Origin of the sequence: Bradyrhizobium sp. DN3 (genome assembly GCF_041357655.1) — a bacterium.
GTDB lineage: Bacteria > Pseudomonadota > Alphaproteobacteria > Rhizobiales > Xanthobacteraceae > Bradyrhizobium.
In genome coordinates this window covers 1-57,238 of the sequence record NZ_JAULLN010000030.1, presented here as the reverse complement: position 1 = coordinate 57,238, position 57,238 = coordinate 1, and the positions used below count along the sequence as shown (strand labels likewise).

51 protein-coding genes, 2 pseudogenes and 1 riboswitch (1 of these 54 cut by a window edge) are annotated in these 57,238 nt (G+C 64.3%); of the genes and pseudogenes, 34 read left to right on the top strand and 19 right to left on the bottom strand.

Going from position 1 to position 57,238, the window contains the following annotated elements:
- Positions 1 to 2,160 carry the 3' portion of a ComEC/Rec2 family competence protein gene (locus tag AAE027_RS32890; RefSeq protein ID WP_370990057.1) on the top strand. 120 nt of this gene lie to the left of the window's left edge, so the window shows 2,160 of its 2,280 coding nt (coding positions 121-2,280); its start codon lies beyond the left edge, outside the window; the stop codon is at positions 2,158 to 2,160.
- Between the two features lie 139 nt (positions 2,161 to 2,299).
- Here the strand turns inward: AAE027_RS32890 and AAE027_RS32885 are convergent, their stop codons facing one another.
- From AAE027_RS32885 to AAE027_RS32860, 6 genes are all read right to left on the bottom strand, one after another.
- A complete protein-coding gene (locus AAE027_RS32885) occupies positions 2,300 to 2,734 on the bottom strand; it encodes a hypothetical protein (RefSeq protein ID WP_370990056.1) in 435 nt (144 codons plus the stop codon).
- 578 nt (positions 2,735 to 3,312) lie between these two features.
- Positions 3,313 to 4,014: a transcriptional repressor LexA gene (gene lexA, locus AAE027_RS32880; RefSeq protein ID WP_091886069.1), complete on the bottom strand. Its 702-nt coding sequence runs from the start codon at positions 4,012 to 4,014 to the stop codon at positions 3,313 to 3,315.
- 176 nt (positions 4,015 to 4,190) lie between these two features.
- On the bottom strand, positions 4,191 to 5,402 hold the full coding sequence (locus AAE027_RS32875) for a molybdopterin molybdotransferase MoeA (protein ID WP_370990055.1): 1,212 nt from the start codon (positions 5,400 to 5,402) through the stop codon (positions 4,191 to 4,193).
- Between the two features lie 222 nt (positions 5,403 to 5,624).
- On the bottom strand, positions 5,625 to 5,831 hold the full coding sequence (locus AAE027_RS32870) for a hypothetical protein (RefSeq protein WP_370990054.1): 207 nt from the start codon (positions 5,829 to 5,831) through the stop codon (positions 5,625 to 5,627).
- Between the two features lie 155 nt (positions 5,832 to 5,986).
- On the bottom strand, positions 5,987 to 6,610 hold the full coding sequence (locus tag AAE027_RS32865) for an HAD family hydrolase (protein ID WP_370990052.1): 624 nt from the start codon (positions 6,608 to 6,610) through the stop codon (positions 5,987 to 5,989).
- Positions 6,611 to 6,624: 14 nt separating this feature from the next.
- The gene (locus AAE027_RS32860; RefSeq protein WP_091885725.1) at positions 6,625 to 7,758 is read right to left on the bottom strand and encodes an alpha-hydroxy acid oxidase; all 1,134 of its coding nucleotides are present in this window, start codon (positions 7,756 to 7,758) and stop codon (positions 6,625 to 6,627) included.
- A gap of 318 nt (positions 7,759 to 8,076) precedes the next feature.
- Here AAE027_RS32860 and AAE027_RS32855 point away from each other — a divergent pair, with 318 nt between their 5' ends.
- Complete coding sequence (locus AAE027_RS32855) at positions 8,077 to 9,414, top strand: S41 family peptidase (RefSeq protein ID WP_091885720.1); 1,338 nt, start codon at positions 8,077 to 8,079, stop codon at positions 9,412 to 9,414.
- A gap of 214 nt (positions 9,415 to 9,628) precedes the next feature.
- On the opposite strand, the gene AAE027_RS32850 is transcribed toward AAE027_RS32855, so the two are convergent.
- The 5 genes from AAE027_RS32850 to AAE027_RS32830 all read right to left on the bottom strand — a co-directional run bounded on the left by AAE027_RS32850 (position 9,629) and on the right by AAE027_RS32830 (position 16,940).
- Positions 9,629 to 12,349 (bottom strand): bifunctional diguanylate cyclase/phosphodiesterase, encoded by a 2,721-nt coding sequence (locus AAE027_RS32850; RefSeq protein ID WP_370990050.1) that lies wholly within the window; start codon positions 12,347 to 12,349, stop codon positions 9,629 to 9,631.
- 321 nt (positions 12,350 to 12,670) lie between these two features.
- The gene (moaC, locus tag AAE027_RS32845) at positions 12,671 to 13,183 is read right to left on the bottom strand and encodes a cyclic pyranopterin monophosphate synthase MoaC (protein WP_370990049.1); all 513 of its coding nucleotides are present in this window, start codon (positions 13,181 to 13,183) and stop codon (positions 12,671 to 12,673) included.
- 1 nt (position 13,184) lies between these two features.
- Complete coding sequence (gene trpC, locus AAE027_RS32840; protein WP_370990047.1) at positions 13,185 to 14,006, bottom strand: indole-3-glycerol phosphate synthase TrpC; 822 nt, start codon at positions 14,004 to 14,006, stop codon at positions 13,185 to 13,187.
- A 7-nt stretch (positions 14,007 to 14,013) separates the two neighbouring features.
- A complete protein-coding gene (gene trpD, locus AAE027_RS32835; RefSeq protein WP_128933520.1) occupies positions 14,014 to 15,027 on the bottom strand; it encodes an anthranilate phosphoribosyltransferase in 1,014 nt (337 codons plus the stop codon).
- A 14-nt stretch (positions 15,028 to 15,041) separates the two neighbouring features.
- Positions 15,042 to 16,940 carry a SurA N-terminal domain-containing protein gene (locus AAE027_RS32830; RefSeq protein WP_370990046.1) on the bottom strand — a complete coding sequence of 633 codons (1,899 nt, stop codon included), beginning with the start codon at positions 16,938 to 16,940 and terminating at the stop codon, positions 15,042 to 15,044.
- Between the two features lie 222 nt (positions 16,941 to 17,162).
- Between AAE027_RS32830 and tpiA the strand changes: the two genes are divergently transcribed.
- The 6 genes from tpiA to AAE027_RS32800 all read left to right on the top strand — a co-directional run bounded on the left by tpiA (position 17,163) and on the right by AAE027_RS32800 (position 22,838).
- On the top strand, positions 17,163 to 17,918 hold the full coding sequence (gene tpiA, locus AAE027_RS32825) for a triose-phosphate isomerase (RefSeq protein WP_370990044.1): 756 nt from the start codon (positions 17,163 to 17,165) through the stop codon (positions 17,916 to 17,918).
- A 139-nt stretch (positions 17,919 to 18,057) separates the two neighbouring features.
- Entirely contained in the window at positions 18,058 to 18,441 is a 384-nt protein-coding gene (secG, locus tag AAE027_RS32820) for a preprotein translocase subunit SecG (RefSeq protein WP_091885697.1), read from the top strand.
- Between the two features lie 166 nt (positions 18,442 to 18,607).
- Positions 18,608 to 20,239: a CTP synthase gene (locus tag AAE027_RS32815; protein ID WP_128933524.1), complete on the top strand. Its 1,632-nt coding sequence runs from the start codon at positions 18,608 to 18,610 to the stop codon at positions 20,237 to 20,239.
- 83 nt (positions 20,240 to 20,322) lie between these two features.
- The gene (locus AAE027_RS32810) at positions 20,323 to 20,649 is read left to right on the top strand and encodes an NIPSNAP family protein (RefSeq protein ID WP_370990042.1); all 327 of its coding nucleotides are present in this window, start codon (positions 20,323 to 20,325) and stop codon (positions 20,647 to 20,649) included.
- Between the two features lie 117 nt (positions 20,650 to 20,766).
- Positions 20,767 to 21,630, top strand: coding sequence for a 3-deoxy-8-phosphooctulonate synthase (kdsA, locus tag AAE027_RS32805; protein WP_370990040.1), 864 nt, complete (start codon positions 20,767 to 20,769; stop codon positions 21,628 to 21,630).
- Positions 21,630 to 22,838 (top strand): MFS transporter, encoded by a 1,209-nt coding sequence (locus AAE027_RS32800; protein WP_370990038.1) that lies wholly within the window; start codon positions 21,630 to 21,632, stop codon positions 22,836 to 22,838. Before kdsA ends, AAE027_RS32800 begins: the two co-directional genes overlap by 1 nt.
- Positions 22,839 to 22,980: 142 nt before the next feature.
- On the opposite strand, the gene queF is transcribed toward AAE027_RS32800, so the two are convergent.
- Positions 22,981 to 23,433 carry a preQ(1) synthase gene (gene queF / locus AAE027_RS32795; RefSeq protein ID WP_100230722.1) on the bottom strand — a complete coding sequence of 151 codons (453 nt, stop codon included), beginning with the start codon at positions 23,431 to 23,433 and terminating at the stop codon, positions 22,981 to 22,983.
- Positions 23,434 to 23,484: 51 nt separating this feature from the next.
- On the bottom strand, positions 23,485 to 24,462 hold the full coding sequence (locus AAE027_RS32790; RefSeq protein WP_370990036.1) for a Vgb family protein: 978 nt from the start codon (positions 24,460 to 24,462) through the stop codon (positions 23,485 to 23,487).
- A gap of 174 nt (positions 24,463 to 24,636) precedes the next feature.
- Between AAE027_RS32790 and eno the strand changes: the two genes are divergently transcribed.
- Complete coding sequence (gene eno, locus AAE027_RS32785) at positions 24,637 to 25,920, top strand: phosphopyruvate hydratase (RefSeq protein WP_370990034.1); 1,284 nt, start codon at positions 24,637 to 24,639, stop codon at positions 25,918 to 25,920.
- A gap of 44 nt (positions 25,921 to 25,964) precedes the next feature.
- Positions 25,965 to 27,101 carry a zinc-binding dehydrogenase gene (locus tag AAE027_RS32780; RefSeq protein ID WP_370990032.1) on the top strand — a complete coding sequence of 379 codons (1,137 nt, stop codon included), beginning with the start codon at positions 25,965 to 25,967 and terminating at the stop codon, positions 27,099 to 27,101.
- 29 nt (positions 27,102 to 27,130) lie between these two features.
- On the opposite strand, the gene AAE027_RS32775 is transcribed toward AAE027_RS32780, so the two are convergent.
- Entirely contained in the window at positions 27,131 to 27,868 is a 738-nt protein-coding gene (locus tag AAE027_RS32775) for an SDR family oxidoreductase (protein ID WP_370990030.1), read from the bottom strand.
- 98 nt (positions 27,869 to 27,966) lie between these two features.
- On the opposite strand from AAE027_RS32775, the gene AAE027_RS32770 reads away from it, so the two are divergent.
- From AAE027_RS32770 to adh, 6 genes are all read left to right on the top strand, one after another.
- Positions 27,967 to 28,926 carry an AraC family transcriptional regulator gene (locus AAE027_RS32770; RefSeq protein WP_370990028.1) on the top strand — a complete coding sequence of 320 codons (960 nt, stop codon included), beginning with the start codon at positions 27,967 to 27,969 and terminating at the stop codon, positions 28,924 to 28,926.
- Positions 28,927 to 29,050: 124 nt separating this feature from the next.
- Complete coding sequence (locus AAE027_RS32765; RefSeq protein ID WP_370990026.1) at positions 29,051 to 30,049, top strand: MBL fold metallo-hydrolase; 999 nt, start codon at positions 29,051 to 29,053, stop codon at positions 30,047 to 30,049.
- A gap of 216 nt (positions 30,050 to 30,265) precedes the next feature.
- Positions 30,266 to 30,817, top strand: a complete 552-nt coding sequence (locus AAE027_RS32760) for an NADPH-dependent FMN reductase (protein ID WP_091885664.1) — start codon at positions 30,266 to 30,268, stop codon at positions 30,815 to 30,817.
- A gap of 214 nt (positions 30,818 to 31,031) precedes the next feature.
- Positions 31,032 to 31,349, top strand: a complete 318-nt coding sequence (locus AAE027_RS32755) for an FtsB family cell division protein (RefSeq protein ID WP_008567889.1) — start codon at positions 31,032 to 31,034, stop codon at positions 31,347 to 31,349.
- A 213-nt stretch (positions 31,350 to 31,562) separates the two neighbouring features.
- Positions 31,563 to 32,522: a GAF domain-containing protein gene (locus AAE027_RS32750; protein ID WP_176945505.1), complete on the top strand. Its 960-nt coding sequence runs from the start codon at positions 31,563 to 31,565 to the stop codon at positions 32,520 to 32,522.
- A gap of 280 nt (positions 32,523 to 32,802) precedes the next feature.
- Entirely contained in the window at positions 32,803 to 34,320 is a 1,518-nt protein-coding gene (adh, locus tag AAE027_RS32745) for an aldehyde dehydrogenase (protein WP_370990024.1), read from the top strand.
- Between the two features lie 65 nt (positions 34,321 to 34,385).
- On the opposite strand, the gene AAE027_RS32740 is transcribed toward adh, so the two are convergent.
- Positions 34,386 to 34,535, bottom strand: coding sequence for a hypothetical protein (locus tag AAE027_RS32740; protein ID WP_164934894.1), 150 nt, complete (start codon positions 34,533 to 34,535; stop codon positions 34,386 to 34,388).
- Between the two features lie 54 nt (positions 34,536 to 34,589).
- Here AAE027_RS32740 and pdhA point away from each other — a divergent pair, with 54 nt between their 5' ends.
- From pdhA to AAE027_RS32695, 9 genes are all read left to right on the top strand, one after another.
- Positions 34,590 to 35,612 (top strand): pyruvate dehydrogenase (acetyl-transferring) E1 component subunit alpha, encoded by a 1,023-nt coding sequence (pdhA, locus tag AAE027_RS32735; RefSeq protein WP_091885651.1) that lies wholly within the window; start codon positions 34,590 to 34,592, stop codon positions 35,610 to 35,612.
- Positions 35,613 to 35,641: 29 nt separating this feature from the next.
- Positions 35,642 to 37,033, top strand: a complete 1,392-nt coding sequence (locus AAE027_RS32730; RefSeq protein WP_091885648.1) for a pyruvate dehydrogenase complex E1 component subunit beta — start codon at positions 35,642 to 35,644, stop codon at positions 37,031 to 37,033.
- 3 nt (positions 37,034 to 37,036) lie between these two features.
- On the top strand, positions 37,037 to 37,339 hold the full coding sequence (locus AAE027_RS32725) for a DUF5076 domain-containing protein (protein WP_027559362.1): 303 nt from the start codon (positions 37,037 to 37,039) through the stop codon (positions 37,337 to 37,339).
- Position 37,340: 1 nt separating this feature from the next.
- Entirely contained in the window at positions 37,341 to 37,793 is a 453-nt protein-coding gene (locus AAE027_RS32720) for a nucleoside deaminase (RefSeq protein WP_128933542.1), read from the top strand.
- A 62-nt stretch (positions 37,794 to 37,855) separates the two neighbouring features.
- Positions 37,856 to 39,211 (top strand): pyruvate dehydrogenase complex dihydrolipoamide acetyltransferase, encoded by a 1,356-nt coding sequence (locus tag AAE027_RS32715; RefSeq protein WP_370990023.1) that lies wholly within the window; start codon positions 37,856 to 37,858, stop codon positions 39,209 to 39,211.
- 22 nt (positions 39,212 to 39,233) lie between these two features.
- Positions 39,234 to 39,467, top strand: a complete 234-nt coding sequence (locus AAE027_RS32710; RefSeq protein ID WP_128933544.1) for a hypothetical protein — start codon at positions 39,234 to 39,236, stop codon at positions 39,465 to 39,467.
- Between the two features lie 17 nt (positions 39,468 to 39,484).
- On the top strand, positions 39,485 to 40,906 hold the full coding sequence (lpdA, locus tag AAE027_RS32705) for a dihydrolipoyl dehydrogenase (RefSeq protein WP_370990022.1): 1,422 nt from the start codon (positions 39,485 to 39,487) through the stop codon (positions 40,904 to 40,906).
- A gap of 128 nt (positions 40,907 to 41,034) precedes the next feature.
- A complete protein-coding gene (locus AAE027_RS32700) occupies positions 41,035 to 42,276 on the top strand; it encodes a threonine synthase (RefSeq protein WP_370990021.1) in 1,242 nt (413 codons plus the stop codon).
- 189 nt (positions 42,277 to 42,465) lie between these two features.
- Positions 42,466 to 43,434, top strand: a complete 969-nt coding sequence (locus tag AAE027_RS32695; RefSeq protein WP_370990019.1) for a tripartite tricarboxylate transporter substrate binding protein BugD — start codon at positions 42,466 to 42,468, stop codon at positions 43,432 to 43,434.
- 48 nt (positions 43,435 to 43,482) lie between these two features.
- On the opposite strand, the gene AAE027_RS32690 is transcribed toward AAE027_RS32695, so the two are convergent.
- The 3 genes from AAE027_RS32690 to AAE027_RS32680 form a co-directional block, all read right to left on the bottom strand.
- The gene (locus AAE027_RS32690) at positions 43,483 to 43,869 is read right to left on the bottom strand and encodes a response regulator transcription factor (protein ID WP_176945503.1); all 387 of its coding nucleotides are present in this window, start codon (positions 43,867 to 43,869) and stop codon (positions 43,483 to 43,485) included.
- Positions 43,870 to 43,964: 95 nt separating this feature from the next.
- Complete coding sequence (locus AAE027_RS32685) at positions 43,965 to 44,636, bottom strand: response regulator transcription factor (protein WP_370990017.1); 672 nt, start codon at positions 44,634 to 44,636, stop codon at positions 43,965 to 43,967.
- Positions 44,633 to 46,618 (bottom strand): PAS domain S-box protein, encoded by a 1,986-nt coding sequence (locus tag AAE027_RS32680; protein WP_370990016.1) that lies wholly within the window; start codon positions 46,616 to 46,618, stop codon positions 44,633 to 44,635. Before AAE027_RS32680 ends, AAE027_RS32685 begins: the two co-directional genes overlap by 4 nt.
- A gap of 806 nt (positions 46,619 to 47,424) precedes the next feature.
- On the opposite strand from AAE027_RS32680, the gene AAE027_RS32675 reads away from it, so the two are divergent.
- Genes AAE027_RS32675 through AAE027_RS32665 form a run of 3 tightly spaced genes read left to right on the top strand, consistent with a single transcriptional unit; the run spans position 47,425 to position 48,352 of the window.
- Positions 47,425 to 47,817: a hypothetical protein gene (locus tag AAE027_RS32675; protein WP_091885606.1), complete on the top strand. Its 393-nt coding sequence runs from the start codon at positions 47,425 to 47,427 to the stop codon at positions 47,815 to 47,817.
- Complete coding sequence (locus AAE027_RS32670) at positions 47,814 to 48,002, top strand: hypothetical protein (RefSeq protein WP_091885602.1); 189 nt, start codon at positions 47,814 to 47,816, stop codon at positions 48,000 to 48,002. The genes AAE027_RS32675 and AAE027_RS32670 overlap by 4 nt, the downstream gene beginning before the upstream one ends.
- A complete protein-coding gene (locus AAE027_RS32665) occupies positions 47,999 to 48,352 on the top strand; it encodes a hypothetical protein (protein ID WP_370990014.1) in 354 nt (117 codons plus the stop codon). The genes AAE027_RS32670 and AAE027_RS32665 overlap by 4 nt, the downstream gene beginning before the upstream one ends.
- 82 nt (positions 48,353 to 48,434) lie before the next feature.
- Here the strand turns inward: AAE027_RS32665 and AAE027_RS32660 are convergent, their stop codons facing one another.
- On the bottom strand, positions 48,435 to 50,624 hold the full coding sequence (locus AAE027_RS32660) for a transglycosylase SLT domain-containing protein (RefSeq protein ID WP_370990013.1): 2,190 nt from the start codon (positions 50,622 to 50,624) through the stop codon (positions 48,435 to 48,437).
- Between the two features lie 325 nt (positions 50,625 to 50,949).
- Between AAE027_RS32660 and AAE027_RS32655 the strand changes: the two are divergent.
- The 6 genes and pseudogenes from AAE027_RS32655 to AAE027_RS32630 all read left to right on the top strand — a co-directional run bounded on the left by AAE027_RS32655 (position 50,950) and on the right by AAE027_RS32630 (position 57,047).
- A pseudogene (locus tag AAE027_RS32655) lies at positions 50,950 to 52,685 on the top strand (adenylate/guanylate cyclase domain-containing protein).
- A gap of 122 nt (positions 52,686 to 52,807) precedes the next feature.
- Complete coding sequence (locus AAE027_RS32650) at positions 52,808 to 52,984, top strand: hypothetical protein (protein WP_164934897.1); 177 nt, start codon at positions 52,808 to 52,810, stop codon at positions 52,982 to 52,984.
- Between the two features lie 152 nt (positions 52,985 to 53,136).
- Positions 53,137 to 53,346 carry a hypothetical protein gene (locus AAE027_RS32645; protein WP_091885589.1) on the top strand — a complete coding sequence of 70 codons (210 nt, stop codon included), beginning with the start codon at positions 53,137 to 53,139 and terminating at the stop codon, positions 53,344 to 53,346.
- 151 nt (positions 53,347 to 53,497) lie between these two features.
- Positions 53,498 to 53,755, top strand: coding sequence for a hypothetical protein (locus AAE027_RS32640; protein ID WP_370990012.1), 258 nt, complete (start codon positions 53,498 to 53,500; stop codon positions 53,753 to 53,755).
- Between the two features lie 89 nt (positions 53,756 to 53,844).
- Positions 53,845 to 54,059: riboswitch (cobalamin riboswitch) on the top strand.
- 200 nt (positions 54,060 to 54,259) lie between these two features.
- Positions 54,260 to 56,410 (top strand): annotated as a pseudogene (locus AAE027_RS32635) (TonB-dependent receptor).
- 61 nt (positions 56,411 to 56,471) lie between these two features.
- Positions 56,472 to 57,047: a hypothetical protein gene (locus AAE027_RS32630; protein WP_370990011.1), complete on the top strand. Its 576-nt coding sequence runs from the start codon at positions 56,472 to 56,474 to the stop codon at positions 57,045 to 57,047.
- Positions 57,048 to 57,238: the final 191 nt, after the last annotated feature.

The window sequence follows — 57,238 nt, the reverse complement described above, 5'->3', positions numbered from 1 at the left end:
GAGACGCTGCGCGAATGGGCGCGCGCTGAGGCCGGCGCCGGGCGGCTGTTGCCCTGGGTGCCCGTCGCCTTCGGCACCGGCATCGCGCTCTATTTCGCTGCCGATCACGAGCCCGTGCTGTGGGTCGTTGCCGCGACGGCGGCCGCGCTCATGCTCGGCGCTGTCCTGCTGCGGCGGAGCCGGCTGTTCGCGCCCGCGATCATGATCGCGGCGGTGGCGGCGGGTTTTGCCATGGCGACGTGGAAGACGGCGCGCATCGCCCATACCGTGCTGGCCAAGCCGCTCTATTCGGTGTCGCTGTCGGGCTTCGTCGAGACCCGCGACATCCGCGAGCGCACCGATCGCTTCGTGCTGCGCGTTACCGCGATGGAGGCGCAGCGCAGCGACGTCAGGCTGGAGCGCGTGCGCCTGTCGGTGCGCAAGGGGACGGCGCCGGAGGTCGGCAGCTTCGTGCAGCTGAAGGCGCGCTTGATGCCGCCGATCTCTCCCGTGCGCCCGGGCAGCTACGATTTCTCCCGCGACATGTTCTTCCAGGGCATCGGCGCCTCCGGTTTCGTGATGGGCGCGATTACGGCTTCAGTGCCGCCGGATGGCGGTGGCCTGCGGCTGCGCTACGCGGCCTTCATGCAGGGCCTGCGCGATGCGATCGACGCGCGCATCCGTGCGACGCTCGAGGGCGACAACCGTGCGATCGCGACCGCGCTGCTCACCGGACGGCGCGATGCGATCACCACGCCCGTCAACGACGCCATGTTCATCTCGGGGCTCGGCCATGTGCTGTCGATCTCCGGCTATCACATGGCGGTTGTCGCCGGTGTCGTGTTCTTCGCAGTGCGTGCGCTGCTGGCACTGGTCCCGGGGCTGGCGGCGGGCTTTGCCATCAAGAAATGGTCGGCAGCTGCAGCGCTGGTGGCGGCCGCGTTCTATTTGCTGCTGTCAGGCGCGGAGGTCGCAACGCAAAGATCGTTTTTCATGACGGCGGTGGTGCTGATCGCGGTCATGGTCGATCGCCGCGCCATCACCTTCCGCACGCTGGCCGTGGCCGCGCTGATCGTGCTCGCGGTCGCACCGGAAGCGCTGGTGCATCCGAGCTTCCAGATGTCGTTTGCGGCAACGCTCGGGCTGGTGGCGCTGGTGCAGATCGGCATGCCGAACCTGTTTGCTTCGCCCGATCATTCGGCGACCGCGCGCATCGCCCTGTGGGGCGGCCGCGAGATCGCGATGCTGTTCCTGGCCTCGCTGATCGCGGGGCTTGCGACCACGCCCTACGCCGCCTTCCACTTCCACCGCGTCACGCCGTACGGCGTGCTCGCCAATCTTGGCGCGATGCCGGTGGTTTCGGCGCTGGTGATGCCGGCGGGCCTGCTGGGATTGCTCGCGGCTCCCTTCGGGCTCGACGGCGTGTTCTGGTGGCTAATGGGGATCGGGATCGACTGGATGGTCGCGGTATCGCGCTGGGTGGCGGCACTCCCGGGCGCAGTCGGCCGCATCCCCGCCTTCGGCATCGCGCCGCTGATCGCGGCAAGCCTCGGGATCATCGTGATGGGCCTGTTGCGCACACCCTTGCGCTGGTCTGGTGCGCTGATGTTGTTGGCTTCCATTGCCTGGGGGCTGTCGGTGCGGCAGCCCGACATCCTGATTGCCGGAGACGGCGCGAGCGTCGCGGTGCGGGGCAGGGACGGGCACTTGCATGTGATCCGGGCGAGCAAGGACGGCTTTCTGCTTAGGGAGTGGTTAGCTGCCGACGCCGATCCGCGCGACGCCGGGAGTAGCTCGCTGGCCGATGGCGTGTCGTGTGACGAGGCGGGCTGCGTGACGCCGCTCGCCGACGGGAGGCTGGTTGCGCTTTCTTTGCGCAGCGACGCGCTGGCTGATGATTGCAGCCGCGCCGCGCTGGTGGTGACGCGGCGGCCCGCGCCGCCGGATTGTGCGGCGATGGTGGTCGATCGGCAGCGTCTCACCAGCCAAGGCGCGCTGGCGTTGACGCAGCGTGGTGACGGTTTTGCAGTTCAAGCTGTGAGAGCGAGAGGCTCAAGCCGCCTTTGGCTCCCGGCCGGCGCCGGCGAGGGTGATTTCGACGGGAGCCTCGCGCCGAAGGCGGCTACGGCCCGCAACCGGGACGCGACTCCGGCGGAGACCGACTTGCAGGCCGACGATTAAGGCCAGACGATTAAGAACAAATGCGAGGAGTTGGTCCGGGTCCAACCGGACTTCCGCAGAACATAAATCATACCATCTCGCCGGCCTCGGCCGGCGATGGCATTTTCAATCCTGGCCCGACCTGGTGGCCAGGGACGGCTCAGCCGATCGGCAGACGCGTGATCGTCGGCCGGCTGTCGGCATCGATCTGCGGCTTGTGCTCGCGCTCGCCGACCGGCTGCGTCACCGGCAGTTGCAGCACGGTTGCGCGCTGGCCTTCGACGAGCTGCGTCACCAGCACGTATTTGCCGTCGGGGAATTCGATCGCGTCATGATGGCGATCGGGAACGTGCGGATCGATCTTGCCGAACTTGCCGACGCGGGAGTTGATCGTGCGCGTCCAGATCCAACGATTGTCGTAACGGACGTTGTCGGCGAAGGCGAGCTCCGTTCCCGGCAGCAGGCAGACGGCCACGGTCGGGTCGGCCGCGGAAGCAAAACCGCGCGTCGAGGTGCCGCGGAACGTTGTCGACACGATCGTCTCGCCGACTTCGGCGGGGCGCGATGCAACGGCATGCAGACTGTAGTCACACATCGGGTGCTCCTATTCGAAGATAGCAACCCGCGCCTCTTTCGGAGGCGCAAGCCTCTATCAGAGTGGAAGCACGTAACGTTCTGCTTGGTTGTGGGCGAATCTGCGGCTGGCGTCAGCAGGATGCGATCACATTATCTTTCCCGAATCCGATAGGAACAAAGTTCGCTTTAGTGCATTTAGCGGATGCGAGCGTCAGCGGCCTGCGGGCGCCGACCATCCGGGATATGGCCAACTCGGCTGTGGCTGTCGCGCGACGGCATTTCGGGCGCTACGGAATTGCTCGGTCGTTGTTGCGTGCGCCGACTTGCGGGGATGGTGCTGCGATTGTGCTGCGAATGCTTGCGCTGCCGATGCAGCGATCAGCATACTGGCGAACGCGCTCAAAACGATCCTGCGCATCGTTGTCTCCTCGATCTCTTGAGCCGCAAAGCGATGAGTGCTTCGGGCAGCATGTCGAGGACATAGCGCTGGGAGAGGGGCCAGATAATCTGCCCAAGATCAGAAAGACTATCCAGCTGGAGCGGACAATCCGTCCGCTCCAATCGAAATCATTGGTATCGAACGACCGCTGGGTCGTCTCAGTACTTGCGGTACAGTCCGATCAGCTTGCCCTGAATCTTCACCCGGTTCGGCGGCAGGATGCGCACCTCGTAGGCCGCGTTGGCGGGTTCGAGCGCGATCGAGGCGCCGCGGCGGCGGAAGCGCTTGAGCGTCGCTTCCTCGTCGTCGATCAGCGCCACCACGATGTCGCCTGTATCGGCGCTCTCGTTGCGCTGGATCAGCGCCATGTCGCCGTCGAGGATGCCGGCCTCGACCATCGAATCGCCGCGCACTTCGAGCGCATAGTGTTCGCCCGAGCCGAGCATGTCGGGCGGCACGCTGATGGTGTGACTGCGGGTCTGCAACGCTTCGATCGGCGTACCGGCTGCGATGCGACCCATCACGGGCACCGCAACGGGACGCTCGCCCTCGTCGGCGGGCGGACTGGAGCTCGCGCGCACCTTGCCGAGATTGCCCTCGATGACGCTTGGCGTGAAGCCGCGGCGGTTGCCGGCGGCGGCCTGGAGCTCAGGCAGCTTGATCACCTCGATGGCGCGAGCGCGGTTGGGCAGGCGGCGGATGAAGCCGCGCTCCTCGAGCGCGGTGATCAGGCGATGGATGCCCGATTTCGAGCGCAGGTCGAGCGCATCCTTCATCTCGTCGAAGGAGGGCGGCACGCCGCTTTCCTTCAGACGCTCGCTGATGAACCGCAGAAGCTCGTATTGTTTGCGCGTTAACATCTCGACCAAAGTCCCCCGGTTGATGTCGTTCGATTCCGAGACGCTGAATTGGAGCGGCGAACCGCTACATCCTCGAAACAAATCATGAACGGACACTATATGTTCGATATGTGTTCCGCAACTGCTTAATTTTGCGTGAACACGGCAAAGTTCGCGGAACACGTGTGGTGGTGCGCTCAGACGGGCAGGCGCAACACCTCGCAAGGCGAGCCGGCTCCGGCCTTCGGCGCGAACGGTGCGCGCACGAGAAGTGCCTGTGCCGCAGCGAGATTCGCAAGCAGCGAGGAATCCTGGTGATTGACGGGAATGGCCACCAGCGTGCCGTCGTCGCGCTGTTCCAGACGTGCGCGAAGATAATCCGCGCGCATATCGTTTGCGCCCACATCGCGGCCGAGCACTGCGCGCTCATGGCGGTGATGAATCACGGATCGGCCCGACAAGGCGCGAATCAGCGGCACCATGAACAGGAAGGCGCACACATAGGACGACACGGGATTACCCGGCAGGCCGATCACGCGCATCGCACCGAGCCGCCCATGCATCATTGGCTTGCCCGGGCGCATCGCAATCTTCCAGAACGCCATCGAGACACCTTCGTCCCTCAGCGCCTGCTGGACCAGATCGTGGTCGCCGACCGATGCACCGCCGGTCGTGACCAGGATGTCGGCGCCGCTCTCGCGGGCGCGGCGGATGCCGGCGGTGGTGGCCTCCAGCGTGTCGGCGGCAATGCCGAGGTCGATGGTGTCGGCCCCCTCGCTGCGGGCGAGCGCGTGCAGGGCATAGCCGTTGGAATAGACGATCTGGCCGCGGCCGGGCGTGGTGCCCGGCATCACCAGTTCGTCGCCGGTGGCGAGGATCGCGACCTTCGGGCGGCGGCAGATGGCAAGCTGGGGGTGGTTCATGGCGGCGGCGAGCGCGAGGTCGCGCTCGGTGAGGCGGGTTCCCTTGCGCAGGAGCACGGCGCCTTCGGAGAAGTCGACGCCTGCGGGGCGGATGTGCCGACCGGGAATCGCGGCTTCCTTGATCGTGATGCGCTTGCCGTCCGCGACCGTATCCTCCTGGATCACGACCGCGTCGGCACCGTTGGGAACGACGCCGCCCGTGAAGATCCGCACGGCTTCGCCGGCGCCGACCGTTCCCACGAACGGACGACCCGCCGCCACCTCGCCAATCACCGTCAGCTGGGAATCGATTGCCCCCGCGCCGGCCGCGCGCACGGCATAACCGTCCATCGCGGACATTGCTTCCGGCGGCTGCGTGCGCAGCGCCGCCACGTCGCGGGCGAGCACACGGTGGAAGGCCGCGTCGAGAGCGACCATTTCCTCGGCCAGAGGCTCCGCGCCGGCAAGCACGGCGGCAAGCGCATCGGAAACCGGCATGAGAGCCACGGCGAAAACTCCTGCTCGCGGACGAATTAGCAGGAAGCCTTCTAGCCGAGCGCGAGCGCAGAGGCAAAAGAGCGGCCGAGAGCGACGATCATCCCGACGACGCATTCGCAGGCAACGAAGGCGACGTCAGGCCCGGCGCGACATGATCTCCAGGACGAGGCAGATTGGTACCAGAGTGGCCATGGCTAGGACGAGAATGACCAGAGCCACGGCCAGCATCGATCAACTCTGCGTCTGTTCGCCCGAACTGACGCCAGGCGTCACGTCCGGAGCTTTGGGGCCCTGATCCTTATCCGGCAGCGGATCGGCCTGTGATTTCAGGTCGGCGGCCTTGCTGATGAGCTTGGCGGAGAGGCGCGAATCCGAGGTGGTTCTGGCGAATTCGAGCAGCAGAGAAGCTTGCTTTGTGAGGTAGGCTTTGCCCAGCACGAGAATAGTCCGATGTAGAAGTCCCAACGGATTCATAGAGTCCGGAGGAAGTATTTCTGTTCCCGGAACTTTGTACAAAAATGCACAGAGTGATTTGGTTCCGCATCCCAAGCGGATTTGGTCCCGGGAGCCCGACCGGGTCCGGCCGTCGGCAGTCAAATTCCCAATGCTCGCAAGGCGTTGCCGACATCGTCGGGCGAGGTGACATGCACCGCCGTCAATCCGCGCGCCCGCGCCCCTTCGACGTTCTCGGCAAGGTCGTCGAAGAACACGATTCGGCTGGCCGGCACGCCGATCGCCCTCACGACATGGTCGAACGCCTCCGCATCCGGTTTGCGCAGGCCGATGCTGGACGACAAATAGAGCTCGCGGAAATGCCCGAGCACGTCCGCATATTCCTTCGAGAAATAGTCGACATGCGGCCGGTTGGTGTTGGAGAAGACATAGAGCGGCATCTGCTTGGCAGCGCGCGGCAAGAGCTCGGCGATATCGGGCATCTCGCCGGCGAAGATCGCGTTCCATCCCTCCAGAAACTGCGCATCGGAAATGCCGATCCCGAGCGATGAACGCAGCGATTGGAAATAGTCCTCGTCGCTGATCTTGCCGACCTCGTGCAGCCGGTAGGCCTCGTCACGCACATAGCGCGCGACGATGGCCTCGGGCTGGCAGCCGGCATGTCCCGCCCAGCAGGCGATCGCCTTGGAGAAGTCGATGTCGAGCACCACGCGTCCGAGATCGAACAGGAGCGCATCGGCGCTGCCGGGAGAGAGCGAGGTCATCGTGTCCTTTCACTTCAGTATCGATAGGGGTCGTGGTCGAACAGCGGGAACGCGCTGAACACGCTCGGCGCATTCGTTGCGGTCGCCTGATGCAGGCAGGACTTGTCGACCTCGGCGAACGAGGTGGCACCCAAGAGGCCGAGGCAGCGCAGCACTTCATCCTCCAGCAGTTCCAGCATTCGCATCACGCCGGCTTCGCCGGCCGCCGCCAGCGCCCAGCATTGCAGCCGGCCAATGCCGACGATGTCGGCGCCCGCCGCGATCGCCTTGACGATGTCGGTGCCGCGGCAGAAGCCGCCATCGACCATGATCTTGGCGCGACCCTTCACGGCCTCGACGATTTCAGGCAGCACATGCATGGCGCCGCGGCCGTGATCGAGCTGACGGCCGCCATGGTTGGAGACGTAGATCCACTCGACACCATGATCGATCGCGATCTGTGCGTCCTCGGCGGTGGCAATGCCCTTCAGGATCAGCGGGATCCTGAATTTGTCCTTGATCATCTTCACGGTCCGCCATTCCAGACCCTTCTGGTAGTCACCGCCGGTCGCGCGCAGGCGGCTTTCGCGAACGTAGCGCTTGGCGATGTCACGTTCGCGACGGCTGTAATGGGCGGTGTCGACGGTCAGGCAGAATGCGGCATAGCCGTTCTTCTCGGAGCGGCTGACGACATCGGCGACGAAGGCATCGTCGCCGCGGACATAGAGCTGATAGAGCCGCAGCGCGTCGGGCGCTGCCTCGGCAGTCTTTTCCAGGCCGGGCTCGGACACCGAGCTCAACATGTGCGCCGCACCGAAGGTGCCGGCGGCGCGCGCCACGCTTGCCGCACCATCGGGATCGAAGATTTCGAGCGCACCGACCGGGGCGAGCACCACCGGCAGCCGCATCCTACGGCCGAGTTGCTCGACCGAGCCGTCGACTTTGCGAACATCGCGCAGCACGCGGGGGCGGAAGGCGATCTCGTCCAGCGCCATCCGGTTCCGGCGCATCGTGGTCTCGGTCTCGGCAGCGCCGACGATGTAGTCCCAGGCATTCTGGTTGAGGTTGGCGCGCGCTTTCCGGATGAATTCGTGCAGGTTCTGGAACGGCTCGTTGCTGGCGCCGAGTTCGACGTTCCTTTCCGGCCGGATGCGGGGCGCGTCGTTCATTGTTGTCCTCCCGAGAATTTGAAGTCTTATCGCCATCGCCTATCGCGTCCGGCCCTGCAAACCATCCTAAAATCGCATAGCTGCGAAGCGTGGGCGGCCGACCGATGTCCGCTTTGCGCAAAGTGGTTTCGGAACGTTGCCAAAAGTTTAAGCCGCGGCGAAGGGATTTCTGCGGCGTACCGCCGGCACGGCAGGCCGGCCTTGAAGAAACCAGAATGGTGTTGTGAGACGTGACTTGGATCGCCATTTGCATGGCGGCTTCCAAGCCCGAGAGACAAGCCCCTCAAGAGAACCGCTAAGCAAAAGGCCAGTCAATCCATGCGGAAAAACCTGCTGTTCCCCCTGGGCGCGCTCACGGGAGCGTGTCTGACCCTTCTGGTAGCCAGTCCCCACGGCGGCGTGTGGGCGGCACGGGCGGCGGCGAGCGCGGATGATGCCTATTCCCAGCTCAACTTGTTTGGCGCAGTGTTCGAGCGGGTCAAGGCGAACTATGTCGAGAAGCCCGACAATGCCAAGCTGATCGAAGGCGCGGTCACGGGCATGGTGACCTCGCTCGACCCGCATTCGCGCTACATGAACGCCAAGGCCTGGACCGAGATGCAGGAGACCACCTCCGGCGAGTTCGGTGGGCTCGGCATCGAGGTCACGATGGAGGATGGCCTCGTCAAGGTCGTCTCGCCGATCGACGATACACCGGCCTCGAAGGCCGGCATCATGTCCGGCGACCTCATCAGCAAGATCGACGGCGAGGCCGTGCAGGGCATGACGCTCGAGCAGGCCGTCAACAAGATGAAGGGCCCGGTCGATACCAAGACCAAGCTCACCATCGTGCGCAAGGGGGCCGACGCGCCGCTCGACGTCGCGATCACCCGCGAGATCATCCACGTGCGCCCGGTGCGCTTCCACGTCGAGAACGGTGACATCGGCTATATCCGCATCACCTCGTTCAACGAGCAGACCACCGACGGCCTGAAGAAGGCGATTGCGTCGATCTCCAAACAGGTCCCGTCGGAGAAGCTCGCAGGCTATGTGATGGACCTGCGCAACAATCCAGGCGGTCTGCTCGACCAGGCCGTCTCGGTGTCGAGCGCATTCCTTCAGCGCGGCGAGGTCGTTTCGACCCGCGGGCGCAATCCGGAAGAGACCCAGCGCTTCACGGCGCATGGCGGCGATCTCACCAAGGGCAAGCCGCTGGTGATTCTGGTCAATGGCGGCTCGGCTTCGGCTTCCGAGATCGTGGCCGGCGCACTCCATGACCACAAGCGTGCGACGATCATCGGAACGCGCTCGTTCGGCAAGGGCTCGGTGCAGACGATCATTCCGCTCGGCGCCGGCAACGGTGCGCTGGCGCTGACCACGGCGCGCTACTACACGCCGTCGGGCCGCTCGATTCAGGCCCAGGGCATCGCGCCCGACATCGAGATCCTGCAGGATGTGCCGCCCGAGCTGAAGGGCCGGATGGACACCATGGCGGAATCCCAGATGCGCGGGCATCTGCAGGCCGCCGACGGCACCGAGCAGACCGGATCACAATCCTACGTCCCGCCGGAAGAGAAGGACGACAAAGCCCTGCATACGGCTTTCGACTTCTTGCACGGCGTCACCGCGAATGCGGTTGCCGCGAAGCCCGGGTCAAAGGCGGCGGTGCCGAACTAATTCTTGCGACGTCTGGAATCGCCCGGGAGTGGATCACCGCTCCCGGGCGATTTCGTTTTGGGGCCGCCGTCTCAGGTCGGGTTCATGGCGGCAAACGTTGCTTCGTAGCGGCCGTCGCGCTCGGGCCAGCGGCGAGCGCGGTCATGCTCCTCCAGCACTTCATCGCGGGGACGAAGCCGTCAACCCGGAGGGATCAGGCCGTTCGGCCGAAGACCTAGCCTGCCTCGCGGCGGCGGATTTCCTCGCCACCGCGCTGGGCGAGACGGCTGCGATGCAGCGCGAACAGCTCCAGCATCTTGTCGGCGGGTTTCGCGGCACTGAACAGATAGCCCTGCATCTCGGAACAGCCAAGCGCGCGGAGCAGGCGCTGCTGCTCTTCGGTCTCGACGCCCTCGGCCGTGGTGGTCATGCGGCGGGCGGCCGCGAGGTTGACGACGGCCTGGACGATGCTGGCGGAGCCATCGGGGCCGGCGATGTCTTCGACGAAGCAGCGGTCGATCTTGATCTTGTCGAAGGGGAAGCGGTGCAGATAGCTCAGCGACGAGTAGCCGGTGCCGAAATCGTCCAGCGCAATGCGCACGCCGATGGCGCGAAGCTGGTGCAGGATCGCGAGCGCTGCGTCGTCGTCGCGGATCAGCACGGCCTCGGTGATCTCTAGCTCGAGCCGGCTCGCCGGCAAATTGGAGGCGGCGAGGGCGGCCATCATCTTCAGCGCCAGCGTGCCGCTCTTGAACTGCACCGGCGAGACGTTGACGGCGAGGCGAATGTCGTCGGGCCAGTTTGCTGCATCCCGGCAGGCGGTCGCCAGCACCCATTCGCCGATCTCGTTGATCAGGCCGGTGTCTTCGGCGATCGGGATGAATTCGGCCGGTGAGACCATGCCGCGCTCGGGATGGCGCCAGCGTACCAGCGCCTCGCATCCGGTGATGCGGTCGTCCTTCAAGCCGAGGCAGGGCTGGTAATAGACCTCGAGACCGCCATGGACGATGGCGTGGCGCAGGTCGATCTCGAGCTGCCGCCGCTCGCGGACCTTGGCGTCCATCTCCGGTTCGAAGAAGCGATAGGTGCGGCGGCCGGCGGCTTTGGCCGCATACATCGCCATATCGGCATTCTTCAGGATTTGGTCCAGCGCGGTCCCGTGTCTCGGTGCAAGGGCGATGCCTATGCTGGCGTCCGTGGTGAGATGATGGCCCATGCAGTCGAACGGCATGCGAATGGTCTCGAACACCCGCGCGACGAGCTCGTTGACCTCCTCAAGCGATGTTACTGCGCTCTGTACGATGGCGAATTCATCGCCGCCGAGCCGCGCCACGAAGTCCATTGGACCTGCGCAGCGGCGAAGGCTCTGTGCGACCGATTTCAACAGCTCGTCGCCGACGAGATGACCGAGTGCATCGTTGACGCCCTTGAACTCGTCGATGTCGATGTAGTGCACCGCGATCTCTTCACCGTCGGCGATGGCACCCAGCTCTTCGCGCAGATGCTCGTGGAACATGGCGCGGTTGGGCAGGTCGGTCAGCGCGTCGAAATGGGCGAGGTGGGTGATGCGTTCCTCGGTCCGCCGGCGCTCGGTGATGTCCTCATGCGTCGCGACCCAGCCGCCGTCCGCGAGCGGTTCGTTGACGATCTGGATCGAGCGGCCATCGGAGGTGTCGACCACCATGGAGTTGCGCAGGTGGATGTCGCGCAGCACGCGCGCAACGTAGTCGTCGACATTGCCGGTGAACGAGCCCGTCGCCTTGCGATGCGCGATGATGTCGTGGAAGCTGCAACCGGGCTTCACGGTCTCGACCGACAGTCCGTACATCTCGATGTAGCGCTGGTTGCAGATCACGAGCCGCCGCTCGGCATCGAACAGCAGGAGGCCCTGCGTCATGTTGTTGACGGCGCGGTCGAGCCGCTGCTTTTCCAGCGTCAGCCGTTCCCGCGAGAGGCGGTGCTGCTCCAGCAGCTTGCGCACGACCGCGATCAGCACGCCCGCGATGGCGAGTGCGGAAGAGGCGGCGACCGAGATCAGGATGCCGATCTGCTCGCGCCAGTCCGCCAGGGCCGCCGCGCGCGTCATGGTGGCCATGATCAGGATCGGAAAGTGGGGCAGGGCGCGCGAGGAGATCAGCCGGTCGTCGCCATCGATAGGGCTCACGAAGCGGCCGGCGAAGTGATCGAGCCCGAAAACCCTCTGATGCGAGAACGGGCCGGTCTTGAAATTCCGCCCCATCAATTCGCTGGAAAGGGGATAGCGGGCCAGCAGCGTGCCGTCTCGATGCAGCATCGAGATCGACGCGCCTTCGCCGAGCACGACGGAAGCGAAGAACTTCTCGAAATTGGCGGGCTCGATGCCGCGCCCGACGACGCCCAGGAACTCGCCGTTCGGTCCAAGGATCTTGCGGACGATCAGGATGGTCCAAGCGCCGGAGATGCGGCTGTGCAGCGGCTCGATCAGTACGTCAGGCGAATAGGGATCGTATTTGAAAGTCCGGAAATAGGCGCGATCGGCAACGTTCAGGTTCGGGGCCGGCCATGCCGTCGACGAGTTGACCAGATTACCTTCGGCGTCGATGACGTTGACCCCGCCCATGTAGGGCAGCGCCTCGATCTTCGAGCGCAGCATGCGGTGGATGTCCTGCCCCGAGAGGCGCTTGCGATAGTCCTCCACATTATTGATGCCGGTTGCGCGGACGTGGTCGACGAAATCCTTCTGGATGACCGCGAAATCCTGCAATTGCTGGTCGAAATGATGGGCGAGCATCAGCACGGTGTTTTCCAGCTCGCGGCCGGAGTTGCGCAGCGCGCGTTCGCGGAAATTCTGCGCCATCAGCGTCGCGCCAACGGCGATCGCCGCGATCAGCAGCGTGCCGCCCACCACCAGCCAGCGGATCGGGCCGCTGCGGGCGAAGGCCTGGTCAAAGAGGCGACTGCCGAATCTCGTCATCATGCTGGATCATTGCCGTGCACACGCCAGGATCAATTCTTGGCCCCGGAAACATCCGTTGGTTTACGGGAACGGTGTGGAGGCGAAGTTAGGAAGCGCGGTTAACGCGATATGAACGGCCGGGCACAAAGGCAACCGATGCGCGCGACGCAAGACGTGCAGGAATTGCCGAGGGCCTTCCGTGATGCCGATCAATTCCTGCCGGCCGTGCCGCGATCAAGCAAGGCTTAACTATCTAACATGTAGGCGGTCCTCGAAAGCGCATTGGCACGTGATCTGCGAACACGTCTTCCAACGACACCGAGAGGGACAAGAGCGACGCGATCAGGCGCGGTAGTGGCCGGACTTGCCGCCGAGCTTCTCGACGAGATGGATGCCCTCGATGCGCACGCCACGCTCCACCGCCTTGATCATGTCGTAGATGGTGAGGCAGGCGACCGAGACCGCCGTGAGCGCCTCCATCTCGACGCCGGTGGGACCAGTGACCTTGACGCTGGCGCGGACGAGGCAGCCCGGCAGTTTCGCATCCGGCTCGATGTCGACCGTGACCTTCGACAGCGCGAGCGGATGGCAGAGCGGGATCAGCTCGGAGGTGCGCTTGGCCGCCATGATGCCGGCGATGCGCGCGGTGCCGAGCACGTCGCCCTTCTTGGCGTTGCCGGACACGATCAGATCGAGCGTCGCCTTGGTCATGATGACCCGGCCTTCCGCCACCGCAAGCCGCTCGGTCGCGGGCTTGTCCGACACGTCCACCATCCGCGCTTCGCCGGAGGCGCCGATATGGGTGAGGGCAGGACCGGCCTTCTCGGACTTGGACTTGGAAGGCTTGCGCGCCATGTCAGCGCGTGCCCGTCGCGCGCGGTGCCGTCTCGCGCGCGAGCAGCGTGCGCGTGGCGGCGGTGACGTCGGCCTGCCGCATCAGGCTCTCGCCGACCAGGAAGGTCGACATACCGACGCGCTCGAGCCGCGCAAGGTCTGCGGCTGTGAAGATACCGCTCTCGCCGACCATCAGCCGGTCCGCGGGGATCAGCGGCGCCAGCGCCTCGCTGGTCGCAAGCGTGGTCTCGAAGGTGCGCAAATTGCGGTTGTTGACGCCGATCATCGGCGATCGAAGTTTCAGCGCGCGGTCGAGCTCGGCACGGTCGTGGATCTCGATCAGCACATCCATGCCGTAGGCGAAGGCAGCATCTTCGAGATCCCGGGCGGTCGCATCGTCGAGCGCGGCCATGATGATCAGGATGCAATCGGCGCCATGCGCGCGAGCCTCCGCCACCTGATAGGTGTCGAACATGAAATCCTTGCGCAGCACCGGCAGTGAGGTTGCCGCGCGCGCCGCCACCATGAAGTCGAGAAGGCCCTGGAATGACGGCGTGTCGGTCAACACCGAAAGGCAGGCCGCGCCGCCGGCCTCATAGGCTCTGCCAAGCTGGGGCGGATCGAAATCGGCGCGGATCAGTCCCTTCGACGGCGAGGCCTTCTTGATCTCGGCAATCAGCGCATAGTCGCCATTGGCGTGCTTCGTCTTAATCGCGCGCATGAAGCCGCGCGGTGCGGCTTGCGCCTTGGCCTGTGCCTCGACAATCGAGACCGGTTGCACGCGCTTGGCCGCGGCGATCTCCTCGCGCTTGTAGGCTTCGATCTTGGTCAGGATATCCGACATGTCAGGCTCAGCCGTTCGAGACCGCGATCAGATGTTTCAGCCGCGCGCTTGCAGCGCCGCTGTCGAGCGACTTCGCGCCGATCGCAACGCCCTCCTTGAGATCCTTGGCGCGTCCGGCCACGACCAGCGCAGCCGCAGCGTTGATCAGCGCGACGTCGCGGTAGGGGCTCGGCTTGCCGTCGAGCACGCCTTGCAGCGCGATCGCATTGGCCTCGGCGTCGCCTCCTTTGAGTGCGCCGGTCTCGCACCGCGACAGGCCGGCCTCCTCCGGCGTCACCTCGAAATTCCGGATCTCGCCATTGTGGAGCGCGGAGACGAAGGTCGGGCCGGTCAGGGTGATCTCGTCGAGGCCATCGGAGCCGTGCACTACCCAGGCGGATTCCGAGCCGAGGTTCTTGAGCACCTGCGCCAGCGGCTGCACCCATTGCCGCGAGAATACGCCGACCATCTGCCGCTTGACGCCGGCCGGATTGGACAGGGGGCCGAGCAGGTTGAAGATCGTGCGCGTGGCAAGCTCGACCCGGGTCGGGCCGACGTTCTTCATGGCGGGATGGTGGGCGGGGGCGAACATGAAACCGATGCCGCATTCGCGTACGCAGTGTCCGACCTGCTCGGGCCTGAGGTCGATTTTCACCCCGAGCGAGGCCAGCACGTCGGCGGCGCCCGAGCGCGAGGACAGCGCGCGGTTGCCGTGCTTGGCCACCGGCACGCCGGCGCCCGAGACGATGAAGGAGGCGCAAGTCGAGACATTGACCGAGCCGGAGCCGTCGCCGCCGGTGCCGACGATGTCGACGGCGTCAGGCGGCGCCGTCACGGCCAGCATTTTGGAGCGCATCGCCGTAACGGCGCCGGTGATCTCGTCCACGGTCTCGCCGCGCACCCTGAGCGCCATCAACAGGCCGCCCATCTGCGAGGGCGTGGCTTCGCCCGACATCATGGCGTCGAAGGCGGAGGCGGCTTCGTCACGCGACAGGCTGGCGCCGGTCGCCACTTTTCCAATGATCGATTTCAGGTCGTCCATCGCGTGCTTTCAACTCACTGGTTCGCGCCGGTCACCTGCGCGAAGGCGGCCTGATTAATGGTGGTCCCGATGTCGGTTTCAAGCTTGTTGACGTAGGAAGCGACCTGCTCCTCGGTCTGCGCGCGGTCGAGGCTGTCCTTCAGCTTCTTCACCGCGTCGGAAGCGGCGTCGACCACGGGTTCGACGATGTCGGTGACGCGGAAGACGATCACTTCGCTGCCGCCGCTCACGGGCGTCTGTCCGACGCCGTCCTTGGCGGTGCGGAAGGCGGCCGATACGACGGTTGCGGGTACGCCGGCAGGCGAGTCATCGCGCTTGAAGCCGGTCGCGGTCTCGACCTTGGCGCCGATCGCAGCAGCTTCATCGGCGAGCTTGCCGCCGGATTCGAGCTTCTGCACCATCTCGGTCGCCTTGGTCTTCAGCTTGGCCGCGACCTGGTCCTGGCGCCAGCGCGCCTCGACCTGGTCGCGAACCTCGTCGAGATTGCGGTCGCGCGAGGGCGTGATGGCGATGACGTCGTACCAGACATAGCCGCCCTTGAACGAGATCGAGTCGTTGTCGACGCCGACGTCGGTGTTGAAGGCCTGCGACACCACGTCGAGGCCCTGCGGAATATTGGCGACCGGCTGGCCGTTCGGGGCGCGGCCGGAACGGTCGACGGCGTCGATGGTCACCGCCGTGAGCCCGAGCTTCTGCGCCGCGTCGATCACGCTGGAGCCGCCGCCGCGCTCGTCCTCCATCTTGTCGCGGAGATCGGCGACCTTGACGCGCGCGCGCTCGGTCGCGATCTCGCGCTTGATCTCACCCGCAACGCTGGCGTAGTCCGCTTCTTTGCCCGGCTCGATCTTGTCGACCTTGACGATCGCGACGCCAAGCCCGCCTTGGATCGGCTGGCTGATCTCGCCGGCAGGAAGCGCGAAGGCGGCATCGCCAACGGCGGGATCGAGCGAAGACTTGGTCACCAGCCCGAGATCGACGTCGGAGGCGCTCAGCCCGCGCTCCTTGCCGAGATCCTCGAACGACATCCCGCCGACGAGGCGCTCGCGTGCGGTCTGCGCCTCGGCCACGTTGGGAAACACGATCTGCTGGATCTGGCGCTTCTCCGGCGTGCCGAGCCGGTCCTTGCGCTGGTCGAACACTTTCTTGGCGTCCTCGTCCGACACCTCGGACCACTTGCCGATCTCCTCCGGCGAGACCACGACGAAGGCGATCTTGCGATATTCGGGCGCGCGGAACTGGACCTTGTGATCCTCGAAATAGGCGGCGAGCGTCTCGGGCGAGGGCGCCTCGATCTGGCCTGCCTGCGCGGCGTCGAGTCTGACGAACTCAATGGCGCGCTGCTCGCTCTGGAAGCGCGTCAACGCATCGAGCATGGTTTTCGGCGGCTCGAGGCCGGCGCCGATCGTGCCGGTAATCTGCCGACGCAGCGACACTTTGCGCTGCTCGGCGACGTAGCGCTGCTCGGTATAGCCGAAATTGCGGATCACGGCCTGGAAGCGGTTCGCATCGAAGTTGCCGCCGACGCCCTTGAAGTTGGGGTCGTTCATGATGACCTGGCGGATCTGGTCGTCGGACTGGCCGAGCCCGAGCCGGCGCGCCTCTTCGTCGATGGCGGCTTCGGCGATGGTCTGCTGGAGCACCTGGCGGTCGAGGCCGAAGGCACGTGCCTGATCGGGCGTCAGCGGACGGCCGAACTGGCGGCTGATCTGTTGCAGGCGGTCGGTGTAGATCTGGCGGAACTCGTTGAGCGAAATCTCGGTGCTGCCGACCTTGGCCACCGTGGACTGCCCGAAGCCGCGGAAGATGTCGGCGATGCCCCAAATGCCGAAACTGACGATCAATACGCCCATCACCACGGCCATAATGGTCTTGCCGAGCCAGTTTGATGAGGCCTTGCGCATTCCTCGAAGCATTTGGTCCAACTTGTTTGGCAGGAGGGGAACGGGAGCGCGTCTTAATGCAGATTCCGCAAAAGCGCGTCACCAAATTGATAGATCATCATAAAGTGGCGGCTTTCCCCCCGCAACCTCGCCTCATGCGGCGCCTCGAAGCTGCGGTTAAAAGCCCCTGGTCTCTGGAACTGCCGCGACAGCTCTGCTAGCGCATGCACAAACCTCATTTTGCTGGACACTGACATGACCAACGCCATCCGACCGCTGATCGCCGGCAATTGGAAGATGAACGGCCTGAAGGCCCAGGCTGCCGAATTCGACGCCATGCTTAGCGGCGCGGCGGACGTGGCTGCCAAGGCCGACCTGCTGGTCTGCCCACCTGCAACCCTGATCGCCGCCTTCGCCGACAAGGCGCGGGGCAAGAAGGTCGCGGTGGGGGCCCAGGACTGCCATCCCAAGGCCTCAGGGGCCCATACCGGCGATGTCGCCGCCGAAATGCTGGTGGATGCCGGCGCAACTGCCATCATTGTCGGCCATTCCGAGCGGCGCGCCGACCACGGCGAGGGCGATGCCCTGGTCCGGCAGAAGGCCGAGGCAGCCTGGCGCGCCGGGGCGACGGCGATCGTCTGCATCGGCGAGACGCAAGGCCAGCGCGATGCCGGCCAGACCCTGGATATCCTGCGCGGCCAGCTCGACGGCTCGCTGCCGGACGGCTCCACCGCGGCCAATCTGGTCGTGGCCTATGAGCCGGTCTGGGCGATCGGCACCGGGCTAACCCCCACGTCCCAGGATGTCGAGCAAATTCATGGCTTTATCCGGGAGCTCCTGATTTCCCGGTTCAAGGCCGACGGTGCCAAGATGCGGATCCTTTACGGCGGTTCGGTCAAGCCCTCGAATGCGGCCGAGCTGATGGCGGTGAAAAACGTCAACGGCGCGCTGGTCGGCGGCGCCAGCCTGAAGGCGGCCGATTTCCTTGCGATTGCCAAGGGCTGTTCCTAGCTCATTCAAACCGTTGGTCCGGGCCCGATCGGGGGTGGCAATACCCCCTCCGATCGTGTAACACCGCGCAACTTCAGGAAAACCCGCGAAGCGCGATCGGCCGCCGTCAGGCGCCGCCCGCTTGTGACGGAAGGATACTATGCAGACCGTTGTCATCGTCATCCACCTCATGATCGTCGCCGTCATGATCGGCGCCGTCCTGCTCCAGAAGTCGGAAGGCGGCGGCCTCGGCATGGGCGGAGGCGCGGGCTTCATGTCGAGCCGCGGCACGGCGAATCTTTTGACGCGGACCACTGCGGTTTTGGCCGTTGGCTTCTTCCTCACCAGCCTGTTCCTGTCCTGGTACGCCGGCTACGACCGCAAGCCGTCGTCGATCATCGGCCAGCCGTCGCAAACCCAGCCGGCCGGCGGGTCGCCGATCGCGCCGCCGACCTCGGGCGGCATCCTGGATTCGCTGAAGAAGGCCGACGAGCAGCAGCAGAACCAGGCGCCCGCCGGCCCGCAGGTGCCGCGCTCGCAATAAAGCAGGGGGGCCATGCAGGGCGGCTTCTACCGTCCTGCAGCAAAAGTCCCCATCAAGGCGCTGTCACCACTTTCAGTTCTGGATCACCCACAGGCCCGCAAAATCTTTGGGGCGGAATACGAATCGCTTTGGCGAATCGAATTCGAGGGATTAGAGGTTAAGTCCCATGGCGCGGTACATCTTCATCACCGGCGGCGTGGTTTCTTCGCTCGGCAAGGGTCTGGCTTCGGCGGCACTCGGTGCGCTGTTGCAAGCCCGGGGCTACAAGGTCCGCCTCCGCAAGCTCGACCCCTATCTCAACCTCGATCCCGGCACGATGTCGCCGTATCAGCACGGCGAAGTGTTCGTGACCGATGACGGCGCGGAGACCGATCTCGATCTCGGTCACTACGAGCGCTTCACCGGCAGGCCGGCGACCAAGGCCGACAACATCACCACGGGGCGCATCTACCAGGACATCATCTCCAAGGAGCGCCGCGGCGATTATCTCGGCGCGACCATCCAGGTGGTTCCGCACGTCACCAACGCCATCAAGGAATTCGTCCTCGACGGCAATGACGATTACGACTTCGTGTTGGTCGAGATCGGCGGCACCGTCGGCGACATCGAGGGCCTGCCGTTCTTCGAGGCGATCCGCCAGCTCAAGAACGAGCTGCCGCGCGATCACGCCGTCTACATCCATCTCACGCTGCTGCCTTACATCCCCAGCGCCGGCGAGCTCAAGACCAAGCCGACGCAGCACTCGGTGAAGGAGCTGCGCTCGATCGGCATCCAGCCGGACATCCTGCTCTGCCGCACCGACCGCGCGATCCCGAAGGAGGAGCGGCGCAAGCTCGGGCTGTTCTGTAACGTGCGCGAAAGTGCCGTGATCGAGGCGCGCGACGTCGACAACATCTACGCTGTCCCTGAGGCCTACCACAATGCAGGCCTCGACGACGAAGTGCTCGCCGCCTTCGGTATCGGCTCGCGGATTCCGCCGGAGCTGCGGAGCTGGCAAGAGATCAACGAGCGCGTGCGCAATCCTGAAGGTAACGTCACCATTGCCATCGTCGGCAAGTACACCGGCATGAAGGATGCGTATAAGTCGCTGATCGAGGCGCTCTCGCATGGCGGCATCGCCAACAAGGTGAAGGTCAATCTCGACTGGATCGAGAGCGAGATCTTCGAGAAGGAAGATCCGGCGCCGTTCCTCGAGCACGTCAACGGCATCCTGGTGCCCGGCGGCTTCGGCCAGCGCGGCGCGGAGGGAAAGATCAAGGCGGCGCAGTTCGCGCGCGAGCGCGACGTGCCGTATTTCGGCATCTGCTTCGGCATGCAGATGGCTGTCATCGAGGCCGCGCGCAATCTCGTCGGCATCGAGGACGCCAACTCCACCGAGTTCGGTCCGACCAAGGAGCCGCTGGTCGGCCTGATGACGGAATGGCTGCGCGGCAACGAGCTCGAGAAGCGCTCGCAGGCCGGCGATCTCGGCGGCACGATGCGGCTCGGGGCCTATCCGGCAACGCTCAATCGCGGCAGCCGCGTCTCAGAGGTCTATGGCGGCGCGACGGAAATCTCCGAGCGTCACCGCCATCGCTACGAGGTCAACACGGCCTACAAGGACCGCCTCGAGCAACACGGCCTGAAATTCTCTGGGCTATCGCCCGACGGCGTGCTGCCGGAGATCGTCGAGTACGAGGATCATCCCTGGTTCATCGGCGTCCAGTTCCACCCCGAACTGAAGTCGCGGCCCTTCGAGCCGCATCCGCTGTTCGCGTCCTTCATTCAGGCGGCGATGGTGCAGAGCCGGCTGGTGTAGTGGGCTCCCTTCGCCTTTGACGATCGCGCAATTTGTTGCGACAACTCCCAGCCGCAAGAACAACAATGCAGAAGTGAACTCCAATGATCTACGAGATGCGCGTTTATCACTGTGTCCCCGGCCGGCTGCCGGCACTGCTCAAGCGGTTCGAGACCGCCACGCTGAAGATCTGGGAGAAGCACGGCATCAAGCAGGCCGGCTTCTTCACCACGCTGATCGGTGAATCCAACCAGGAGCTGACCTATTTCCTGGCCTGGGAGTCGCTCGCCGAGCGCGAGACGAAGTGGGGCAAGTTCATTGCCGATCCCGACTGGATGAAAGCGCGCGCCGAGAGCGAAGCCGACGGCCAGATCGTCGCCAACATCGTCAGCCAGGTCCTGGCGCCGACCGCCTTCTCAGTGGTGAAGTAGCGATCCCTCGCGCGGCGAGGAACCCTGGCGCAACCCTGATATTCTGACCGCCCTGGCCGAATAGGGTTGATCCGACCCTCATCGGGGCTATGGTCGCGCCGAAACGAGGGATTTGCCTTGAGCTCTTCGACGTCAGCGGCGCCGGTCGTCACCATTGGCACGGTCAAATTCGGCAATGACCTGCCGATCTCGGTCATTGCCGGGCCGTGCCAGCTCGAGAGCCGCCAGCATGCGCTGGAGGTCGCCTCCGCGCTGAAGGAGATCGCCGCGCGGCTGAAGATCGGCCTCGTCTACAAGACCTCGTTCGACAAGGCCAACCGCACCAGCGCATCCGCGGCGCGCGGGCTCGGCCTCGCGCAGTCGCTACCGATCTTCGCGGAGATCCGTTCCTCGCTTGGCTTGCCGGTGCTGACGGACGTGCACGAGGCCACGCAATGCGCCGAGGTGGCGCAGGCCGTCGACGTCCTGCAGATTCCCGCTTTCCTTTGCCGGCAGACGGACCTGCTGCTCGCTGCGGCCGCGACCGGCAAGGTGGTCAACGTCAAGAAGGGCCAGTTCCTGGCTCCCTGGGACATGGCGAATGTCGTGACCAAGATCACGAGCGCGAACAATCCCAACGTGCTCGTCACCGAGCGCGGCGCCTCCTTCGGCTACAACACGCTGGTCTCCGACATGCGCGCGCTGCCGATCCTGGCGCGCACCACCGGCGCTCCCGTGATCTTCGATGCCACCCATTCGGTGCAGCAGCCGGGCGGGAAGGGGACGTCGTCGGGCGGCGAGCGCGAATTCGTGCCGGTGCTGGCACGCGCGGCTGTTGCCGTTGGCGTTGCTGGCGTTTTCATCGAGACCCATCCCGATCCTGATCGCGCGCCCTCCGATGGCCCCAACATGGTGCCGCTGCGCCAGTTCGAGGGGCTGATCGCTAGACTGATGGCGTTCGACGCGCTCGCCAAAGAATCTGTCAAAACCGGCCCGCGCTGATGCAGCACGGCGAGGCGCGGCCGCACGATCACGGCTTGCCGACAGCGCTCTACGTCATATCAGGCGCAAGCTTCGCCGCAGCGCTCTCGGCACGCGCGCTCGATCCGGTGCTGCCGCATGTCGCCGAGGACTTTGGCGTCAGCATCGCGACCGCCGCGGGCTTTGCCGCGGTGTTCGCCTTCACCTTCTCTATCATCCAGCCCATCGTTGGCGCTGCCGCCGATCTGTTCGGCAAGACGCGGCTGATGATCGGCTGCCTCGCGCTGCTCGGCCTTGCCAACATCCTCGGCGCGCTCTCGACCTCGTTCTCGGTTTTGTTTGCGACCCGCATCCTCGCCGGCATCGGCTCCGGCGGCGTGTTTCCGGTGGCGTTGAGCCTGACCAGCGATCTCGTTGGGCCGGAGAAACGCCAGGTCGCGATCAGCCGCACGCTCGCCGGCGCGATGACCGGCAATCTGCTCGGCGCCTCGGCCTCCGGGCTGATCGGCGATTTTCTCGGCTGGCGTGGCGTGCTCGCAGTGCTCGGCGTGCTCGTGATCGCCGCCTCGATCGCGGTTGCCGCCGGCTTTCACGGCGCCAAGGTTAAGCATCCACCGAAGACCAGCCTATCGGCGCTGAAGGCCGGCTATCGCACCATCTTCACCAATCCGAACGCCTATGTCTGCTACTCGGCCGTGTTCATCGAGGGCTGTTGCGTGCTCGGCCTGTTTCCCTACATCGCCTCGTTCCTGTTCGAGCTCGGGCAGACCTCGCTCTCGATCGCCGGTATCGTCATCGCGGGCTTTGCGGTCGGCGGCTTGTTCTACACACTGACGGTGTCGCGCCTGCTGCCGTGGCTCGGCATGAAGGGCATGATGATCGCGGGCATGACGTTGGTTGCCTCACAGCTCATTGCCGTCGCCTTCGGGCCACGCTGGGAGGTGCAGGCCCTGAATCTCATCGTGATGGGATGGGGCTTCTACATCGCCCATGGCTGTCTGCAGGTCTTCGCCAGCGAACTCTCGGTCGAGGCGCGCGCCACCGCGCTGTCGCTGCATTCGTTCTTCTTCTTCATGGGGCAGACCGTGGGGCCGCTCGCCTATGGCTTCGGCCTCCAGCATGCCGGCAAGATGCCGACCCTGTCCGCGAGCGCCGTGATCATGGTGGTGCTGGGCTTCCTCTGCGCCCGGCTGCTCAAGCAGCGGGCGCCGTCAGACGCGCGGGCCTGAGCAGCCTCGGTCAAGGCCGCGCCAAGTGGGACAAGAGGACGCTAAAGCGCGATGAGATTGGGTTGAATCGTCATCTCGCTTTAGCTCTTTGTTTGAGCATGATCTTTTCGGAAAACCGCTTCACACTTTTCCGGATCATGCTCTAGCCCCGCCCGCGATAGGGCGCGACGCCTTGCTCAGGCACCCACAGGCCCTTCGGCACACGGCCGGTCTGCCAGAACACGTCGATCGGGATGCCGCCGCGCGGATACCAATAGCCGCCGATGCGCAGCCATTTCGGCTTGATCTCGCTCGCGATGCGCTTGCCGATCATTACGGTGCAGTCCTCGTGGAAGGCGCCGTGATTGCGGAAGCTCGCGATGTAGAGTTTCAGCGATTTCGACTCCAGCAGCCACGCACCCGGCGCGTAGTCGATCATCAGATGCGCGAAATCCGGTTGGCCCGTCACCGGGCAGAGCGAGGTGAATTCCGGCACGGTGAAGCGCACCAGGTAGTCGGTGCCCTTTTGCGGATTGGGCACGCGGTCGAGCTGGGCTTCTTCCGGTGTGTGCGGCCACTCGACCGCACGACCGAGCTGGAGGGATTTCTTCGCCATCGTCGTCACATCCTGTTTCGGATGCCGGGATGGACGCAAATGTCGCGGCCGTCAACCGGCCGCGATCGTCTGGATCATGACGATCCGGTCGTTGCCGGACTCGCAACCCCACAGCTCGCCCGGCCTGCCGTCGAGCTGGCGCACATTGGCATTGGCCTTGTCGCTGGCGAAGACGTTGAACCGCTCGGTCGCGGGATCGAAACGGACGATGGCGTTGGCGGAGAAATCGCTCAGCCAGACCTTGTCCTTGTCGTCGACATAGACGGCATAGGCGCGGGGACGTTCGCCCGGCAGCTTCCACGTCTTCCACGAGCCGTCGGCGGGATCGTGCACCGAGACATGCCCGCTATTCCACTCGCTGACCCAGATCCGGCTCTTTGAATCCGACCAGACGCGCCGTGAGCCCGCATTCGGTGTCGGCGGCTGCACGACGCGGGCATTGCCGTTTGCAAGATCGACTTTGGCGATGTAGCTGCCGGCAAGCGAGGCGTACCAGATGTCGCCCTTGGGCGTCACGGTGATGCCATAGGGCCCGATGCCTTTTGGTGCCTTGAAGACCGTCATCTCGCCGGATTTCGGCACAAGCCGGCCGTAATAGCCGGACTGGCCGGTGAACCAGTAGGTGCCTTCCTTATCGAACACGCCGGTGTTGAGATTGGCGGAGGCGAACTTTTCCGGCAGGCGGAACAGCGTGACCTTGAGATCGCCGGGATCGACCCGCGCGATCGCATTCTGGCCGCCCTCGGTGATCCATGGCGCGCCGTCGGGGCCGATGGTCACGCCGTGCGGGGCGGCGCCCTGGCCGAGGCTGACCGTCTTGAAGGTGCCATCCTTTGGATCGAGCCTGCCGAGCAGGCCTTTGCCCTGCGCCGTGAACCACACGGTGCCGTCAGGAGCGGGCGTGAGATCGTGCAGGCCGATGCCTGGGCTGATCGGGAAGTATTTCGTCCGGAACGGGCCTTCCTGCGCAAAACTTGGGCGGGCGGCGAGGAGGGCGGCGCTCGAGGCAAGAAACTGGCGGCGATTCATGGCGTTACCCCGACTGTCTAGGATTGAGGTTGGACGCGCAGACGAGATGCCGTCGAGCATAGTCTGAGGTTCTTCATGCGTCAGTCGAAGCGGCTCGTCCAAGCGTTCACATTTGCTTGCGGCCCGTGTAAGACCCGCGACACCGATCAGCCCTAACGAACGGAAGTGCACATCATGACCGCCATCATCGACATCATCGGCCGCGAAATCCTCGATAGCCGGGGCAATCCCACCGTCGAGGTCGATGTCGTGCTGGAAGACGGCGCGCTCGGCCGCGCCGCGGTGCCGTCGGGAGCCTCGACTGGCGCCCATGAGGCAGTGGAACTGCGCGACGGTGACAAGGCCCGCTATCTCGGCAAGGGCGTCTCCAAGGCAGTCAGCGCCGTCAATGGCGAGATCTTCGAGGCCCTGAGCGGCCTCGATGTCGAGCAGCAGGCCCAGATCGACCAGATCATGATCGACCTCGACGGCACGCCGAACAAGAGCCGGCTGGGCGCCAACGCCATCCTCGGTGTGTCGCTGGCCTGCGCCAAGGCGGCCGCGAACTCGCTCGACATGCCGCTCTACCGTTATGTCGGCGGTACCTCGGCGCGGCTCTTGCCGGTGCCGATGATGAACATCATCAATGGCGGGGTGCACGCCGACAACCCGATCGACTTCCAGGAATTCATGATCCTGCCGGTCGGCGCGTCGAGCTTTGCCGAGGGCCTGCGCTACGGTGCGGAAGTCTTCCACACGCTCAAGTCGGAGCTGAAGAAGGCCGGCCACAACACCAATGTCGGCGACGAGGGTGGCTTCGCCCCGAACCTGCCGTCGGCGGACGCGGCGCTCGACTTCGTCATGAACGCGATCGGCAAGGTCGGCTTCAAGGCGGGCTCCGACATCGTGCTCGGGCTCGACTGCGCCTCGACCGAGTTCTTTAGGGACGGCAAGTATGTCTATGAAGGTGAGGGCAAGTCCCGCTCGATCTCCGAGCAGGCCAAGTACCTTGCGGACCTCGTCGCGCGCTATCCGATCGTGACCATCGAGGACGGCATGTCGGAAGACGACATGGACGGCTGGAAGGAGCTCACCGACCTCATCGGCAAGAAGTGCCAGCTCGTCGGCGACGATCTCTTCGTCACCAACGTCAAGCGCCTCGCCGAAGGCATCAAAGCGGGCCGGGCCAACTCGATCCTGATCAAGGTCAACCAGATCGGCACGCTGACCGAGACGCTCGCCGCCGTCGAGATGGCGCACAAGGCCGGCTACACCTCGGTCATGTCGCACCGCTCCGGCGAGACCGAGGATTCCACCATCGCCGACCTCGCGGTCGCCACCAATTGCGGTCAGATCAAGACCGGCTCCCTTGCGCGGTCCGACCGCACCGCCAAATACAACCAGCTCCTGCGCATCGAGCAGCAGCTCGGCAAGCAGGCGCTCTATGGCGGCAAGGCGGCACTGAAGGCGCTGGCATAAGCCGGCGCTTCGACTCGCGAAAAGACGGACAGGGGAGGATCGACATGAGCGACGGCAAGACCGGACTGCAGCTGCGTTCGCTGCTCAAGAAGAGCGGCGAGCTGGAATTGTCCCTCGTGAATGTCCCGACACCGGAGCCGGCCGACGATGAGGTCGTGGTCCGCGTCGAAGCCACGCCGATCAACCCCTCCGACCTCGGGCTCCTGATCGGGGCCGCCGACATGTCGGCGGCTCAGGCTTCCGGCACGAAGGACGCACCGGTGATCACCGCGAAAATGCCTGAGGGCGCGATGCGGATGATGGCGGCCAGGTTCGATCAGTCATTGCCGGTCGGCAACGAAGGCGCCGGCACGGTGATCCGGACCGGATCATCGGATGCGGCGAAGGCGCTGATGGGCAAAACGGTGTCGATGATCGGCGGCGCCATGTACACGCAATATCGCGTGCTGAAGGTCCGCGACGCCATGGAGCTGCCGGCAGGCACCACGGCGGCCGACGGCGCCTCCTGGTTCGTCAATCCGCTGACCGCGCTCGGCATGACCGAGACGATGCGGCGCGAGAACCACAAGGCGCTCGTGCACACGGCCGCCGCCTCCAATCTCGGCCAAATGCTCAACAAGATCTGCATTAAGGACGGCGTCGGTCTCGTCAACATCGTGCGCAGCAAGGAGCAGGCCGACATCCTGCACAAGATCGGCGCCAAGCATGTCGTGGATTCCAGCGCGGCGAGCTTCATGGACGACCTCACCAACGCGCTGGTCGAGACCGGCGCCACGATTGCCTTCGACGCTATTGGCGGCGGCAAGTTGGCGAGCCAGATTCTCACCGCGATGGAGATCGCGGCCAGCAAGACCGCGAAGGAATACAGCCGCTACGGCTCCAACGTCTACAAGCAGGTCTATATCTACGGCAGCCTCGACACGCGCCCGACCGAGCTGAACCGCTCGTTTGGCCTGAGCTGGGGCGTCGGCGGCTGGCTGCTCACGCCGTTCCTCCAGAAGATCGGTCCGGCCGAGATCGGTCGCCTGCGCCAGCGCGTCGCGTCCGAGCTCAAGACCACCTTCGCCAGCCACTACACCAAGGTGGTGTCGCTTGCCGAGGCGCTCGATCCCGCCAACATCGCGGTGTACGCCAAACGTGCCACCGGCGAAAAATTCCTCATCAACCCGAATAAGTCGTGACGCGCAACGGTGTCCAGGCCTGATCGAATTTATGCCTGAGCCGTGGGGCGAATGACGATCTCGCCGACGTCCACGCTATCCGGCTGCGCAATCGCGAAGGCCATCGCCTCCGCGATTGCGCTCGCCGGAATGGCCATCGCCTTCATGCTTGCCTGTCCTTGCTCCCGCAACGCGGAATCCGTCATGGAGGACGGCAGTTCGGTGTCGACATAACCGGGTGAGATGGTTGTCACCCGAGCCGAGGGGCCGGCCTCCTGACGAAGCCCTTCGGAAATCGCCCTGACGGCATTCTTCGATCCCGCGTAGACCGCCATTGTCGGAACGATCTTGATGCCGGCGGTCGACAGGGTGTTGATGAAATGACCGAAGCCCTGACGTCGAAAGACGGGCAGGGCGGCCGCGATTCCGTAGAGCACGCCTTTCACGTTCACGTCGATCATGTCGTCCCAGTCGTCGACCCTCAGGTCGTCAAGGCGGGAAATCGGGGCAATCCCCGCATTGTTGATCAGGACGTCCAGCTTCCCGTATCGGTCCGTGGCAAGTCCGACGAGCCTGGCGACATCCTCGCGTTGCCTGACGTCGGTGACGAGGTACGACGCCTTTCCGCCCTTTGAGGCGATGCTCGCGGCCAGAATCTGCAGCCGGTCGGCGCGCCGTGCGCCGAGGATCACGATGGCGCCACGTTCTGCGAGATGCCGGGCGGCGGCTTCGCCAATTCCGCTGCTGGCGCCCGTGATGGCGATGACCTTGCCTGCGATGCCTGTCATAGATGTTCCACGCAATTCGTTGCGAGATGAACTTCGCATCGGAATCGAGGATGATCTATGCTCGAAATGCTCGAAAATCGTCGAGATCGGATCAAGCCTTGGACAAACCCTCGGATAGGCACAAGACCTCGGACCCGCTGTCTCAGGTCTTCTCGCTCCTGAACGTTCGCGCTGCGCGTTGCACGAGGTTCGAGGCGGGCGGCAATTGGTCGTATCGGTTCCCGGCCAAACCCGCCCTTAAGTTCGGCGCGGTCATCCGAGGTGATTGCTGGATCGATTTCGGCGACGAAGCCCATCATCGGCTTGTCTCCGGCGACTGCTTTCTTCTGGCCAATGCACCAGCCTATGTTCTGGCCAACGACCAACGCCTTGCTCCCGAAGACGGTATAGCGGCGTTCGATTGGACGCAGTCGGATGTCGCGCGTCACGCGGGCCGCGATACCGTTCTGCTTGCCGGCAGTTTCGGTTTCGAAGCGTCGGACGCCGGGTTGCTGCTCGATGCGCTCCCTCGCTTTCTGCTCATACCGTCGCGCAGTCCATCGGCAGCCGTCATTCATTCCACGCTCGAGATTCTCGACCTTGAAATCAGGGGGACGGGAATCGGAGCGGCCGTACTCACCGACAGGCTTGCCGACGTCCTGCTCGTCCAGGTGCTCCGCGCGGCGCTGGATCAGGATGCCGGCGAGGGTTTGGGATGGATCAACGCACTGGTCGACGCCAGGATCGGCAAGGCCATCAGGCTGATGCACGAAGACGCCGCTCACCCCTGGACCCTGGAAGCATTGTCCGAAGCGATCGCCATGTCGCGATCCGCGTTTTCGAAGCGGTTCAAGTCGCTGGTGGGGCTGGCGCCGCTCGACTACCTGCTTAGATGGCGAATGCGGCTTGCACGCGATCTTCTTCGACGTGGAGCGACCGTTTCGGCAACGGCCGCGCAGCTTGGATACTCGTCGGAGAGCGCCTTCGGGCACGCTTTCAAGCGAGTCTACGGCCAGGCACCGAGGCGATACTGGCGCAGACAGGTGATCGGCGAAAAAATTCCCCATCAACCCAAATAAATTATCGTGATGTGAGACGGCACATCACCGGAAGAAGGGACTTGCCTTCTGAGCGAAGCGGGGGATTATTCCCGCCGCCGTTGAAAGCGGAAAAACCGCAAGGCGTTCAGAAGGGGACCTCTGCATGACCGACCTCAATCGCCGTCACCTGCTCGCAGGTGCCGCCGCCCTCAGTGCGGCCGCCGTTACCGGGCTTGGACCGACCACCGCCAATGCCTCAGTGCAGCCGGCTGGGACGCAGGCGCCGGGCTTCTACCGCTACAAGGTCGGCAGCTACGAGTGCACGTCGATCAACGATGGTGCGCGCACCTTCCCGATGCCGGAGAAGTTCGTCGTCAACATACCGAAGGACGAGGCGCTGGCCGCGGGCGAGGCGGCCTACATGCCGAAGGGCATGGTCACGGTGCCGTTCAATCCGCAGCTCATCAACACCGGCTCCAAGCTCGTGCTGATCGATACCGGCAACGGCGTCGCCAATCTCGAGCCGAGCAAGGGCGCTGTCGGCCGCACCCTGCAAAATCTCCAGGCCGCTGGCGTCGACCCGAAGAACATCGATGTCGTGCTGCTGTCGCATCTGCATCCCGACCACACCAACGGCCTCCGTCTCGCCGATGGCACGCTCGCCTTCCCGAATGCAGAGATCATGGTGCCGGGCGAGGACTGGGAGTTCTGGACCAGCGAGGACAACGTCGCCAAGGCGGAGTCCAACCCGATGATGAAGAACTATTTCGCCAACGTGAAGAAGACCTTTGCCGGCCTCGAGTCCAAGGTCACCAAGTACGAGTGGGGCAAGGAGGTCGCGCCCGGCATCACCTCGATCGCGACGCCGGGTCACACGCCAGGCCACACCTCGTTCGCGGTCGCATCGGGCGATGCCAAGGTGCTCATCCAGTCCGATGTCACCAACATTCCGGAATTCTTCCTGCGCAATCCGGACTGGCATGTGATGTTCGACTATGATGCCGCGATGGCGCAAGCGACCCGTCACAAATTCTACGACATGGCGGCGGCCGAGAAGGCGACCGTGATCGGCTTCCACTTCACCTTCCCGTCGGTCGGGCATGTCGTGAAGGACGGCGCCAAATATCGCCTGATTCCGTCGGCGTGGAATCCGACGATCTGATCGGAGTTAGCCGTTTGGGCGAGAGATCGGGCCGCCGCTTGGCGGCCCGAATGTTTTGGCCAACAGCCAAAGGGCGCGATGTCGCCCGGAGAAGCCAAGGGGTACGTTCGAGAAACGCAGCGTTTCCAAATCGAGCCGGTTCATGCACTTGCATCCATTGGTCCGGATCGCTTAAGTGCGCTCCCGGCACTCCCGCTCAAGTTCGAAGGACATTCCATGGCCTACAATATCGTCGTAATCGCCGGCAGCGTGCGCAAGGCCGGCTTTTCGCTCAAGATCGCCAATGCGCTCGCCAAGCTCGCACCTAGCTCGCTCAAGCTCGAGGTGATCACGCCGGCCGGCATCTCGTTCTTCAATCAGGACCTCGAGGGCGCGCCTCCCGCGGACTGGCTGGCGTTCCGCGATAAGCTTCAGAAGTCGGACGGCGTCATCTTCGTCACGCCCGAATACAACCGCTCCATCCCTGGTGCTCTGAAGAACGCCATCGACGTCGCCTCGCGGCCCTATGGCAAGAGCTCCTTCAATGGCAAGCCGGTCGGCATCATCTCCAATTCGCCGGGCCCGCTCGGCGGGGTCAGCGCGGCCAAGCATTTGCAAACCATCCTGCCTGGTATTACCGGCCCGATCATGCAACAGCCGGAGACCTATCTGAACGCCATTGGCGACGCCTTTGATGCCGAGGGCAATCTGGTCAAGGAGTCGCTGAAGCCTGTGCTCCAGGCCTATATCGACGCCTTCGCCGCCCACGTCGCGAAGCATCACGGCTGAAACTGGAAGCCACGGCCGCTCAACTCTCCGTCATGCCCGGGCTTGTCCCGGGCATCCACGTTCTTCGTCATCCCAGGCAAAGCACGTGGATGGCCGGGACAGGCCCGGCCATGACGCGTGGAGATAGCTTGCCTCGCCGCGATCGGCGGCTGGAGCGACGCGCAGGGAGAGGACGATTAGCACTCCCTTAACCAACCTGCCCCATCTTCCCAAGATGGTCTCCCGCGCGCGCCTGAAATCGATCCTGACCGGCCTTGCCCTCTATGCGATGGCGGCGGCGATCGTCGGCTATTTCGGTGTCAACGCCTACACCGGCAAATACGGCCTCAATGCCCGCCAGGAGCTCGACCAGGAGATCATCGCGCTGACCAGCGAGCTGGCACAGCTCAAGCGCGAGCGCGCCAGGAGCGAGCAGCGCGTCTCGTTGCTGCGCACGTCCAGGATCGATCCTGATATGCTGGACGAGCGGGCGCGCTACCAGCTCGACTATGTCAATCCGCATGATCTCGTTCGGATGATACCGGCGAAATAGCGTTTTCGCTGCATTCGAAACCGGCAACGAAAGCGGCTGCCGATCGGCGCCAACTCAGCCCTCAACTGTACCGAAAGTCGTAGGCCAAGAAGCGGTCGGCTGCCTTGACGGCGCCACAGCAAGGGGGCTCATGCCTCGCAGTCGCCCAAGATTGACGCAGATCAACCGGGCCGTGCCGGTACTGCCTAGACTGCCTTCCGGAGGAAACAAGTGATGAATGGGTCAACGCCCCCGCATCACGCGGCCCGCGTCGAGGCCGCCATCGCGTCAGGCCAGGCGGCCCGGTCCGCGCTCGTGGCCTCGTGGCGTCGTTCGTCCCGATTGCATCATCTCGATCCCGCCGGCCGCAGCTCACCGATGCGGCTCACCGAAGCCGAGCTGGATCAGGCCCGCGAGCGCATCGCGCCGCTGCTGGCGGCCGCGCAAGGTGCGATGGACCGGCTGTATCAGGCCGTCGGCGCGAGCGGCTGTTGCGTGTTGCTCGCGGATGGCGAGGGCGTTCCGGTCGATCGCCGTGGCACGCCGGGGGACGATGCGACGTTTCAATCCTGGGGGCTGTGGACCGGCGCGCTCTGGAGCGAGGAGCACGAGGGCACCAACGGCATCGGCACCTGCCTCGTCGAGCAGCGTCCGCTGACGATCGATCGCGACCAGCACTTCTTCGCCCGCAACACGCTTTTGAGCTGCACCGCCGTTCCGATCTACGACCACGAGGCGGCGCTGGCAGGCGTGCTCGACGTCTCCTCCTGCCGCGCCGACCGCACCGACGCGTTCTCCAGTCTGATCGCGCTGGCGGCGGGCGAGGCGGCCAAGCGTATCGAGGCCGACCTGTTTCGCAGGGCCTTCAGCCATGCCCGCATCGTTCTGACGCAGGGCCCGGACGGCAGTTGCGGCGGCCTCATCGCCGTTGATGCGGACGATCTCGTGATCGGCGCAACCCGCGCTGCCCGGATCGGACTCGGGATCGCCCTCGGCCGGGCACTGCAGCCGGTGCCCGCGGCCGATCTCCTCGGCGGCGACACTGCACACGACCACCTTGCCGGCGGTCAGCGCGCGGTGTTGCAGCGGGCGATGCTCCGCGCGGGTGGCAACGTTTCGGCGGCCGCCAAGGCCCTCGGCGTCAGCCGCGCCACGCTGCATCGGAAGCTGAAGCGGTTCGAGCTGAACCACTGAACGCAACTGCTTCCTCGATCGTCATTGCGAGCGAAGCGAAGCAATCCAGAATCTTTCCGCGGGGACAGTCTGGATTGCTTCGCTGCGCTCGCAATGACGGTGTGGAAGCTGCAAGTGCTCAATCTTGCGCTGCCTCACCCACGACTGTCGCAGAACTGCGACAGGTCGGCGCCATCATCGCTCGCGCCCGGGCTGACAGAAAACACCTCCCGCATCATCGTCGGCGCAAGTCGCGACCACGCGACGAATTGCGCGAACAGCAAACAATCGGGAGTGATCAATGAACAAGGTGGAATTCCTCAGCGTCACCAAAGTTCCCTTCGCCGAACGCTATGACAATTTCATCGGCGGCAAATTCGTCGCGCCGATCTCGGGCAAGTATTTCGACAATGCCTCGCCGGTAACCGGCCAGGTCGTCTGCAAGATCGCGCGCTCCGACGCGCAGGACGTCGAGGCGGCCCTCGACGCGGCGCATGCGGCGAAAGCCGCGTGGGGCCGCACCAGCGTCGCCGAGCGCGCCGCGATCCTGAACCGGATCGCCGATCGCATGGAAGAGAATCTCGAGCGCCTCGCCATCGCCGAGACCTGGGACAATGGCAAGCCGATCCGCGAGACCCGCGCCGCCGACCTGCCGCTCGCCATCGATCACTTCCGCTACTTCGCCGGCGTCGTGCGCGCCCAGGAAGGCTCGATCGGCGAGATCGATCACGACACCATCGCCTATCATTTCCACGAGCCGCTCGGCGTGGTCGGCCAGATCATTCCCTGGAACTTCCCGCTGCTGATGGCTTGCTGGAAGCTTGCGCCTGCGCTGGCCGCCGGCAATTGCGTGGTGCTCAAGCCCGCCGAGCAGACGCCGGCCTCGATCATGGTCTGGGCCGAGATCATCGCCGACATCCTGCCGCCGGGCGTCCTCAACATCGTCAACGGATTTGGCCTGGAAGCCGGTAAGCCGCTCGCCTCCAGCCCGCGCATCGCCAAGATTGCGTTCACCGGCGAGACCACGACGGGCCGGCTGATCATGCAATATGCCAGCCAGAACCTCATTCCCGTCACGCTGGAGCTCGGCGGCAAGTCGCCGAACATCTTCTTCAAGGACGTCACTTCCGAGGACGACGACTTCTTCGACAAGGCGATCGAAGGCTTCGTCATGTTCGCGCTGAACCAGGGCGAGGTCTGCACCTGTCCGAGCCGGGCGCTGGTGCATGCGGATATCTATGACCGCTTCATGGAGCGGGCGCTGAAGCGCGTTGCCGCGATCAAGCAGGGCGATCCGCGCGACGCCACCACCATGATCGGCGCGCAGGCCTCGAGCGAGCAGCTGTCCAAGATCCTCTCCTATATCGATATCGGCAAGCAGGAGGGCGCGAAGGTGCTGGCCGGCGGCGGACGTGCCGAGCTCGCAGGCGATCTCGCCGGCGGCTTCTACGTGCAGCCGACCGTGTTCGAGGGCCACAACAAGATGCGGATCTTCCAGGAGGAGATCTTCGGCCCCGTGGTCTCGGTCACGACCTTCAAGACCGACGAGGAGGCGCTCGCGATCGCCAACGACACGCTCTACGGTCTCGGGGCGGGCGTCTGGAGCCGCGATGCCAACCGTTGCTACCGCTTCGGCCGGGAGATCCAGGCCGGCCGGGTCTGGACCAACTGCTACCACGCCTATCCCGCGCATGCGGCTTTCGGCGGCTACAAGCAGTCAGGCGTCGGGCGCGAGACCCACAAGATGATGCTCGATCACTACCAGCAGACCAAGAATCTCCTGGTCAGCTACAGCCCGAAGAAGCTCGGCTTCTTCTGATCGGTCGGCGGAGAGGGCGGCGTCGTTTCGGCGCCGCCCATTCCGAATGTCAGGTCCCGGTCGCCTCAACGCTTCTTGACGCGGTCACGAATCTGAGCGTTCGGCAGCGTTGCATCGATTTGTTGCCCGATCGGCGCCAAAGATTTTCCAATATTACGATCACGTTGCAGTGCGGCATAATGAAAATCGTGCCATGCCGCCGCGGTGCTTTCCAACGGTGTTTGACTTGGGTTAGAGAGGGCGAAAGTTTTCTCTGACCCGGAATTCCCATGGCCGCACCCAAGAAAGCCGCCGCAAGCACTCCACAGGACAAGACCGACGGCGGTTCGCCCCCGGAATTCACCAGGGAGCAGGAGCTCAAGGCGCTCCGCGATATGCTCCTGATCCGGCGCTTCGAGGAAAAGGCCGGCCAGCTCTACGGCATGGGCGCAATCGGTGGCTTCTGCCACCTCTATATCGGCCAGGAGGCCGTGGTGGTTGGCATGCAGATGGCCCTGAAAGAGGGCGATCAGGTCATCACCGGCTATCGCGATCACGGCCACATGCTCGCCACCGGCATGGAGGCCAACGGCGTCATGGCCGAGCTCACGGGTCGCCGCGGCGGCTATTCCAAGGGCAAGGGCGGCTCCATGCACATGTTCAGCAAGGAGAAGCACTTTTACGGCGGCCACGGCATCGTCGGCGCGCAGGTCTCGCTCGGCACAGGTCTCGCCTTCGCAAATCACTATCGTGGCAACGGCAATGTCAGCGTCACCTATTTCGGCGACGGTGCGGCCAACCAGGGCCAGGTCTATGAGAGCTTCAACATGGCGGAGCTCTGGAAACTGCCGGTGATCTTTGTCATCGAGAACAACCGCTACGCCATGGGCACCTCGGTCTCGCGCGCCTCGGCGCAGCAGGATTTTTCCAAGCGCGGCGCGTCCTTCAACATTCCCGGCAAGCAGGTCGACGGTATGGATGTCCGCGCCGTGAAGGCTGCGGGCGAGGAGGCGGCGGCCTGGTGCCGTGCCGGCAAGGGTCCCTACATCCTGGAGATGCAGACCTACCGCTATCGCGGCCACTCGATGTCCGATCCTGCAAAATATCGCACGCGTGAGGAGGTCGAGAAGGTCCGCCATGACCAGGACCCGATCGAGCAGGTGCGTAACCGCCTCTTGGCGGCCAAGGTCACCGAGCAGGATCTGAAGGCGATCGACGCCGAGGTGCGCGACGTCGTCAACGCATCCGCCGATTTCGCCCAACATGATCCCGAGCCGGATGCCGCCGAGCTCTGGACCGACGTTTATCGCTGAACGCGCGCAAGCTTTCTTTTGGAGTCGATATGCCAATTCAAGTGCTGATGCCCGCGTTGTCGCCCACGATGGAGAAGGGCAACCTCGCCAAATGGCTGAAGAAAGAGGGCGAGCCGATCAAGTCGGGCGACGTCATCGCCGAGATCGAGACCGACAAGGCGACGATGGAGGTCGAGGCGACCGATGAGGGCACGCTCGGCAAGATCCTGATCCCCGAGGGCACCGCTGACGTCGCGGTCAACACGCCGATCGCGACCATCCTCGCCGACGGCGAGAGCGCCGCCGATCTCGCGAAAGCACCCGCACCGGCCAAGCAGGAGAAGGCTGCGGAGTCCGCTCCGCCCGCCGCTGCAAAGGCCGAAGCGCCTCAGCCCAAGGCCGCGCCAGCCGCGCCGCAGGCCGTGGCCGAGCCCGATCCGGAGGTGCCTGCCGGCACCGAGATGGTGACGCAGACCATCCGCGAAGCCTTGCGCGATGCCATGGCCGAAGAGATGCGCCGCGACGCCGATGTCTTCGTGATGGGTGAAGAGGTCGCCGAATATCAGGGCGCCTACAAGGTCACCCAAGGTCTGCTCCAGGAGTTCGGCGCCAAGCGCGTGATCGACACCCCGATCACCGAGCACGGCTTTGCCGGCGTCGGCGTCGGTGCCGCGATGACCGGCCTCAAGCCGATCGTCGAGTTCATGACCTTCAACTTCGCCATGCAGGCGATCGACCAGATCATCAACTCCGCGGCCAAGACGCTGTACATGTCCGGCGGCCAGATGGGCTGCTCGATCGTGTTCCGCGGGCCCAACGGTGCCGCTGCGCGCGTTGCCGCCCAGCACAGCCAAGACTATTCGGCCTGGTACTCGCACATTCCCGGTCTCAAGGTGGTCGCGCCGTATTCCGCGGCCGATGCCAAGGGTCTGCTCAAGGCCGCGATCCGCGATCCCAACCCGGTGATCTTCCTCGAGAACGAGGTGCTCTACGGTCACACCGGCCAAGTGCCCAAGCTCGACGATTTCGTGATTCCGATCGGCAAGGCGCGCATCGTGCGCTCCGGCAGCCACGTCACCATCATCTCCTGGTCGAACGGCATGACCTATGCGCTGAAGGCCGCCGACGAGCTCGCCAAGGACGGCATCGAGGCTGAGGTGATCGACCTGCGCACGCTGCGACCGATGGACACCGAGACCATCATCAACTCGGTCAAGAAGACGGGCCGTGCGGTGACGGTGGAGGAGGGCTGGGCCCAGAGCGGCGTCGGCGCCGAGATCGCCGCGCGCATCATGGAGAACGCCTTCGATTATCTCGACGCGCCGGTTACGCGCGTCTCCGGCAAGGACGTGCCGATGCCTTATGCCGCGAACCTGGAGAAGCTCGCGCTGCCCTCGGCGGCGGAAGTCGTCGAGGCCGCCAAAGCCGTCTGCTACAGGTAGACCATGGCGGGCCCGAAGGAGCAGCCACTGCCGCCCGACGTCATGACCCGCGAGGACGCGGTCGAGATCCTGCGCGTGTTCGTGCTGGACGGCGGGCTGTCGATGGCGTTCCAGCGCGCCTTCGAGGAGCCCGACATGTGGGGCCTGCTGCTCGTCGATCTCGCCCGCCACGCCGCGCGCGCCTATGCGCGCGAGAGCGAGTACACCGAGGAGGACGCCTTGAACCGGATCCTGGACATGTTCCAGGCCGAGATCGAACGTCCCACCGACACCGGCACGACGACGCCGCGCGGCAAGGGGCACTGACGTGGCGATCGAATCCTATCACTACGATTTCATGCTGGAGGCGATCCGCGAGGCGGAAGCCTCGATCGCGCAAGGTGGTCTGCCAATCGGCGCGGTGCTGACGCGCGACAACAAGATCATCGCCCGTGGCCACAACAACCGCGTGCAGGAGAACAATGTGATCCTGCACGGCGAGATGAGCTGCCTGCGCGAGGCCGGCGCGATCACGTTCCACGACACCGTCATGTACACCACGCTGTCGCCCTGCTCGATGTGCGCCGGCGCGCTGGCGCTGTTCAAGGTCAAGCTGGTGGTGATCGGAGAATCCGTCACCTTCCCAGGGTCCAAGGACATCCTCGACAAGTTCGGCATCCCCTGGATCGATCTTGCCGACGACCGCTCCATCACCATGATGAAGACGTGGCGTTCCAATCCCGCCAATGAGCGCCTGTGGCAGGGCGACATCGGCAACTAAACCTGGTCTGTTCGTCTTCGCTGTCGAAGGCGACGTTTTGAGAAGTTCTTCGTGAGGTCAGCATGCCCATCAACATCCTGATGCCCGCTCTCTCGCCGACAATGGAGAAGGGCAACCTCGCCAAGTGGCTGAAGAAGGAAGGCGACAAGGTCAAATCCGGCGACGTCATCGCCGAGATCGAGACCGACAAGGCGACCATGGAGGTCGAGGCGATCGACGAGGGCACGATCGCCAAGATCCTGGTGCCCGAAGGCACGCAGGACGTCCCGGTCAACGACGTGATCGCGGTGCTGGCCGGCGAGGGCGAGGACGTGAAGGCCGCGGGCGCCGCGAAGCCGACCGCCTCGGCTGCACCGCCCAAGGCCGCTGAGTCACCTGCTGCTGCGCCGGCACCGGCACCTGCTCCGGCCGCACCGAAGGCGGCGCCGGCACCTGCCGCCGCACCGGCGGCGCAGGCTGCAGCTCCCGCGGCGCACGGCAACGGCCATGGCGGCCGCGTGTTCTCATCGCCGCTGGCGCGCCGTATCGCCAAGGAAGCCGGCATCGACGTTGCGATGGTCACGGGCACCGGCCCGCACGGCCGCGTGGTCGCGCGCGACGTCGAGCAGGCCAAGTCCGGCAAGGGCCTCAAGGCGCCCGCGGCGGCGCCGTCCGGGGCGCCAGCGATCGCGCCGACCATGTCGGACAAGCAGATCCTGTCGCTGTTCGAGCCTGATACCTACGACATCGTCCCGCATGACGGCATGCGCCGCACCATCGCGCAGCGCCTGACCGCGTCGATCCAGAACGTCCCGCACTTCTATCTCACCATCGACTGCGACATCGGCAAGCTGCTGGTCGCGCGCGAGGAGATCAATGCGGCTGCTCCCAAGGACAAGGAGAAGAAGCCGCTCTACAAGATCTCGGTCAACGACTTCGTCATCAAGGCAATGGCGGTGGCGCTGCAGAAAATCCCGAACTGCAACGTCAGCTGGACCGAAAGCGGCATGGTCAAGCACCACCATTCCGACGTCGGTGTTGCCGTGGCGATGCCGGGCGGCCTGATCACGCCGATCATCCGCAAGGCGGAGACCAAGACGCTCTCCACCATCTCCAACGAGATGAAGGATTTTGCCGCGCGCGCCCGCTCGCGCAAGCTGAAGCCTGAGGAATACCAGGGCGGCACCACGGCCGTCTCCAACCTCGGCATGTACGGCATCAGCCACTTCACCGCCGTGATCAATCCGCCGCACGCGACCATTCTGGCCGTGGGCACCAGCGAAGAGCGTCCCGTCGTGCGCGGCGGCAAAATCGAGGTCGCGAACATGATGAGCGTGACCTTGTCCTGCGATCACCGCGCCATCGACGGCGCGCTCGGCGCCGAGCTGATCGGTGCGTTCAAGCAGCTGATCGAAAATCCCGTCATGATGATGGTCTGACGCGGCGGCAGAGGGGGCAACCTTGCATGTCCGTACCCGCTGGCCATGGATATCGCTGCTGCTCGGAGCCGTTGTCGCGCTCAATCCGATCGGGCTTGATTTTCTTCAATCCGCCTTCCTGTCGGGAGAGCAACTGTCGCGAAACATCGCTCAACCCATTGTGTTGAGCGCGCTGGCCATTCTGGTCCTGGTCGGGATCATCGAATGGCTGGTCAGGTTTGTTGTCTTCAAGCGCCGCGCCCGCGGCGCTTCTTGAGTTGAACGGGAGCCGCTATGGCCGATACATCCTTCGACGTCATCATCATCGGCTCCGGTCCCGGCGGCTATGTCACCGCGATCCGCGCCGCCCAGCTCGGCTTCAAGACGGCGATCGTCGAGAAGTCGTATCTTGGCGGTATCTGCCTGAACTGGGGCTGCATCCCGACCAAGGCGCTGCTGCGTTCAGCCGAGATCTACCACTACATGCAGCACGCCAAGGATTACGGCCTGTCGGCGGAGAAGGTGTCGTTTGATCCGAAGGCCGTGGTGCAGCGCTCGCGTGGCGTCTCGAAGCAGCTGAACACGGGCGTCGGCTTCCTGATGAAGAAGAACAAGGTCAGTGTGATCTGGGGCGCGGCCTCGATCGACGCACCCGGCAAGGTCACCGTGAAAAAGTCCGATGCCGAGGCGCCGAAGGGCTCGCTGGGCGAGGGGACCTACCAGGCCAAGCACATCATCATCGCGACCGGCGCGCGACCGCGCGTTCTGCCGGGGCTCGAGCCCGACCAGAAGCTGGTCTGGACCTATTTCGAGGCGATGGTGCCGGACCGGATTCCGAAGTCGCTGCTGGTGGTCGGCTCCGGCGCGATCGGCATCGAGTTCGCGTCCTTCTTCCACACCATGGGCTCTGACGTCACCGTGGTCGAGGTGCTGCCGCAGATCCTCCCCGTGGAGGACGCGGAGATCGCAGGGCTCGCGCGGAAACGCTTTGAGAAGATGGGCATGAAAATCATGTCCTCGACCAAAGTCACAAAACTCGAGAAGAAGGCCGACAGCGTCGTCGCCACCATCGACGACGGCAAGGGCAAGCCTGTCACAACTGAGTTCGAGCGGGTGATCTCGGCGGTCGGCGTGGTCGGCAACATCGAGAATCTCGGCCTGGAGAAGTTGGGGGTCAAAACCGACCGCGGCATCATCGTGGCCGACGGCCACGGCAAGACCAATGTCCCCGGGATCTACGCCATCGGCGACGTCGCCGGTCCCCCGATGCTCGCGCACAAGGCCGAGCATGAGGGTGTGATCTGCGTCGAGGCGATCAAGGGCCTCAATCCGCACCCCATGGACAAGAACATGATCCCGGGCTGCACCTATTGTCATCCGCAGGTCGCCTCGGTCGGTCTCACCGAAGCCAAGGCCAAGGAGAATGGCCGCGAGATCCGCGTCGGCCGCTTCCCCTTCGTCGGCAACGGCAAGGCGATCGCGCTCGGCGAGGACCAGGGGCTGGTCAAGGTGATCTTCGACAAGAAGACCGGCCAGCTTCTCGGCGCTCACATGGTCGGCGCTGAAGTCACCGAACTGATCCAGGGCTATGTCGTCGCCATGAATCTGGAGACCACGGAAGAAGAACTGATGCACACGGTGTTCCCGCATCCGACGCTGTCGGAGATGATGAAGGAATCCGTGCTGGATGCTTATGGACGGGTGCTGAATATTTGACCGCTTCCGTCATTGCGAGCGAAGCGAAGCAATCCAGACTGTCTCCGCGGAAAGACTCTGGATTGCTTCGCTGCGCTCGCAATGACGGAAAAAGAGAGCTGTTCTCAGAATAAGAAGGAAACCAACCCATGCACGACAACGACAACCTGACCATCGAACGTCCGACCTTCGTCACGCATCTCGAATGCGCGATGGAGGGCGATCATTACGCGGCCGACCAGGTCCACAACCTCTCCAAGGCCGGCAAGCCGCTCCTGGTGCGCTACGACCTCACCGGGGTGAAGAAGGCGCTGACCAAGGACGCTTTGGCCCAGCGCCCCGCCGACATGTGGCGCTACCGCGAGTTGTTGCCGGTGCGCAAATGCAAGGACATCGTCTCCCTCGGCGAAGTCACGACGCCGCTGATCCGGCTGCCGAAGCTCGGCGCCAAACTCGGCGGCGGCGAGATCATCGTGAAGGACGAAGGGCGGCTGCCGACCGGCTCGTTCAAGGCGCGCGGCCTCGTGATGGCGGTGTCGATGGGCAAGGCGCTCGGCATCAAGCACATGGCGATGCCGACCAACGGCAACGCCGGCGCGGCGCTCGCGGCCTATGCGACGTCGTGCGGCATCAAGACTACGATCTTCTGCCCGGCCGACACACCGGAAGTGAATGTCAGCGAGATCGAGCTCCAGGGCGCGACCGTCTATCGCGTCAACGGCTATATCGACGATTGCGGCAAGATCGTCGGCGAGGGGAAAGCAAAAGTCGGCTGGTTCGACACGTCGACGCTGAAGGAGCCGTACCGCATCGAGGGCAAGAAGACGATGGGTCTCGAGCTCGCCGAGCAGCTCGGCTGGGACGTGCCAGACGTGATCTTCTATCCGACCGGCGGCGGTACCGGCCTGATCGGCATGTGGAAGGCGTTCGACGAGCTCGAGAAGATCGGCTTCATCGGCCCCAAGCGTCCGCGCATGGTCGCGGTGCAGGCCTCGGGCTGCGCGCCGATGGTGCGGGCCTATGACGAGGGCACCGAGCATGCGACGCGCTGGGAGGATGCGCACACCATCGCTTCCGGCATTCGTGTTCCGCAGGCGATCGGCGATTTCCTGATCCTGCGCGCGGTGCGGCAGAGCAAGGGTTTTGCCGTCGCGGTCGACGACGACAAGATCTCGTCGGCTCTCAGCGAGGTTGCGCGCGAGGAGGGGCTGCTGTTGTGCCCCGAGGGCGCCGCCACCTACGCCGCCTACAAACAGAGCCTCGCCGACGGCCGCGTCAGCAAGACCGACCGCGTGATGCTGTTCAACTGTGCGACCGGCCTGAAATATCCACTGCCGCCGGTCACCCGTACGCTCGATCGCCACAAGCCGATCGATTACACGCAGTTCTAGAGTATGATCCGGAAAAGTGTGCAGCGGTTTTCCGAAAAGATCATGCTCAAACGATAACCTAGAGCGCGATGACGATTCATCCTAATCTCATCGCGCTTTAGATTAGCGCGGCAATACGCCACGATTGATCCCTCTTCCCGTACGCGGGCAGAGGGCCAAAATAATAAAGACATTGCTGGGGAGAGGACCATGAAGGCCGCTTGGGCTGCGCTGATTGCTATTCTCGCTGTTGCAGGCGCCGCGCGCGCCGACGATTATCCCACGCGTCCCATCACAATCATCGTGCCATTCGCGGCCGGCGGGCCGTCGGATGCAATGGCGCGGGTGCTTGCGGAACGCATGCGGGTGTCGCTTGGCCAGCCCGTGGTGATCGAGAACGTCACCGGCGCGGGCGGCTTGATCGGCGTCGGCCGCGCCGTGCAGTCACCGCCGGACGGCTACACCATCTCATTCGGCCATCTCGGCACCCACGTCGCCAACGGTGCCGTCTACAAGCTCAAATACGACCTCGTCGCCGACCTCGAGCCGGTGGTGCTGTTGCCGAGCAATCCGATGATCATTGTCAGCAAGAACGCGGTGCCCGCGACCTCGCTGAAAGAGTTCATTGAGTGGCTAAAGTCGCGGCCGTCGCCGCCCACAGCAGGCACCGCCGGCGCGGGCTCCGGCAGCCACATCGCCGGCGTCTATTTCGAGAGCGTCTCCGGCATCAAGCTGCAATACGTGCCGTATCGCGGCACCGCGCCCGCCCTCAACGATCTCATCGCCGGCCAGATCGACCTCATCGTCGACCAGACCTCCAACTCCATCAACCAGGTCCGCGCCGGCACCATTCGCGCCTTCGCCATCACCGACGACAAGCGCCTGCCGTCGGCGCCGGAGATTCCAACCGCGGCGGAGGCGGGTCTCAAGGGTTTCAACATGACGCTGTGGTCGGGCATGTGGGTGCCGAAAGGGACGCCGAAGGAGATCGTGACCAAGCTCAATGCGGCGGCCGTGGAAGCGCTGAACGATCCTGGAGTGAGGAAGCAACTCGAAAGCCAGGGCCTGGAGATGACGCCCAAAGATCAGCTCACGCCAGAAGCGCTCGGCACCCGCCAGAAGGCCGAGATCGCAAAATGGTGGCCGATCATCAAGGCGGCCAACATCAAGGTGGATTGAGGCGGCGGTGCTGGTGTCAGCGTGTCGCCTTCGCTGACCGCCGGACAATCACTTCACGGTTTCGCCACCTTCTGCCAGCGCCACCTCCAGGCATTGCATCAGATCCGAGGCGGCGAAGGGCTTACCGAGGAAACAACTTGCCCCGGCTTTAAGCGCACGCACACGCACGCTCTCATCCGGGAAAGCGGTGATGAAGATGAATGGCGTCGCCGACCCCTGGGCGCGCATCTGCGTCAGCAGATCGATTCCAGTGACCGACGGCATCTGCACGTCCGCGATCACGCACGAAGTGTCGGTCGAATCGGTCGACCGCAAAAACTCCTCGGCGGAGGCGAATGTGTGGACAATGTATCCGCGGGATTCCAAGAGATTGTTGATTGCGGCCCGCACATAGGGATCATCATCAAGCACCGAAATGACCGAAGCCACTGACAAGACGTCCGCTCCTCGCTCGGGATTGCGCTTGCCGTCGCCACGGCCATACCTAAACGTGCAAGGTGGACCTGCCAGCCACCATTGGAAACTCATACTTAGGTTTGTACGTCGGGCTTGCTGGGTCGAATCCCGAGCGCCTCGCTCATCCTCACGAGGTCGGCCAGCGACTTCGCACCCATTTTTCGCATGATCTGGCCGCGATAGATCTTGACGGTGATTTCCGCCAAACCGAGCTGGGCGGCCACTTGCTTGTTCATCAGGCCCGACGTCACCAGTGACAAGACGTCCCGCTCCCGCGAGCTGAGTGACTCGAAGCGTGATCTGACGTTCGATACCGTCTTGTTGAGGTCGCGGCGCTTGCGGTCTCGCTCGATCGCGGCCTGGACCGCGTCCAGGATGTCCTGGTCGCGAACCGGCTTGGTCAGGAAGTCGATCGCGCCGCTCTTCATGGCCCGAACGGTCATGGGAATATCACCATGACCGGTGATGAAGATGATGGGCGTCTGGATATTTGCCTTGGCAAGATCGGTCTGCAGCTCTAGGCCGCTTGTTCCGGGCAGGCGGATGTCGAGCACCAAACAACTGGGGACTTCTGGCGGCTTGGCCTGCAGGAGTTGCGGCGCCGAGCCGAATGCTTCGACCTTGAGGCCGACCGACTCGAATAGATTAGTGAGCGCACGGCGCATGGACGCGTCGTCGTCGACGATGAAGACGATTGGCTGGTCGCCGTCCTCCTTGGTCGGCGAAGGCCCCGCGCGCTCGGTCACGATGCGTCCTCTCGATGGAGTGGCAGCGTGATCTGAAAGGTCGCGCCATGCTCCCGGTTCGGTATGGCGGAAAGTCGTCCGCCATGCGCCTCGATAATGGAGCGGCAGATCGACAGGCCCATGCCCATGCCGGAGGACTTCGTGGTGAAGAACGGCATGAACAGGCGGTCCATTGCCTGTTCGCTGATACCGGCGCCGCCGTCGGAGACGCTCACCAGCACCGCGCCATCGTCGTCGGCCGCTGAACGGATCGCCAGCTCGCGCGGGCGATCATCGATGCCTTCCATGGCCTCGATCCCGTTCTTGATCAGGTTGATCAGGACCTGCTGCAATTGAATTCGATCGCCAAAGATCCTGGGCAGTGCCGACGACAGCTCCATTCGAACCGACACGGCATGGCTGGCCATCTCACGCTGAACGAGCGCGACAGCCTCGCGCACGACCACGCTGACGTCGAGCGGAGCCATCTCGATTTCGGAGCGCTTGGCGAGCGCCCGAACGTGACGGATCACGTCGCTGGCACGCTTGCCGTCCTCGATGATCCACTCCACCGAGCGGCGCGCCGCCTTGAGATCGGGCGGACTGCGCTGCAGCCAGGCGACGCAAGCGTCGGCGTTGGCGATCACCGCGGCGAGCGGCTGGTTGATTTCGTGGGCGATTGAAGCGGTCAGCTCACCCAGTGTCGTGACGCGCGTGACATGGGCGAGCTCGGCTTGAGCCTTGCGCAGCGCATCTTCGGCCTGATCGGCCCGGATGGCCGCGGTCACGTCGGTGCAGACGCCCCGATAACCCAGAAAGGCCCCGTTGGCGTCGAAAAATGGCTTGCCGCTGGTCCGGACATAGATCGGGTGTCCGTTGCGGTCCTTGCTGCGGTACACGAGATCGCGGAACGGGATGTGGGCGTCGAGCGCCGCCCGATGTTGTCGCCATTTTTCGGGCTCGAGATCGGAGTCCGGAGCAATGTCCCAGCGCGTGAGCCCGATCAGGCCGGCGGGGGCGGTGACGGTATCTGAATGTTCCGATACTTGGGTGACGCGATGGTCTGGCCCCGTCTCCCAGAACCAGTCGGAGGCGGTTTCGGCATAGTCGCGAAAGCGCTGCTCGCTGTCACGAAGCCTGCGTTCTGCCTCCTTGGTCGCCGTGATGTCGGTCACCGATCCCACGAACTCCACGTGACCGCTGGCATCTCGCGTCGCCCGGGCGACCGCTCGGACGTACTTGATGGAACCGTCGGGCATCACCAGCCGGTATTCGTGATCGTAGTCTTTCCCCTCGCGCGCCGCCCGGCCCGTGGTCTTCTGCACTGCGAGCCGGTCCTCCGGATGGATCCGCTGGAGCATGAACGGGATCTCTGGCTTGGTCCCTTCGTCGCATTGGAAGATGCGATAGGTCTCCTTGGACCAGGTGATCTCGCCGGTTGCGGCCCTCCAGCCGAAACTGCCGGTGTGGCTCAATTCCTGCGCCTGGGCGAGGTAAGCTTCGCTCTGTCGCAGCGCATTCTCCGCTTCCTTGCGCTCGGTGATGTTCTCGCAGGCGACCAGCACGATTGGCCCGCCATTGGCCCGCAGCATGGTCTTGGCGTTCTCGCGCACCCATAGCACCGAGCCGTCCTTGCGAACCTTCCGAATCTCCCAGGTGTGCGACTGATCGATGGTCTCAAGGCACAGTGCGACACACGCGCGGACGAAGTCGCGGTCTTCCTCGAAAAAGACATCCAGCACCGATCGGCCGATCAACTCGGCGGCCGTATAGCCCAACTGCGCCGCGCCGAACGTGTTCACGTTGATCACGGTTCCGCTCGGGTCGACCATGAAATACATGACCGGGTTGTGCTCGAAGACTTGCTGCCACTGCTTGACCGCCTCCAGCAGACCGGCGTCACCGGTCTCAGTGCGCGGCTTGGGGGTGACAACTTGCCTGACACAGCCGGCGAGGAATTGCGCGGCTGACTTCCCGAACGTGGCTGCCCGGCCCGGCTTCATCGCAGACGCTCCCGGCGCTCTCTGCGTGAACACAAGTAGAGCACGTTGCCGCCGGAGGAGCAATTCCGGCCAAAGTCGGATGGCGACTGCGACATTGGCCTTGGAATTGGCTGCTCGCCGCCCTGTTCGCCGCAGCGCATCAAGCACGTCGTGCCAGGCAAGTTTTTCACGGTCGCCGTGCAGCTCCTACATCGTTCGCCGTCTCGTTGAGCATGAGCCATCGCGAGAGTCCCGGGCGACTACGGGACAAACCTAAGTATAGCTCCTCCATTCCTAGTCATGTCGGCCAATTACCTCCGTACAATTGAGCGTCTTGTTCTGGGGGGACTAGTCTCACGGCCAATCGGGAGTGTCGACCAGCCAATCGCAGTGTTCGCACGAGAACCGGGTCTGAAGCATATAGCCCCGGACGCTTTCACCGACAGGCAGGCGACCAGCTACGAGGCAGCTGCATTTATCGACACGCAGCCGCGGTCTCCGCAACTCACGACCCGCGTGAATTCGAAGGAAACCAATAGGCAAGAGCGCAAGCAACCGAAAGAGGGAGAGAACAATGTGCGATACGTCGCAACTTCCTGAGCGTCGCCTATCCGAGTCCGAACGTTGCTCTTCAATCAAGGGCTGTGCGGTGTGTGGCGGCAAGTTTGGTCTGATCCGCTACTATTCCTGGCGCACTGCGCTCTGCTCCAAGAAATGCGTTGATCGCTTCCGCACACGCCGCGAACGCGACCGCCGGTGGCTGTTTCGGGCGCAGGTCGCGTGAGGGCTGAATTGGAGAGCTGATATCTAATCCGGGAGCCCGTGCGTTGATCCGTTCATGCAAGCTCTTGTGCGCGATGGTTCTCCTCGGCGCCGCTGCGACGGCCCAGGCGCAGGAGACGGGACATGGCACCGTTCATCGCCAGCACCCACCCCAGGACCAGGCGCTGCACGAAAAATTCTATTCGACCTGGCACATGCCGGATAATCCGAGCCTCAGTTGCTGCAGCAACGCGGACTGCTATCCGACCGACATCAAGTACATCGACGGCCGGCTCTATGCACGGCGCAGGGAGGACGGGAGATTCATTCTGATCCCACCGCAAAAAGTGGAGCGAAACAGGGATAATCCGGACGGCCGAAACCATCTTTGCGCTCCACCGCCCGCACTGTCTCCGATGGACAGCGTTTACTGCTTCGCTTTGGGAGGTGCCACATGAGATTCGCGTTCGTACTGGTGAACGGCCGGACCCCGTTCCGGAAGACCTGGTGCATGCAGTGCTGCGAGCCGATCGGCGGCAGCTATCTCCGCGAGATCGCGACCCGTCTGCCTTACTGCGACTATCAGTGTTACGCGTTGTTCTGCGAGGCGCTCGCGAAAGATCGCGTGAGGGCGGCTTCATGAAATTCGTGGTGGTCAATCACGAGCCCCCGTTGCGCGCCGCCACGTGCAGCGCATGCTCGCGGTCAATCGGGACCGGCTATGTCAGGCATGTGCGGACACAGCGCTGCTACTGTGACACCGATTGCTACCGGCGCGGCGAACTCGTCACGTACTTCATGCAATGGTCGATGCCCGGGCGCACGGAACCGGCCGCGGGTAACGTCGAGCTCGCCGCTGGCAACATGATCGAGACGTTGGCGGTCCTGAGTGCCGTCTCGTGCTGGAGCTGCACGATACACGCCTGGGCCTTCGCAAGAGCGTTGACCGGCGCATATTTGGGCGGTGGCGATCTGATCGATGGAAGGAGGTGACACCTGGCTGCGCGACTATACGCGCGTGGAAGCCGCAGCACCGTGACCCCGCAGGCGCCACGTCCAGCCCCGGCGGCGTTGACTAGGGAGCGGGTGCTGCGGCCGCCACGGGTGCGGTTGCGCTGACCTCGTGAGTGACGACGCGCTGGTCGCTCTTGCCGGCGATCATGCTGCTGTCTTCGAACCGCGCACGGTAGACAAGGACGTTCTCGATCACGCGCTGGACGTAGTTGCGCGTCTCCGACAGCGGGATGCGCTCCACCCAGTCGACCGGATCGACCTTGGGATCTCTGGGATCGCCACGCGCCTGCACCCATTCGCGCACGCGGCCGCGGCCGGCATTGTAGCCGGCGAAGGTCATGATCTGGTTGCCACGATATTCCGACAAGAGCGCGCTGAGCTCGGCCGCGCCCATCTGGGTGTTGTAGACGGGATCTGAGACCATCCTGTCCCAGTCATAGGTAAGGCCGAAGCGTTTGGCGGTGTCGCGGCCCGCTTCCGGGGTCACCTGCATCAGCCCGACTGCATTGGCAGGCGACTTGTCGCGCTGGTCGAACGAGCTTTCGGTGCGCGCCACCGAATAGATCACGCTGGTCTCGATCGCGGGTGCGACCTGCTTGTGCTCGGGAATGCCGATGGTGGGAAAGGCATAGTGGTCGAGCGCGAGCCCGCGCGCCAGGGCCGACTTGCCGACCTCCAGCATCACGCGTGCATCGTTGCGCTGTCCGGCGAGCGCGGCGAGCGCTTCGAGCGCCGCGGCGTCGGTGCTCTCCTTGGCAAAATCCTCGGCATAATAGAGCACAACGTCGCGCTCGCCGATATCGTAGAGCATGTTGGCTGCGCGCACGCGCTCGTCCGCCAACTGCGTGTCGGCGGCGGCCAGCACGGGCGAGGGCGCGCGCAGTTCGATCCGGTCCAGGCCGAGCTTTGCGCGGGCGAGCTGACCGTAATAGGCGGTCTGATAGCGCGCCGCTGCCCGATAGCTCATGCGCGCGTCGGCTGTAGCACCCATCGCCTCGGCGGCGCGGCCGCGCCAGTAATGGGCGCGCGACAGCGCGATCGGATTGGCCGAGCCTGCGTCGATCGCGGCGAAGTGCACTAGCGCCGTCTTGGGATCGTCGAGATAGCGCAGCGCGATCCAGCCGCACATGAAGTGGTAGTCGACCCGGTAGACTTCCTTTTCCGGCACCGCGGCCGTGCGCACCACGTCATAGGCGGTCTTGAACTTGCCCTGGTCGAGCAGCTTGCGCGCCAGCAGGCGGCGCTCGCGCCACCAGGCATCGGTGTCCTGCGCGGCCATCGTGTCGGGCCGGGCGGCGAGGATCACCTCGGCTGCGTCGTCGATGCGGTCGTTCTGAAGATGCCACTGGGCGCGGCACAGCACATAGCCGAGATCGCGCCGCGCCTCGGTCGAGACGTCCTCGAGATAGTCCTTGGCCTTGCTCGCCTTGCCGGTGACGGCGGCGCAGGCCTTCACGATCGCGAGCGCATCCTCGCCGAGACGTTTGGCCGCGCGCCGTGCGCCTGCATAGTCCTTGGCGCCGAGGCGCTTGTCCATGCGCGCGCGGTGATCGTCAGCGGATAGAAGATCGCTGAACGCCGCGTAGGAGTCTTCTTCGCTCCGCTCGGACAATTCGTCCGTGCGCCAGGCCTCGCGCACGAGACGCGCAGCCCTGTCGGTCTCGCCTTCAGTGAGCAGTACGCGGGCCAGCGCGAACTTGCCCTTGGCACTGGTCGGCCGGTCCATGGTGAATTTGTGCACAATGGCCGCGTCGCTCTTCTCCTGCCACAGCCGTGCCTCGGCGCGGCGGCGGAGCAGGGCGCTGCTCGGCCAGTCCGGATTGGCGGCGAGGAAGGCGGCGTAGCGCTTGAAATTCGCCGTGCTCTCGGAGTGGCGCAGCATGAACCAGTCCGCAAGCTTCTGTCCGGCGGGATCGGTGATGCGGTCGCGCGCGGCGCCCGCATCCTCGGTCTTGCCCTTGCGCGCGAGGTCGATCGCATCCTTCAGCGCGGCGAGATCGCCGGTCAGCGGCGGCGGTGCCGGCTTGTCCGAGGGCTCGTCGACCGCTTTCTTCGGCTTGCGTTTGGCCTCGGCGTGCTTGCCGTGCCGCGCTTTGCCGGCGGAGGCATGGCGCTGCTTGCCGGCTTTCGCCTCATGCGTCTTCTTCGGCGCGGATGATTTATGATTGCTCTTCGCCGCCAACTCGGTGGGAAGGAGGGCCATTGTGGCCACGGCAACGACACACGCGAGCGAGCGTAGGCACTGGTTCATTCCATGGTCCCCCTGCGAAACCACTACAAACCAAGGTCCGCGACGACATGCGGCTTGAGAATCAAGAGACGACACCAAACGATGTCATGACATCGTTTCGCATTCCTCACGCTCTCGCAACAATGCGGCAAAATACGGATGGGGAACTCGGGAACTTCCGAAATAGCGGAAAAGGCAGCGTGTTTAACCTTTGTTAACGATTGGGGCTCGCGCGACGGTTGCGTACGGCTCACGGCGTCAGAAAGGCGAATTGCGCGTGTTCCCATGGCTAAATCCGGTGTATTGAGTTCCCTCGCTTCATCCTTTCAGCCTTTGCCCTGCACCTATGCCGATTTTCAACCAGTCGATCCGGCGCAAGATCGTCGGTATCGCCCTCGGATTGATCGTCCTGATGCTGGTCACCTCGATCCTGTCGATGGTGATGTCGAGCAAGGTCGGCGTCCTCCTGGACGAGCTGACCAACCGCTACATCCCGGCCTACAGCCATCTGGCGCGCGCCAACATCCGCTCGCTGGAGCGTGCGCTGGCGCTGCGGCGCATGGTCATGACCAAGATGCAGTCGCCGTCGGACGAGGAGGCCTATGCGGCGCGCGTGCGCGAGTTCGAGCAGACCGACCGCAGGATCGAGGAGGAGGCCGAGAGCGCACGCACGCTCATCAACGCCATCATCAACGATCCCAGGACACCGTCCGACAATGCTGCCCTGGCGCGGATCGAGCTCCGCATCGAGACCGCCGTCACTGAGCTGCGCCGCGATCTGACCGAGGACCACGCAAAGCTGGCCAAGCAGGTCGATGCCAGACAGATGGCGGAGGCCCGCGGCACGCTGGAGCACATCGACGTGCTGCGCGACCAGTTCAATCAGAAGATCGATGCGATCCGCGCCGACATGCTGACGCAGGTTTTCTTCAGCACGTCGCAGGTGATCAGCCACCAGCACCAGGCGATCATCGTATCGGGCATCGTGACCTTGCTCGCAGCGATCGTTGGATTTGCCTTTGCGCTCCTGGTGAGTAGCGGCATCACGCGCCCGGTGCGGCTGCTGCTCGCCGGCACCCGCGAGGTCGAGGCGGGCCGGTTCGACAAGCCCATTACCGTCTCCACCCAGGATGAGATCGGCGAGCTTGCCGCGGCCTTCAACCGCATGATCGAGCAGCTCCGGCACAACGAGCGCATCCGTGAGACCTTCGGCCGCTACATCGACCCGAAGGTGGTGCAGGGCCTGATTGACCGGCCGGAGGTCGCCATCGACGGCCAGCGCCGGGTCATGACCATCATGTTCTGCGACATGAGCGGCTTCACCTCGATGAGCGAGGGCGTGACCCCGCGCGGTCTCGTCAAGGTGATGAACCACTATTTCACGGTGATGTCCGGCCCCATCCGCAGCAATCGCGGCATCATCGACAAATATATCGGCGATGCCATCATGTCTTATTGGGGCCCGCCCTTCATCGAGGAGGACGAGCAGGCGATGCTCGCCGGCCTTGCCGCCATCGAGATGGCCGATCAGGTGCCCGCGCTCCAGAAGCAGCTGCCGGATCTGCTCGGCATCCGCGCCATGCCGGCGCCGTGCGATCTGCGCATCGGCATCGCCACCGGCGAGGTCCTGACCGGCAGCATCGGCTCCGAGCTGATGATGAGCTTTACCGTGATGGGTGACGCCGTGAACCTCGCCTCGCGGCTGGAGGCCGCCAACAAGGCCTACGGCACCCGCATCCTGATCTCGCAAGCAACGGCGGATGCGATCGGCCACAGCTCGAACTGCGTGAGATCGATCGGCTCGCGGTCGCGGGGCAGCGCGCACCGCAAGCTGTTTTCGAGGTGATGGGCAGGGCCGGCGCACTCACCGATGCGCAAGCGCGCCTGCGCACGCTCTATGCCGAAGGTCTCGACGCCTATCGCGCCGGGCATTTCGACGATGCCCGCGCCGCGTTCAACGCCGCGCTCGAAGCGGTCCCCGGCGACGGTCCCTCGCGTACGCTGCTCGGCCGCATCGCGCAGTTCGAGGTCAACCCGCCGGACGTGGGTTGGGACGGCGCCTGGCGGCTGGAGCAAAAATAGCGGTGCCTGCCGTCCGGCGTCGCCGACCGGAAAAAACGATTCTACTCCATAACGATGTTCGCCGTGACCTATTTCCCGGGCTTAGGCTCGACGTCCCTGAGGCGTCAGATGGGGACACGCCGATGACACACCTTGAGGACAGGCTCGAACGGTTCGAGACGCTCTCCGCCGAGTGCGAGCTGATCGCCAAGCTCGCCACCGACAGCACCAAGCGCGAGTTCTATCTGAAGCTCGCCGAGCAGTACCGCCAGCTGGCAGTGGATATGCGGCAGGCGATCGCGACCAGCGCTGCTGCTTGAGGCCGACTGCAATCCGTTCTTAACATTTGGCGCGCATTCTCAGACGCATGCGGGCGTCGCTGATTGGCGATGGCTCGCGGTGGGAAGGCCGGGGCTCGTTGCGATGCAGCGCGCCTCGCGAGTGTCACTTGCCATGTTTGACGGGCAATCCCATGCGCCTCGTTGCAGTGATCATATTCGCGCTCATGACGGCGGCCTGCGATCAGGAGCAGGACATCACCGGCTCGACGTCGACCTGCCCGATGCGAAACTACAGCTACAATCCTCGCGACATGAACCAGTGCGTCAGCGCCTGCAAGTCATGCGATCACGGCACCACGGTCACCTGCACGACCTCCTGCACCCTCAAGGGGGCTCGCTGAGTTCTTGATGCGTGCGAAGGTCGGGAGCGACGCACCCAAAGTCGCTGACGACGCGCCAAAAGACAGGAGGCCGTCGGCGGTGCCCAGGCACCGGAACGATTCACTTGGATCAATCATTGAAGGAAGCGGGCAAGACGTGGAGTCCGATTGAATGGGTATGCTCGATCCCGGCCGGCTCCTGGTGTCGTGCTCGCATTGCGACGCTTGGCCGATGGCTGCCAACGTCAAACGTTCAAGCTGGTCGGCATTCCCGCGTGAGGTCCGTTTCGTGTGTTCGCGCTGCCGCCGCGAGGAGACAGCGATCGTCTCTGCCTCCGGCGAACTAACGCCGATCAAGCGCATCGATGTTCCGCCACGCGACGTCGCCGTCGCTTGGGCGCAGGCCCAGCGCCCGCGAGGGCGGACGTAGCTGCTGGGCCTCTGCTTGCGGGACGCACCGGTAGCGGCGAGTTGTCGCTGCCAGATGCAACCAGCCGATTGACTCCCGGGCTGCACGACTCGTAAAAGATCCACGACGGTTCTCCTCACGGAGATCAAAAGGGAACGTGGTGCGAGATTTTCCCAACGCTGGGATCTTCTCAATGCCATGGCTGCCCCCGCAACTGTAAGCGGCGAATCTCTCGTCCTATGCCACTGGGAATCTCGGTCCTGGGAAGGCGACGGAGAGGTCACGACCCGCGAGCCAGGAGACCTGCCGTCAGCCGTGGTCACACGCGAAGATGTCGGTCGGGGAGTACAGACATTAGCTTCACCGGAGCGATTGATCGCTCCGTCGTGAAACCTCGTTCGCTGTGACGTGCCACTGACGTCCTGCCGAGGTTTTATTCGCATGTCTTCCGTTTCCGCCGCCGTCCGGTGCCGTCGCACGGCCTGGCTGGCGTCCAGCTTCATCATTCCCGTTGTTGTCTTCAATATGAGGGGCGCCCGCGCCCAGACTGCCGCCGAGCAGTTGCCACCGGTCGAAGTGACCAGGCCCGACGATCAGAACCGCACGCGTGCCAGGGCGACCAGCGATGGCGACACGGGGAGGCGCCGGGCGATGCCGAACGGCGCGCCGACACGGACCGGCTCGTCCGGCTCTGGCGGCGAGGCGGCCAGCAACAATGGAGGCATCGTCGGCGCCGCCACGAGCGTCATCACGGCCGCCGACATCGCCCATGCGCCGTCGCAGACGCTTGCCGAGATCATCTCGACGCAAGTACCGGGCGCCCAGATCACGACGTTCTATGGCGGTCCGATCGGCGCCAAGACCAGTGTCGACCTGCGCGGCTTCGGCGCGTTCGCAACCGCCAACACGCTGGTGCTGGTCAACGGACGACGGCTGAACGACATCGACATGGCGCAGGTGGACCTTGCTACCATCCCGCTCAATTCCATCGAGCGTATCGAGATCACGCGCGGCAATTCCGGTGCGGTGCTCTATGGGGACAATGCGGTCGGCGGCGTCATCAACATCGCCACCAAGAACGGCGTCGGCGGACCGCCCATGGCCGCGCGCATCGAGGCCGGCTTCGGCTAGTTCAACACCAGGCTCGGCAACGTCTCGACATCGCTCAATTCCGGTCCGTGGTCGACCTCGTTTTACGGCAATACCGTCAAGACCGATGGCTATCGCGACAACAATCGCTATTCCCAGGAGAACGGTATCGGCAATCTGAACTACACGACGCCGGGGTTGACTGCTTTCCTGACCGTGACCAGCGACAATCAGGAACTGCGACTGCCGGGGGGCCGCACCGTCGATCCCTCGATCGGCCTCGACGAGCTCGCGACTAACCGGAAGGGGACCAGCACGCCCTTCAACTATGCTAACCAGCAAGGTATTGGCGCGACAGCGGGCTTCACAAAAACCCTGGTGAACGGCGTCGATCTCATCGTCGACGGCGGCATGCGCGACAAGAGGCAGCAGAGTGCATTCTTCTCCAGTCCGACGCCGGCGCCCGCCTTGTTCACCTCGACCTATGTCGAGGCCGATCTGACGACATGGTCGATCACGCCGCGGCTCAGCGTGAAGAGCCTTCTGTTCGGAATGCCGTCCCAGCTCTTGACCGGCATCGACTATTACGATGCGAGCTTTCAGCAGAACCGCGGCGCCGGCCAGGGTCTCGCCGCCTGGCACAATTACGACCTCAGGCAGCAGACCGTTGCGGGCTATTTTCAGCACACATTGGGTGTGACGCCCACGACCGACGTTTCCTATGGCGCGCGGGTGCAGACCATCAGTCTGTCGGCACGCGACAATTTTGATCCGACGGCTCCGTTCAACGCCGACATCGGCGCGCTCCCGCTCAGGAGCGACGAGACCCAATATGCGCTGCACCTCGGTGCCGAGCATCGCCTCAACGACATGGTCTCGCTGTTCGGCCGCGCCGCGCGGGCGTTTCGCACGCCTGACGTCGACGAGCGGGTGTCGTCGGGACCCTCATTCGACCCCTTCTTCAATCCGCTGCCGCAAACGTTCCAGCTCAAGACCCAGACCTCGCAGGATGTCGAGGCTGGGCTGCGTATCAAGGGAGGCGGTCTTCAGATGCAGAGCAGTCTCTATCTGATGGACCTCGCTAACGAGATCCATTTCAATCCAATCCTGTTCTACAACACCAATCTCGATCCGACCCGCCGTTTCGGCTCGGAGACCAGTGTCTCCTATCGCGTCAATGACGCTCTGCTCTTGCGCGCCGGCACGGCTTATACGAGGGCTGTCTTCCGCGAAGGCGTCTGGGCCGGCAATGACGTGCCGCTGGTCTCGCGCTACACCGCGAGTGCGGGTGTCACCTGGAACATCTGGCAGAACTATGTCGTGCTCGATGCCACCGCGCGGTTCTGGAGCGAGCGTCGCATGGACAACGACCAGGCCGGAACTCAGAAGCCGATTCCTGCCAATGGCACGATCGACTTCAAGCTCAGTGGTCGATATGAGCGGTACTTCTGGTCGCTCAGCGTCAACAATTTGCTGAACGCGCTCTACTACGACTATGCAGTCGCAAGCACCTTTACCGACGGTCGCTTCAGCGCCTATCCGCTGCCCGGCCGCAGCTATCTGCTCAAGGCCGGCGCCACGTTCTGACGTCGATGGGGCTGTCACACGTCCCCAAATGGTCTAGAATTCGAATAGAAGGAGATCACTTATGGCTCTCAGCATCCAGCCGTCTCACGCCGATCGCCTGCTGCTTCATCCGGTGACGCCGCGCCTTGCGCCGATGTTCTGCTTTGCGCTGCTGACGGCGTCATGCGCGCTCGCAAGCTTCGCGCTCGCCTGTGCAACACCGTTCGCGGCCTTTGCCGTCGTCGCGGCGGCGATGCTGCCGCTACGCCCGGCGCTGCTCGTCGTCACCGGCTCCTGGCTCGTCAACCAGACCATCGGCTTCGGCGCGCTGCATTATCCCGTCGACGGCAGCACCGTCGCCTGGGGTTTTGCGATCGGCGCGGCCGCGCTGCTGTCGACCGCCATTTCGTCCGCGGTGCTGCGTATGCTGCCGCAGGGCCGCACGCCGCTGGCCGTCACGCTCGTCGCCGCCTATGCGGCCTATGAGCTCGCGCTGCTCGCCGCGACGCCGTTCCTGGGCGGAGAGGGAGCCTTCACCGCAGTCATCGTGACGTGCCTTGGGCTGACCAGTGCCGCCTGGCTCGTCGGTCTCGTCGCCGCCTGCGAGATCGTCCGTCTGCTCGATCCGTTCGGGCGCAAGGGAGCGATGTCGGCCTGAGCGCCGCTGCGTTCGACGTGGCGCCATCCGGGCTACGGGATTTTGCTGTGTCGCTCCTCTGTCAATCCTAGCTCGCGAAAATATTCCGCTTTACCGAAATTCGGAATTGGCGTATGTGTCGCCCATCCCGGCTCATCCTTGAGGGGCGATCATGTGTCGTGATGATCGCAGAGCCGGGCTTGCGGTGGACG

Excerpts from the sequence above, each read along its gene's own strand:
- AAE027_RS32885 (WP_370990056.1), bottom strand. The coding sequence starts at position 2,734 with ATGTGTGACTACAGTCTGCATGCCGTTGCATCGCGCCCCGCCGAAGTC.
- lexA (WP_091886069.1), bottom strand. The coding sequence starts at position 4,014 with ATGTTAACGCGCAAACAATACGAGCTTCTGCGGTTCATCAGCGAGCGT.
- AAE027_RS32865 (WP_370990052.1), bottom strand. The coding sequence starts at position 6,610 with ATGACCTCGCTCTCTCCCGGCAGCGCCGATGCGCTCCTGTTCGATCTC.
- AAE027_RS32860 (WP_091885725.1), bottom strand. The coding sequence starts at position 7,758 with ATGAACGACGCGCCCCGCATCCGGCCGGAAAGGAACGTCGAACTCGGC.
- AAE027_RS32855 (WP_091885720.1), top strand. The coding sequence starts at position 8,077 with ATGCGGAAAAACCTGCTGTTCCCCCTGGGCGCGCTCACGGGAGCGTGT.
- AAE027_RS32850 (WP_370990050.1), bottom strand. The coding sequence starts at position 12,349 with ATGATGACGAGATTCGGCAGTCGCCTCTTTGACCAGGCCTTCGCCCGC.
- moaC (WP_370990049.1), bottom strand. The coding sequence starts at position 13,183 with ATGGCGCGCAAGCCTTCCAAGTCCAAGTCCGAGAAGGCCGGTCCTGCC.
- trpC (WP_370990047.1), bottom strand. The coding sequence starts at position 14,006 with ATGTCGGATATCCTGACCAAGATCGAAGCCTACAAGCGCGAGGAGATC.
- trpD (WP_128933520.1), bottom strand. The coding sequence starts at position 15,027 with ATGGACGACCTGAAATCGATCATTGGAAAAGTGGCGACCGGCGCCAGC.
- AAE027_RS32830 (WP_370990046.1), bottom strand. The coding sequence starts at position 16,940 with ATGCTTCGAGGAATGCGCAAGGCCTCATCAAACTGGCTCGGCAAGACC.
- tpiA (WP_370990044.1), top strand. The coding sequence starts at position 17,163 with ATGACCAACGCCATCCGACCGCTGATCGCCGGCAATTGGAAGATGAAC.
- secG (WP_091885697.1), top strand. The coding sequence starts at position 18,058 with ATGCAGACCGTTGTCATCGTCATCCACCTCATGATCGTCGCCGTCATG.
- AAE027_RS32815 (WP_128933524.1), top strand. The coding sequence starts at position 18,608 with ATGGCGCGGTACATCTTCATCACCGGCGGCGTGGTTTCTTCGCTCGGC.
- AAE027_RS32810 (WP_370990042.1), top strand. The coding sequence starts at position 20,323 with ATGATCTACGAGATGCGCGTTTATCACTGTGTCCCCGGCCGGCTGCCG.
- AAE027_RS32800 (WP_370990038.1), top strand. The coding sequence starts at position 21,630 with ATGCAGCACGGCGAGGCGCGGCCGCACGATCACGGCTTGCCGACAGCG.
- queF (WP_100230722.1), bottom strand. The coding sequence starts at position 23,433 with ATGGCGAAGAAATCCCTCCAGCTCGGTCGTGCGGTCGAGTGGCCGCAC.
- AAE027_RS32790 (WP_370990036.1), bottom strand. The coding sequence starts at position 24,462 with ATGAATCGCCGCCAGTTTCTTGCCTCGAGCGCCGCCCTCCTCGCCGCC.
- eno (WP_370990034.1), top strand. The coding sequence starts at position 24,637 with ATGACCGCCATCATCGACATCATCGGCCGCGAAATCCTCGATAGCCGG.
- AAE027_RS32780 (WP_370990032.1), top strand. The coding sequence starts at position 25,965 with ATGAGCGACGGCAAGACCGGACTGCAGCTGCGTTCGCTGCTCAAGAAG.
- AAE027_RS32775 (WP_370990030.1), bottom strand. The coding sequence starts at position 27,868 with ATGACAGGCATCGCAGGCAAGGTCATCGCCATCACGGGCGCCAGCAGC.
- AAE027_RS32765 (WP_370990026.1), top strand. The coding sequence starts at position 29,051 with ATGACCGACCTCAATCGCCGTCACCTGCTCGCAGGTGCCGCCGCCCTC.
- AAE027_RS32760 (WP_091885664.1), top strand. The coding sequence starts at position 30,266 with ATGGCCTACAATATCGTCGTAATCGCCGGCAGCGTGCGCAAGGCCGGC.
- AAE027_RS32755 (WP_008567889.1), top strand. The coding sequence starts at position 31,032 with ATGGTCTCCCGCGCGCGCCTGAAATCGATCCTGACCGGCCTTGCCCTC.
- AAE027_RS32750 (WP_176945505.1), top strand. The coding sequence starts at position 31,563 with ATGAATGGGTCAACGCCCCCGCATCACGCGGCCCGCGTCGAGGCCGCC.
- adh (WP_370990024.1), top strand. The coding sequence starts at position 32,803 with ATGAACAAGGTGGAATTCCTCAGCGTCACCAAAGTTCCCTTCGCCGAA.
- pdhA (WP_091885651.1), top strand. The coding sequence starts at position 34,590 with ATGGCCGCACCCAAGAAAGCCGCCGCAAGCACTCCACAGGACAAGACC.
- AAE027_RS32730 (WP_091885648.1), top strand. The coding sequence starts at position 35,642 with ATGCCAATTCAAGTGCTGATGCCCGCGTTGTCGCCCACGATGGAGAAG.
- AAE027_RS32725 (WP_027559362.1), top strand. The coding sequence starts at position 37,037 with ATGGCGGGCCCGAAGGAGCAGCCACTGCCGCCCGACGTCATGACCCGC.
- AAE027_RS32715 (WP_370990023.1), top strand. The coding sequence starts at position 37,856 with ATGCCCATCAACATCCTGATGCCCGCTCTCTCGCCGACAATGGAGAAG.
- lpdA (WP_370990022.1), top strand. The coding sequence starts at position 39,485 with ATGGCCGATACATCCTTCGACGTCATCATCATCGGCTCCGGTCCCGGC.
- AAE027_RS32700 (WP_370990021.1), top strand. The coding sequence starts at position 41,035 with ATGCACGACAACGACAACCTGACCATCGAACGTCCGACCTTCGTCACG.
- AAE027_RS32695 (WP_370990019.1), top strand. The coding sequence starts at position 42,466 with ATGAAGGCCGCTTGGGCTGCGCTGATTGCTATTCTCGCTGTTGCAGGC.
- AAE027_RS32680 (WP_370990016.1), bottom strand. The coding sequence starts at position 46,618 with ATGAAGCCGGGCCGGGCAGCCACGTTCGGGAAGTCAGCCGCGCAATTC.
- AAE027_RS32670 (WP_091885602.1), top strand. The coding sequence starts at position 47,814 with ATGAGATTCGCGTTCGTACTGGTGAACGGCCGGACCCCGTTCCGGAAG.
- AAE027_RS32665 (WP_370990014.1), top strand. The coding sequence starts at position 47,999 with ATGAAATTCGTGGTGGTCAATCACGAGCCCCCGTTGCGCGCCGCCACG.
- AAE027_RS32660 (WP_370990013.1), bottom strand. The coding sequence starts at position 50,624 with ATGAACCAGTGCCTACGCTCGCTCGCGTGTGTCGTTGCCGTGGCCACA.
- AAE027_RS32650 (WP_164934897.1), top strand. The coding sequence starts at position 52,808 with ATGACACACCTTGAGGACAGGCTCGAACGGTTCGAGACGCTCTCCGCC.
- AAE027_RS32645 (WP_091885589.1), top strand. The coding sequence starts at position 53,137 with ATGCGCCTCGTTGCAGTGATCATATTCGCGCTCATGACGGCGGCCTGC.
- AAE027_RS32640 (WP_370990012.1), top strand. The coding sequence starts at position 53,498 with ATGGGTATGCTCGATCCCGGCCGGCTCCTGGTGTCGTGCTCGCATTGC.
- AAE027_RS32630 (WP_370990011.1), top strand. The coding sequence starts at position 56,472 with ATGGCTCTCAGCATCCAGCCGTCTCACGCCGATCGCCTGCTGCTTCAT.